Below are 57,671 nucleotides of genomic sequence, written 5' to 3' on the forward strand. Positions count from 1 at the left end.
GTGGAAGAGGCCGAGCTGATGGCGGGCTGCAAGATCCACTCGGTGACGGTGGGGGTCGCCGGCAGTCATATCAACAGCATGAACTCCCACGGTATCGTTGCCGTCCGCGACGGCGAAGTGATGGAACATGATCTGGAACGGGTGATTGATGCGGCCCGGGCGGTAGCGATTCCTGCCGATCAGAAGATTTTGCATATCCTGCCGCAGGAGTATGTTATCGATAACCAGGAGGGCATTCGCGAACCGCTGGGGATGTCCGGGGTGCGACTGGAAGCCAAAGTACATCTGGTGACCGGCGCGGTGAATGCGGTGCAGAACATTGAGAAGTGCGTTAAACGCTGTGGTCTGGCGGTGGATAACGCGGTGCTGGAACAACTGGCATCCAGTTACTCGGTGCTGACCGAGGATGAGAAAGAGCTGGGTGTCTGCATGGTGGATATGGGGGGCGGTACCACCGATATCGCTATCTTCACCGGTGGCGCGATCCGCCATACCGCGGTGATCCCGATCGCCGGTGATCAGGTGACCAACGATATTGCCATGGCGCTGCGCACACCGACACCCCATGCGGAAGAGATCAAGATCAAATATGCCTGTGCGCTGGCCCAGCTGGCCAGCGCCGAGGACACCATCAAGGTGCCCAGTGTCGGTGATCGTCCGGCACGGGATCTGTCGCGGCAGGCGCTGGCAGAGGTGGTTGAACCGCGCTATGACGAACTGTTCACCCTGGTGCAGGCGGAACTGCGTCGCAGCGGTTTTGAAGATCTGGTGGCCGCAGGGATAGTACTGACCGGGGGCACGGCGAAGATGGAAGGGGCGGTGGAGCTGGCGGAAGAGATCTTCCATATGCCGGTGCGACTGGCGTTGCCAAAAGGTGTGCGGGGCATGGGAGATATCCTTAACAGCCCGATCTACGCCACCGGCATCGGTCTGTTGCAATACGCCAAACAGGATAGTCATCATCAGGGGGATGCCGTCCCGGTTGATGATGATGAACCAGAAAAAGAGAACATACTGAACCGGATGAAAGCCTGGTTTCAGGGGAATTTTTAGAACGTAACATAAGCAATACAACAGGTGCGGGTTGGGCACTGAACCTGGAGGATAAGGGACATGTTTGAATTAGTTAATAACATCGCGCAGAACGCCGTCATTAAGGTGATTGGCGTCGGTGGTGGCGGTGGTAATGCCGTACAGCACATGGTCTCATCGGAGGTTGATGGGGTCGAATTTATCTGTGCCAATACCGATGCGCAGGCTCTCAACAATATGGGCTCGCGCAACGTCCTGCAGCTGGGTGGCGAAATCACCAAGGGGCTGGGTGCGGGTGCTAATCCGGATATCGGTCGTGAAGCGGCGATGGAAGACCGTGAGCAGATTCTGGAGATGCTCAGCGGTGCTGATATGGTGTTTATCACCGCGGGAATGGGTGGTGGTACCGGTACCGGTGCGGCGCCAATCGTTGCTGAAGTGGCCAAAGAGCTGGGTATTCTGACGGTTGCTGTGGTGACCAAGCCGTTCCCGTTCGAGGGTAAGAAGCGGATGCTGATCGCCGAACAGGGGATCAAAGAGCTGTCCGAGCATGTCGACTCGCTGATTATCGTGCCCAACGAAAAACTGCTGCAGGTACTGGGTAAAAACTGCACCCTGATGAAAGCGTTCGACGAAGCGAATGATGTCCTTAAAGGGGCGGTGCAGGGGATCTCTGATCTGATTATCCGCCCGGGTATGATCAACGTCGACTTTGCAGACGTACGCACGGTGATGTCTGAGATGGGCACATCAATGATGGGTACCGGCTCAGCCCGCGGTGATAATCGTGCCATTGAAGCCGCCGAAGCCGCTGTGCGCAGTCCGCTGCTGGAAGATGTCGACCTGATGGGGGCTCGCGGTATTCTGGTGAATATCACCGCTGGTCTGGATCTAGGTCTTGGCGAGTTCAGCGATGTGGGTCAGGTAATCGAAGAGTTTGCTTCAGATAGCGCGACTGTTGTGATCGGCACCGTTATCGACCCTGAGATGTCTGATGAGATTAAAGTCACTGTCGTGGCAACCGGGCTGGGTGGTGCTGAAAAGCAGGATATCCGGGTGGTCAGTAATGGCTCGTCTGCTTCAGGTTCCCGTCGTGCCGCCAGCGCAGTCAGTGATTACAGCCAGCTTGAGCTGCCAACCGTTATGCGTAATCGCAACGATTCTGTCCGTGCTCAGGATAACCCTGTGGTTGAGCCGGAGCCTGCGTCAGAGTCACGTAAAACAGGTACGGATGATATGGAGTTTCTGGATATCCCAGCATTCCTGCGTCGTCAGGCTGATTAAAAGATAGCCCATTGGGGTATGTCCCACCCCTTATCTTTTAACAGCCAAACTTACCCCGCCTGCGGAGCCATCCCAGGCGGGGTTTTCTTTTTTAAGTCGCTGAAATCCCGGTTAGGTTGCGGTTTTCAACGAATCCGAAAAAAGTCGTTAAAAACCGTTCCAGATGTTTGATTTAAGTCCTGAATTCTATTAAAGTACGCGGCCTCTGATATCGGCATCAGAGAGAACGCCGAGGTTTACGACGGCGTTAACCCGCACCCAGATGTGCAGGTTATAAGTCTGAAAAGACAGCGTAAGCAACATACGTGGTGAGGTGTCCGAGCGGTTGACTCGGAGGCGAAGCCGCAGAGAACATCGGAGTTTACGACGATGGTAACGAGCACGCAGGCGTGCAGGTTATAAGTCTGAAAGGACAGCGTAAACAACATACGTGGTGAGGTGTCCGAGTGGTTGACTCGGAGGCGAAGCCGGAGAGAACATCGGAGTTTACGACGATGGTAACGAGCACGCAGGCGTGCAGGTTATAAGTCTGAAAGGACAGCGTAAACAACATACGTGGTGAGGTGTCCGAGTGGCCGAAGGAGCACGCCTGGAAAGTGTGTATACCGCAAGGTATCGAGGGTTCGAATCCCTCCCTCACCGCCATCTAATTCATACAAAAATGCCCAGTCTCTGACTGGGCATTTTTGTATGTGCTAATTAGTGGCTGGAGATGGGAGTGGACGAGGACCCTCGACAGGGTTCGAGCCGAGCGAAGCGAGACCACATCGGAGCCTGCGACGATAGCCCGAAGGGCGAGGAGTGAAACGATGAGTAACCCCTCCCTCACACCTATACCAGGTTGTACCGGCGGCGGCAGGTCACTGTCAGAATATTAGAAAAGGGGCTGCAGCGAGAGATTTGGCGGCGTAGTTCCCGCAATAGAACTTGTTCTCTAGGTTTGACATATTGTCTTCACTGAAGTCGAAAGGCAGTGACTCGGACTGACCACAGTGAATGCATTGCTTAAGTTTTGTTGTTCTGACAGCGTAGCAGGAACAGCATTGCCAGCCGGATTTGGCGCCAGCTTCAGAGGCATATTTGGCAATTCTAATAAGATCATTCAGGCGTCTAGCTATGTTCTCGGCAATTTGAGGATCACTTCTTTCTCGGAGTCGTTGCTCTCTTAGCTCATTTGCTCGGTTAGCTTCTTGCAGCTTTGCCTGTTTTTTTGCCTCTATCAGGTCTCTTTTAGCCTGTACTAGGTCTTCGAATTCTCTTTTGCGTTGATCTTGTCTGGACTTGGAATGGAATAGCCATTCTTTAGCTTGTACTGAGTCAAGCATGAGTTCTCGCATAGCACTCAGGAAGCCTTTCGATTGCTCTTTGTAAGTGTCTGCAAGGAAATTCATTGATATACGAACGGTGGCTTCGTTGGGGCGTAGATAGTGCTTACTGTCAGCCATAACGAGGTTTAAGGGGTGTCCGTTGATACTGATTTCAATCCTGATCTTGTCGCTAGGAGAATCTGAGATGTTTGGAAAGTTGTTCAGTCTGTATGGCAAACGCTTAGCTTCAGTTATTAAGTACTCTTTTTCCAGACCAAGAAAACTATCTGAATGTACTACCTTGTATTCAGGGAGTGAAATCTCAGAGCCTTCTTCTAGTATCCGCTTAGCCATCCAGAAGATACAGCGGGCAAAGCTCGCAGGACAAGGATGGTCATCATCTACTTTCTTAGGTTGATGTGCGAAATGGTAGGCTTTTTCAGAGCCTTGTCTTGCTTGCATTGGCGCGCCACAAAATAAGCACTCGCAATCACAGGCGTTGCCTCGATCTACTTCCTCAGGTGCTACTGTTTTCCCTGTTGGAATATGTTTAGCGAAGGGTAACAATAAGGAACTCATTGTCTCTCCTTGTGTAGTAATCCGTTTACATCCGATAGAACTTTATACTAAGCCTTTTAATCTTAATATTATCCTTATTTACAGGGTGGGCTATGAGTAGGTGCTTTCTGCTAGTCGTTTTATGATCTCAGATATTCAGCCATGGGTCTTCATCAATGGGGTAGAACCCAAAACAATAGGGAGGGGCTAAGCCTCCTTCAGTCCATTTACTTGCTGTATTGATAGGTTTGACATCAGATGTCTTAACTTATATGTTTCGCGATAACACTATCCAAGTGTTATCAACTTTCATGTCGTGAGACACGAAGAGATTCACAATGCAGTATGAAGTTTATGATGACAATGGTTGCCCGTTAGGTGTTGCGCCAAAGTGTTTACCCAGAGCAAAGCCTACTTAATGCAGGTATATGATCTATGAGGATCGAGGTAAGAGTCTTTACCCGCTTGGCCTATACCCGTTACTAGACAATGCTTTAAGGCAACTCGGGAGACTTGAAATAGATGGTGTGAAAGCTCAGATCATTCGATATAACGGTTAGCTTACTGGCCGACACTTTCGATCATCTAATAAATAACGAAAAAGCCTGGTTTAACCACCGGGCTTTTTTATGTTTGGAATATGGGCTTCGTCTAAGCCCTGAACAATATCCCCCATTCCCCCCATTCCCCCCATTCCCCCGATTCCCCTAGAGCCCCCCTGATAACGCTTGTATACTAGCCGCAATTTTGTCTCAGACTCACCATGGGTTCACTATTTTGCATACACTTGCGCAGTTAAAATCCGGCGAATTAGCGGGTATTCAGCACCTGAAATTGTCAGAAAATTTGACCACTTTCCCCATGGATATTCTGTCGCTGGCGGATACTCTGGAAATTCTTGACCTGTCCCACAACCGGTTGGATGCATTGCCGGATGAGCTGAGACAGCTGCATAAGCTTAAAATCTTGTTTGCTTCAAATAATCGTTTTGAAACGCTGCCAGAGGTGCTGGGTGAGTGCACTAATCTGGAGATGGTGGGGTTTAAAGCGAACAGAATAAGCCGGGTGCCGGAAAACTCTCTACCACCCCGGTTACGCTGGCTAATCTTAACGGACAACCGGATTGAAACTCTGCCAGAGACGCTGGGCGAGCGGCCCCGGTTACAAAAGTTAGCCTTAGCGGGTAATCGCTTAACCGATCTGCCGAAGAGTATGGCTAAGTTAACCAACCTTGAGCTAGTGCGTATCTCTGCTAACCAGTTGAGTGAATGCCCTGAACAGTTGCTTGATCTGCCGAAACTCGCCTGGATTGCGTTCTCGGGTAATCCATTCAGTCGCTCAGACCTGAGGATTGAATCTGTTCCGCTAATGCAGTCATCCAGCTTTACCCTGCAGGAAGTGTTGGGGCAGGGGGCATCAGGTGTGATTTCAAAAGCGGTGTGGAATGAGGATCAAACCCACTTTCCTGATGAGATAGCGGTGAAGGTATTCAAAGGTGAGGTGACCTCTGATGGCTATCCGGAAGATGAACTGCATGCCTGTTTAAAGGCTGGAGAGCATCCCAATCTGGTTAAGCCATTGGCGCAGGTGGATGAAAATGGCTATCTGGCGCTGATCATGAACCTGATTCCACCGCACTATCGTAACCTGGGATTGCCGCCCTGTTTTCAGAGTTGTACCCGTGACAACTTCCCCGAGGGTGTTTCGCTATCGATCGAACAGATCGATAAAATTGTGCAGCAGATGGTGAGTGTCTTCAATCATTTGCATGATCAGCAGGTCTGTCATGGTGATCTGTATGCCCATAACACCCTGTATGACGAGGATGCGAATATCATATTTGGTGACTTTGGCGCGGCCAGTATGTATCACATGCTAACAGAGACACAGCAGGAAAAGATCAGACAGATTGAGCGGCGGGCACTGCATCATTTTATTGATGACCTGTTGAGTATTTGTGCTGAAGCCGATCAGCAGAAGCTTAAATTTATGCGCCTGAAACAGAAAGCTACGCATTAGCGTGTCAGGATAAAAGCAGAAGCGGCGATCATCTCTCTTTCAGCTGAATTCAGCATAAATTGAAAACGATAAAGCCTGGTCTGACGATCGGGCTTTTTTGTATCGGACACATGATAGGAACCAGGTGCGGTGAACTCCCCCAGTTTTTATATAGATATTGGTTGCATTGTCTGTCTGTGCTTATGACAAATTATATTCAGGTCAATGAAGCTACATATCTATTATCAGCTGTTAGCCGGCGATCTTAGTGTGGGGTAGTGGGTAAAACGATGAGTTCTACCGATTCTGTTTAGGTATTGTAATGCAGCTGTATGGCGTTTGCCGGCCATATATCAATATATCTGGGTGATCATGGCGATTGTTGGTTTCCGCTCTGGGTTAGCATAGCTAATCGTTTCGGTTAGGAAAGATCGTTTTACAGCGATAGGTGGTTTTTCTAAGGTGGGCATAAAGTAACTCAGTAAAGAGATCTTCTGTTATGTCTGTACATCAAGCAAAAATTAACTGGCAACACAACCCCCACCGTTCTGATTCAGCGACGTACTCGCGCAATCATCAGGTCAGCCTGAATGGAGATCAGCAGCTTAAGGTATCGGCCTCGACGGAGTTTAAGGGAGATCCGAACTGTGCAGATCCCGAGCAGATGCTGGTGAGCGCTGTTTCCAGCTGCCATATGCTGTTTTTCCTGGCGATCGCAGAGTTTCAGGGGTTCCAGGTTGAATCATACGAAGACGTTCCTGAGGGATATCTTGAAAAGAACGCTAAAGGCGGTATGGAAATTACCCGTATCGTTCTTTCCCCCAGTGTGACATTCGCCGGTGATAAACAGCCCGATCAGCAAACCATTGCGAAAATCCATGCCAATGCACATAAAAACTGCTTTATCAGAAACTCTGTCACAGCCAGTGTTGAGATCAATCATTCTTAACAGTTGATATTTTGTGAGGGATTCTATGAATACTAATCAGTTAAACGAGAGTATTTTGCTGCGTAGCGATGAGAAGGGTGCCGTTTTTCTCTCATTAAACCGGCCGGATAAATTAAATACCTTGTCAGAAGCGATGCTGGCTTCACTACAGCAGGAACTAGATAGTATTGCTGCTGATCCCACCGTACAGTGTGTCGTCCTGAGTGCTGAGGGGCGTGGGTTTTGTGCCGGGCACGATCTGCAAGAGATGCGCAGCAACCCAACGCATAGTTACTATCAGGAGCTGTTTCGTCGTTGTGGTCAGGTGATGCAGAGCATCCTTAATCTGCCAGTACCAGTCGTTGCAAAGGTCGGTGGTATCGCCGCCGCTGCAGGCTGTCAGCTGGTCGCCAGCTGTGATCTGGTGATCGCGGCCAGGTCGGCCCGATTCGCCGTTCCGGGCATTAATGTGGGGTTGTTCTGTTCAACCCCGGCGGTTGCCCTGTCACGCAATATCTCACCTAAGCGGGCATTCGATCTGCTGGTGACCGGCGATATTATTGATGCCGATACCGCGCTGGAATGGGGGCTGATCAGCAGTGTGGTTGATGATGCGGATCTGGATAACGCCGTTACGGAAAAAATCGAAAAAATTCTCAGTAAGAGTCCTTCTGCTGTCCGGTTTGGCAAATCGATGTTTAATCCGCAACGCCAGATGTCGCTGGCTGATGCCTATGAATTTGCCGGCAATGTTATGGCGGATAATATGATGAGTCCCGACGCGGGCGAAGGTATTGATGCCTTTCTTGCCAAACGGGCACCGGTCTGGGAAAAGCCGGCGGGCTGAGGTTTTTATCTGAGAAAGCCAGTGTGGATCTGCTGGTTTTACTGGCTTTCAATGAATTTAGCATTAGATATTGACGTTATCAGACATACTTTACTGGCGCAGGTGAGATAGCTTATCTGACGTAGAGGTCGCTGATGAGTCTTACACAAGAGTAACAATAAAATGACCGAGCAATGTGCATTCAATCAGGCGCTGGAGAAAAACACGGCTAACTATGTCGCACTGTCGCCACTCAGCTTTATTAAGCGGGCCGCAGCGGTGTATCCGGACAGGTCTGCTGTGATATACGACGATAAAGTCTATTCCTGGCGCCAGACCTATGGCCGCTGCTGCCAGTTAGCCTCGCTGTTGCAGCAGTTTGGTATTGGCCGCGGCGACACAGTGTCAGCCATGCTGCCAAATATTCCCGCCATGTATGAGGCTCATTTTGGCGTGCCTATGGTTGGTGCCGTGCTGAATGCAATCAATATTCGCCTGGATGCTGAAGCGATAGGTTTTATTCTTAACCACAGCCGCACGCGGCTTTTACTGGTGGATACAGAGTATGCCGATGTCATCGAGAAAGCGCTGACTCTGGTCGAAGGAGATGCCCCGATTGTTATCAACGTTGCTGACTCTGGCTATGAGGGAGGGCGGCTGCTTGGCGATTTTGAATATGAAGCATTACTGGCTGAACAGCCAGAAGAAACTGAGTGGAAACTGCCAGCCGATGAGTGGGATGCCATTGCGCTGGGCTATACCTCCGGCACCACCGGAAATCCCAAAGGCGTGGTCACTCACCATCGTGGTGCTTATCTGAATGCCGTCAGCAATACAATGTCATGGAGCTTACCTTCAAAGGTGGTATATCTGTGGACTCTGCCAATGTTTCATTGCAATGGCTGGTGTTTTCCCTGGACACTGGCTGCGATCGGTGGAACCAGTGTCTGCCTGCGTAAAGTTGATGCGGAAAAAATTCATCAACTGATGCGACAGCATCATGTCACCCATTATTGTGGTGCTCCAATCGTCCATTCGATGATTGCCGATGCTGCCGTCACTCAGGAAACCTCGATCGATCACAAGGTCTGTGGATTGATTGCCGGTGCCGCACCGCCAGCTGCAGTTCTGGAACGGATGGAGCGACTTGGATTTGAGCTGACCCATGTCTATGGTTTGACTGAGACTTACGGCCCTGCTTCGGTATGCGTTAAGCAGGATGACTGGGCAGAGCGCTCACTTGACGAACAGGTGGTACTTAACGGCCGGCAGGGGGTGAGCTATCCACTACAGGAGGAGATCACCGTACTCGATCCGCAGACAATGCAGCCGGTGCCAGCCGATGGCACCACGGTGGGGGAAATCATGTTCCGGGGCAATATTGTTATGAAGGGTTATCTCCATAACGAGACCGCCACCGAGGAGGCGTTTGCCGATGGCTGGTTCCATACCGGTGACTTAGCGGTAGTGCATGCTGATGGCTATATCAAAATTACCGACCGCTCCAAAGATGTCATCATTTCGGGCGGTGAGAATATATCCTCTCTGGAAGTTGAGGATATCATCCAGCGACACCCTGAAGTGGAGCTTGCTGCGGTTGTGGCTATGCCGGATGAAAAGTGGGGTGAAGTGCCTGCGGCGTTTGTACAATTACGCCCCGGTAGCGAGCTGAGTGAAGCGGCAATCATTGATTTTTGCCGCAATAACATGAGCCGTTTCAAAGCACCTAAGCGGATTGTATTAGGTAGCCTGCCAACCACCTCAACCGGAAAAATCCAGAAGTTTGCATTGCGTCAACAACTGAGACCTCAGGCAGGCGTGTAATTAAAATATCCAAGCAGGGGAGCTGCTGCATCACTGTCGGTAAATAATAGTCATGGAGGTGATAAGCTATTATAGTTAGCAGTCTGTTATCGTATTGGGGTACAGCCGTACCCCGTTGATGACTCTCGTTTTTTCTAAGGGCAGATTCTATGTCTCGACTCCCCCCGATGATCGCTCTCTCATATTTTGAGGTTGCCAGCCGCACTAAAAGTTTCGCTAAGGCTGCTCAGGAGCTAAATGTTACCCCTGCGGCGATCAGTCATCAGATCAAGGCGCTGGAAGCCTATCTGGGAGTCGAACTGTTTGTCCGTCACCACCGTCGGGTCAGCCTGACCCCCGCCGCACGTGCAGCGTTGCCTGAGCTGCATGAAGGCTTCAAAACATTGCAACAAGCCGTCGACAATATCCGCCTCTTCAGTGAAGAGCGGAGTGTCGTGACCGTGTGTGCAGAACCCCTGTTCGCGACTAAATGGATCGTGCCACGCCTGCACCGTTTTTATGCTCGCTGTCCGGAAGCGGAAGTGCGGTTACAGGCCAGTCTGCATACGGTGGATAAGTGTCGTCATAGTGACTTCGAAGGATCTCAGCTAAAGCGGGCGGGTATCGATGTCTCTGTACGCCTGGGGTATGGCGATTATAAGGATCTTGCCCCACAACGCTTAATGAGTCTGGAGTTAGTGCCGATGGGGACGGCAGAGCTTACTGCCAGTCTTAAGAGTGCAGAGTCATTGGGCAAGCAAACGCTGTTATGGGACAGTACGCTGTCACGTTTTAAAGATTCCTGCGGCTGGCATGAATGGTTTTTACAGCAGGCATCGGAGCATATCGGTTCCCTGCGAGAACTGCGTTTTGGCAACGGCCTGCTGACACTTGAAGCGGCGCTGTCCGGACAAGGCTTGCTGCTGGGTAGTAAAGCGCTGCTACAGGCAGAGCTTGCTGCAGAAAAACTGCAGGTAGTGATTGATCATCCGATGCACTGTGATCAGGCGTACTATGTTGTCAGTGCCGGGCCAAATAATGAACGGGATATTGCCCGGCAGTTTCGTGAGTGGTTGCTGGATGAGGCCAGCTTGCCCGACGTCTGAGCCCTGAATTCCTGTGTCTGTTTTAACCTTTACCCGCCAATCCTTCTACTGATGTTCTCTCTGGATAAAATGTTGTCTCCGGCTGTAGTCCAAATGGTCTAAAACGGCTTCAAAACAAGACTGATTATTCAGTTTTACCGCAGTGCTTTAGGCCCTTCTATCTGCCATTACCTCATATTATTTACGCTGATCAAACGATTTAAGTACGGTTCAATTTTGTCGTATCGGGTGGGATTGAACATTTTGTTGGCTTTGACACACAGATTCGAAAATCCCTCTAGTGACGAATCAACTGGTTCAGGTGTAAAGGGTGTCTGGGCTGACGGCAAGACCTGATTGCCGATGCCTGCAGAGGGTTATCAATTATAAATAGCAGGGTTGACCACCCTGGCAAACAGAAGGGCGATTTTATGGGGCTGTTATCATTTCTTCACAAATCCACTGAGACTGCTACAGTGGATCCAACCTCCCCCCTGCTGGAGAAATTTTTAAGCGGCTATTCGATTGAGGTGATGCCTCGGACTGCTGGGAATGTGGAATGCTTTCGCGATATCCTGCCCACCGGTACCCGCGTGTATATTGCTCATATCGATGGAACTTTCATTGAGGATATGGTCCATACCGCACGACGTCTGACCGATGAGGGATTTGAGGTTATGCCACATTTTCCAGCGCGCCTGATTACAGGGTATAATGAGCTCGCCGAATGGATCGCCCGTTATCAGGGCGAGGCAGGTGTTAATCAGGCGCTGCTTCTGGGTGGTGGCCTGAACACTCCGGTGGGTGAATTTAAGGATTCTATGCAGTTGCTGGAAACGGGTCTCTTCGATGGATTCAGCAACTTGCACATAGCTGGCCACCCTGAAGGGAACCGGGATATAGATCCTGATGGTTCCGACCGAATGGTGATGCAAGCGATGAAATGGAAAAAGGCTTTCTTCGAGCGGACGGATGCGCGTGTGGCGATTACCACTCAGTTCTGCTTTGAGTCTGCTCCGGTAATTGCCTGGGCTGACAGGCTGGCAGCGGAAGGGGTTGATCTGCCCATCCATATTGGCGTGGCGGGACCGGCTAAGCTGCATACCCTGATAAAATATGCCTTGTCATGTGGTGTCGGGCCTAGCATGCGGGTTCTGCAACGCAGGGCAAAGGATGTCGGGAAGTTACTTCTGCCCTATGAGCCCACAGAGTTATTAACCGAGCTTGCTGCTCACAAAGAACGTCATCCCGGTTTTGGCGTTGAGCAGGTACATTTCTTCCCATTGGGGGGGATCAGGAATAATGCAGTCTGGGTCTCTGAAAATGGTGGCAGCGCTGGCCGGCCAGCTTCAGCAGACTGAGATTGATCCATATATATCTGTAGCTACAGCCCCATGACAGGGGCGTGTTACACAACAGGAATCAGGGCGCTGCTTTACAGGTTTTCGGCCCACTTTCGCTGAGCGCTAAATGAGAAGAACAACATGACTGCACAGATCATCGATGGTAAGAATTTCGCCGTTGCATTACGCGAAAGAGTCGCTGAGCATACAGCCTATTTGAAACAACAACACAACATCACTCCAGGTCTGGCAGTAGTGCTGGTAGGTGAGGATCCTGCCTCTCAGGTTTATGTGCGCTCCAAGGCTAAGCAAACCGTTGAGGCGGGTATGAACTCTTATCAGCATAAACTGGCTGTTGATACAACCGAAGCGGAACTGCTGGCACTGATTGATCAGCTTAATAGCGATCCGGCTGTTCACGGCATTCTGGTTCAGTTACCACTGCCTGAGCATATCGATGAAGCATTAGTGATTAATGCCATCGATCCTGCCAAAGACGTGGACGGATTTCATATCTCTAATGCGGGTCTGCTGGCGACAGGACAGCAAGCGATGGTGCCCTGCACCCCTTTGGGGTGTCTGATGATGCTGCGTGAGTATTGTGGCAATTTGTCGGGCCAGAATGCTTTAGTGATCGGGCGTTCTAATATTGTCGGCAAGCCGATGGCGCAACTGCTGTTGAGAGAGAGTTGCACAGTAACCGTGGCACACTCGCGGACACGAAATCTGCGTGAACTGGTGGCCAATGCCGATATCGTGGTTGCCGCGGTGGGACGGCCTCTGTTCATTGAGGGGGGATGGATCAAACCGGGGGCTACAGTGATCGATGTGGGTATCAATCGTATAGAGAAAAGCGACGGCACAACACGGCTTGTCGGGGATGTAGATTTCGACGCTGCCAAAGAGGTCGCAGGTGCAATTACTCCGGTTCCCGGAGGCGTTGGCCCGATGACGATTGCCTGTTTATTGGCCAACACGGTCACCGCGTGCTGTCGGGCCAGTGCTCTCCCTGAGCCCCATGGGCTTACGGTCTGATCATAGTCCATCACAACGGATCATGGCCCAGCGCTGGACGCAGTCGTTTCAGCTGAGTGAGGGGTATCTGATCCATCCGGAATGAGCGCTGGTGACAGCGCTAATACTCATCCCGCTATACTGCTTTGTCAGAACACCGCATCGATCCTCATCGCGGCGGGGTCGCAGCATCACCTTTCTGCTATTTCTAAAACCGGCATCCCGGTTTTCTGTTTATCCATAGTTTTACACATGCCTGTTCAGATCCGTTTAAAGCCCTATTCTGCGGTGCGTCTGAGCATAGTCCAAACAGACTAATATGCGCTTAAAACAAGACCGTTTTTGCATTTTTGTACCATCTCTTTAGGCCCTTTCATCCGTGAATTGCTCATATTATTTACGCTGATCAAACGATTTAAGTACGGTTCAATTTTGTCATACCGGGCGGGATTGAACATTTTGAGGACTGGAAAATGGCGACACAACAACAAGAAGAATTTGGCTTTGGCACACAGATTCGTAAATCCCCCTATTTTGATGCAACCGTGCGCTGGGGCGCTAAAGGTTTCTCGGTGTATAACCATATGTATATTCCCCGCGATTTCGGCAACCCGGAGCAGAACTTCTGGAACCTGGTGAACGATGCCATCCTGTGTGATGTAGCGGTTGAACGTCAGGTGGAGATTACCGGTCCCGACGCCGCACAGTTTGCCCAGTTACTGACGCCGCGTGACCTGTCCAAGTGTGCTGTAGGGCAGTGTAAGTATGTACTGATCACCAATGCTGAGGGCGGGATTCTGAACGATCCTATCCTGCTGCGTCTTGCAGAAAACCGCTTCTGGATCTCCCTGGCCGACAGCGACATTTTACTGTGGGCGCAAGGCGTTGCGGTGAACTCCGGTCTGGATGTCACCATTCGTGAACCGGATGTCTCTCCGTTGCAGCTGCAGGGGCCGAAGTCCGGTGAAATCATGAAAGCCCTGTTCGGCGACAGCATCACCGACCTGAAGTATTACTGGCTGCGTGAATACGATCTGGATGGCATTCCTCTGATCGTGTCCCGGACCGGCTGGTCAAGCGAACTGGGCTATGAACTGTATCTGCAGGATGGTTCGAAGGGGGATGAGCTGTGGGAAAAGATTATGGCAGCCGGTGCTCCGTTTGGTTTACAGCCGGGTCATACATCGTCAATCCGTCGCATTGAGGGCGGTATGCTGTCTTACCACGCGGATATGGATATCAACACCAATCCATACGAGCTGGGTCTGGACCGCCTGGTTGAGCTGGATATGGATGCCGATTTTATTGGTAAAGCTGCGCTGAAGCGAATCCGTGACGCAGGCGTGACACGCAAACAGGTGGGTCTGGTGATCGATGCTCCGGCCCTGACAGGACCGAACACCCGCTTCTGGATGCTGGAAAAAGAGGGTCAACAGGTGGGCAAGGTGACATCCGCAGTGTTCTCGCCACGTCTGGAACAAAATATTGCCCTGGCGATGGTCAGCGCAGAGTTTGCTGAGCCGGGGACAACCTTTGAGGTTGTGCTACCCAGTGGAGTAGCAACCGCCACCGTGGTGGAAACGCCATTCTTTGATCCGAAAAAGACAATAGCGGCGACCTGATTCCGATGGTTGAGCCATCAATGCTTCCCAGTGTTCGATGGCTTATATCACCCGTTGCGTTCATTTCAGTTTTTTGCAGGAAGTGAATGAATCCGGGTATCCCGGTTTCCCCGGTATTAAACAATCGGCCAATTGATGGTGCGATAAGCAGGCACGTTGAGCAGAGCTTCATCCGCAACCGACTTCTCCGGCATTATCAGTATGGCCAGTGAAAATTTAAGGACTCGTAGAATGACTACAAATACAACAACCTATATCCTTACCGGCAGTTCTCAAACCAAGCTGGGTGTCCTGGATCTGATCATTAGCAGCCTGTATCGAAACGACTGTTATGCATACGAGATGCATACTTTTGATGATGCCGATACCGACCGTTTTTTCTTCCGTGTTGAATTTAATTATCGGGGTAACGGGGAATTTTCGGAAGCGGATCTGCGTAGCCAACTTGCCGACCGGGCTGAAGCCTATGAAGTCAAATGGGAGCTGCGTGATCTGGCGATTCCCGCAAAGGTGGTGATTCTGGTATCCAAATATGATCATTGTCTGCAGGATCTGCTGCATCGCTATAGCACCGGTGCACTTAATATCGAGATTCCAGCGATCATCTCAAACCACCCTGATCTGAAAAAGCAGGCCGATTGGTACAATATTCCTTATTACCACCTGCCGGTGACCGCAGAAACCAAGGCAGAGCAGGAGGCGCAGATGTGGCAGATCATCCAGGAAACCGGAGCCGATCTTGTTGTGCTGGCGCGCTATATGCAGGTACTGTCTGAGGATATGTGCAAGAAGCTACATGGACGGGCTATCAATATTCATCACTCACTACTACCGGGTTTCAAAGGTGCCAAGCCTTACCATCAGGCATACGATAAAGGGGTCAAGCTGGTCGGGGCCACCGCACACTATGTGAGCGAAGATCTGGACGAAGGTCCCATCATCACTCAGGGCGTGGAACCGGTGGATCACACCTATACACCCGAGCGACTGGTGGCAAAAGGGCGCGATACTGAGCGGGTAACACTGGCCAGGGCGATAAAGCTGCATGTAGAGGATCGCTGTTTCCTGAATGGTAATAAAACGGTTGTCTTCCCCGGGCATTAACCATCGACTCTGAGCGATTAATGAGTCCTGCAGCCTGCAGATGAGCCCGGTAACCCGGCGATCCGCTTTGGTTTTTACAACACTGTGGGACGTGGTGAACAGTGTTATCTTCCTGAGTGCGAGAGCACCTATATTCTGGCCCCTCAGGGGCCTTTTTTATACTTAGCTATACTGTCGATACCGCAGCCGGTGCAAATGGGTAAACCTGCAATGTCGGTGTCGTCAATGTATCCACGATGATGACATATAGCATTTGCTCTGGTTTCGGCAGCTGGGTAGACTCGACCTTTGGATTGGGATTCATTATGTAGTCAAAAAATATGAAAAAAGTCATTTTAGATGCGGTGGATGTTCGTATTCTGAGTGCCGTGCAGCAGCACGGACAGATCAGCAAATCCAGACTTTCGGAATTGGTCAGCCTATCACCAACGCCATGCTGGATGCGGCTGGATAAGCTCAAAAAGGCGGGGCTTATAAAGGGGTTTCGGGGCGACATTGCCATCGATAAGATTCTCGATCTGACCAAGGTTTATGTCACCGTTTCATTAAAGGCGCATAACCGGTCAAATTTTGAGCGGTTTGAAAAACGTATTCTGAGCGTTGATGAGATCATAGAGTGCAGCGCGACCGGTGGAGGTTGCGACTATGTGATGAAAGTCATCACCAACTCCCTGACTGATTTTCAAAACCTGATTGAGCAGTTGCTCGATGAAGAGATAGGCATTGATCGCTATTATATTTATGTCGTTACGCGAGAGGTTAAATCAACCACCCTGAGCTTATCGAAATTAATAGCAGATAAAGCCAGGTCCAGTGAGTAATATCTGCCCAATTGGGCGGCTCCCACAAAGCCCTCTGAGAGCTGCCCGCCCCGCAGCTGATAGCGAAAATCCCCAACAGTGTTGACGGCGGTGAGCATAGCTTTCCGCCACCAATCGATAAGGGCTTGGCATCGGATTTTGTGCCGATGGTACCTGATTCATAGATCGGGGTAGCAATCTCAAGGGTAGTGTTAGATTGCAGGATAAAGCAGCCGACTGCATTGTTAAGTACAAATGTATCCGGAAAGCGGGCGTAATGATATCACCGAAGTCGCCCAGTCCTGTCCCCAGTGCGCCAGGTATCTCCTTGGCTTTGGCAAGGCTGCCGCCCCAATACATTTTGATTTTGTGGTCGCCGCCGGTACGTTAGGCAAGTTCGTTAACCAGCCACTCGGTAGAGCGAACCTGAGCATCGCCAGCACTCAGGGGTTTAAAGGTAATCCACTTGAAGGTTTCTGCCTGAGCGGTTGGCATGCTCAGTTGTTTGCACAAGATAACCGCATGATAAATATGCATATATAGATGCATTGGACGCAATATTCAGTTCGTTTTTAAGCGATATAATTGGTCATTATTCTCCCATCCTTTTCTGGCCTTGGTTTTTCTGAGGTGGATAGCGGTTCGGTTTCTATATAACGCTTTATTAGCCACAGTGGCGCAGGCGACACTTAATCCGGTTCTATCTGCAGTGGCGTGCTATCAGGTATCAGTTCCATGACTTATAAACGGTTTATACAATTAATCGGTTGCTACATATTGGCAGTTTTAACGGGCTACACTGCGGCCCGTTTACATCTGCCTCTGCCCTGGATGATCGGCCCACTGGTCAGTACCGCTCTGGTCAATATGTTTATCCGTCCGGTAGATATCCCTGTACGCACTCGTCCTCTGGGACAGATGATTATTGCCGTTCAGGTTGGGCTGCATTTCACCGGAGAGTCCGTGAATGCGGTGTTGGGGCACGGTATCGCTATTCTGGGGGTCGCTCTGGCGACTATTTTCCTGGGGTTCCTGCTGTCGCGTTTGTTGCAAAAAATGACTGGCGCAGACCCGGTAACAGCGTTCCTCTCCTGTCTGCCAGGTGGTCCGGTAGAGATGGGTAATCTGGCCAGGGTATATGGTGGTGATCCTGGCCCGGTGATCTTTGCCCAGACATTACGGATTTCGACCATTGTGATTATCATCCCGATGGCTCTCTACTATCTTTCTGATACGGCCCCTGTGGGGCAGAAGCCCGTAGGTGTGGAACTGAACTATTTCGGTATGCTCTGTGTCAGTCTGGGGGCTGCGGCCACCTGCGCTCTGTTTTATGTATTGAAGATAAACAGTCCCTTCTTTTTGGGCGCGCTGGCGTTTTCCTGTACCGCTTCAGCGTCGGGAATTATTCCGGTATCACCTTATCCTTATGAGGTGCTGGCGCTGGGGCAGGTGTTGCTTGGCACCTGGCTGGGTTCAACATTCAGGCGTGAGCTGTTTCAGCGAGCGGGTCGCCTGGTTACCGGTATCTGTGTTACCGCTTCACTGCTGATTCTTTCCGGTGCAGCAGTAGCGGTTGTGGTGGCGCAGTTTAGCGAGATGAGCTGGCGAGCGCTGGTGCTGGGTGCCGCACCGGGAAGCGTGACAGAGATGGCTCTGACCGCGCAGTTTTTACACGAGGATGTGGCGTTGATTACCGCCTTCCACCTGGTAAGGATTTTTATGATACTGCCCAATGTCCCCTGGATGCTGGCCCTGATTCATCGACGTAGCAAGCGGCTTGCTGCGGTTGATTCCAATAAGTAATTGGGCCTGTTGTCACTTAAACAAAGTGGGTTCAATTGTCTGGAATCCACACCTGATCGGACGGGAAATGCTGCTGAATGTAGTGTTTAAACTCGAAAATAATCTCGCCAACCATGGGGGAGGGGGAACTGCTCCTGGGATAGATTGCAGCAAAGGTCAGTTCGTAGGCCGGTGTAATTGGCACCAGAACATAACTTCCATCATGGGCGTTAGCAGCGCCCGGAGCATCCGTTATAAAGATCCCCATCCCCTTCGCCACCATCTGAATGGCAAAGACGCTGGAAGTCGTTTCCAGGGTATATTCGATATCAATACCGGCATTGCTGAAGATTTCATCTGAGTGCCGACGTGGGGGTTGGCCCTGTTCGAGTCCGATCAGCGGATAATCAGCTAACTGCCCTGCGGTCACCTGTTTTTCTCTGGCCAGTGGATGGTTGAGTGGCAGGGCAGCCATAATTCGGCTGCTATAGAGTTTTTCGCTGCGGATCTGCGGGTGCTCACAGGGGAGAGAAACGCACAGACCAATATCGTAATATTCGCTGCCGATCCAGCGTTCCATATCTGCCCGGTGGCGAATATCCACTGAAAAGCGTTGCTGGGGGTGGGTTGATGAAAATCTTGCCAGCGCCGGGGCGACCAGGCTGGTGGCCACCCGTTGTAGAGCCACAATTCGCAAACGCCGGGATTTGGCGCTCTTAATATCACTGACAATACGTGGAATATCATCCAGCCCTGCCAGCAGCCTTTCTGTCTCTGAATAGAAAGCAGCGCCTTCTATTGTCAGTTCGACTCGTCTATTACGGCGCTCAAACAGCTGTAGATGAAGTTCATCCTCAAGACTGGAGATCAGCCGACTCATGGCGGACTGACTCAGATGCATCCATTCCGCCGCAGTGGCTATGGATCCACTGTTAACAACAGCTCTGAAACCTCTCAGTTTCTTTATGTCCATGTCATACCTCTGTTTATTATTAGAATGGTTGAGTTGGTATGGCTTCAGGAAGGTGCGGGTAAATCAGGTTCAGCTGGTTAGCTTGCCAGCCTGATCGCAGGGGGAGTGCGCACCTTACATTATTTATTTTATTCTGCGGTGTTATGTCTCAGGTAATCATAACGGATGTTGAAAGGGATTACGCAGATGAAATATTGGACAGTCCATTACTAATTGTAATGGCTACGGCCTGGGTTCTGGCGGTTGAAGGCGCTGGCAGAGGTGGGACTTGCTGCTAGTTTAGCGTTGCTTTGGAGGGGAACAGCCCGACGGAAGGGGGGCGTCTGGCTGTCCCGGGTCAGGGATTAAAACTTCAGACGGATACCTGTCGTTAATGTAGAGATATCGTCATAGTTTGTTCCGCTACGGTCAAGGCTGTGGACCTTATAACCGGCGTAAAGATCCATCCATTTTTGTGGATGGTAAACGTAACCCACACCTACAGAAGTGCTCTTGTCATCTTTCATCGCACGGTCTTTGGCAACTGCGTAGAGTACGTTAACCGCATGCTTACCGCTCTTATAACCTACGCTGACAGACTGGAACTTAGAGTCTGGATTTGCTGCATTGTCATCGCTGGATTTCCCTGCTGCAACCGCGGCATTGAGGCCATTTTCCATTGCGATAGCGAAAGAACCGCCAAACGTTTTGGTGTCGTAGGTTGCACCGGAGTTATAGGAATAACCCAGAGCCCCATCCAGTTGAATACCTGAGTCAAGCTTGGTTTTCAGGCGGGCGCCGATTTCAGAGACATCATTACCTTTATTTGTGCCCTGGCTTACCGCCAGTGAGATCGGGCCAAACTTCGGTGCGTCATAGCGCAGACGGTCATAGCGACCCTCAAAATCCAGGTTTGACATAGTGCTTTTGATTGTTGGACCTGTACCACCGAACTTCAGTGCGCCACCAACCAGCGTTGGGTTTGGCCAGTTGATAATATTGGTACCTGAAAGTTCACGCTCCATATTGCCATCGGCGGCACCGGATCCCTGACCAATGGTCAGACGACCATACTCCTTCGATGAGATCCAGGCTTCCATCTTCCGCTCGTCCAGCGTTGGTGATGCCGTAGTTTTGGTTTGCATATCAACAAGGTTGGATGGGTTGGACTGGTATTCAACCTCAAACAGAGCGCCAACACTAATCTTGTCGTCAAGATCAGACTGAGCTTTCAGATTGAAACGGGTGCTGCTGTTGTCATTATCGACAAAGAACGTCTCATTTGTGCTGCCATCATCGGCATACATCAGGGCGCGGTTGATCTGTAGTCCTAAATCAAGTTTTACGCCTTGATAAGTACCAAGCTCAACGGCCTGAGAGGCTAGCGGAAATAGAGAGAGGAGTGCGCAGGTTGCATAGGATTTTAGTTTCATTAAGTCATTACCTTCTTTCTTTTGTTTTATTTATAGGTGAAAAAATTAACAGACAGGAGGGGAAATGAATAATGTATTGAGTCGATATATTTATGCTAAAAATGCATCTATCTATATGAAAAATAATAGATAATATTTTTTATGGTACATTTTTTGACAGCAACAGGAATAGGGGAGTCTCTGATGAGCTTCCCCGAAGAATTCGGTCTGTTCTTTTTAAAAAAGACAGGTCAGCACCTGAGGGATACTGACCTATCCAAAGGGCGACCTTTACATGCGTTCAATAATCAGGGCAATACCCTGACCCACACCGACACACATACTACAAAGCGCATAGCGTCCTTCAATATGTTCCAGTTGGTTCAGGGCGGTTGTTACCAGACGTGAACCTGAAGCCCCCAGCGGATGGCCGATAGCGATTGCACCACCATTAGGGTTAACCCGGGGATCATTATCCCCCAGCCCCAGTCGTCGGCAAACTGCCAGCGCCTGGGCCGCAAAGGCTTCGTTGAACTCAATGACATCCATCTGCGCCAGGGATAAGCCTGTCAGTTGCATCACTTTCTCGACTGCTGGTACTGGGCCCATCCCCATGATACGAGGTGGCACACCGGCGGTTGCCATGCCCACGATGCGCGCACGTGGTGTCAGACCGTGCTGCCTGGCTGCTTCAGGTGTCGCCATCAGCAGGGCACAGGCACCATCGTTGATACCTGATGAGTTTCCAGCGGTGACGGACCCTCCCTCCCTGACAACCCCTTTCAATTTAGCCTGGATTTCAGGTGTGGTGTCCGGACGGGCGTGCTCATCAACCGAGATAATCTGTTCCGGCTTACGTGGCTGTGTGACAGTGACGCTCATGGTTTCTTTCGCAAAGAAGCCGGCATCCTGGGCTTTTTTCCAGTTCTGTTGACTGCGCAGGGCAAAGCTGTCCTGGTCTTCCCGCGAAACGCCCTCTTCGTCGGCGACGTTTTCGGCTGTCAGAGTCAGGGCATCGACGCCATGGAGAGTCTTCATCTTCGGGTTGACTAAGCGCCAGCCAATGGTGGTGTCTTCCAGTTGCTGACTACGGCCAAACGGTTTATCGGACTTGGCCATCACATAGGGAGAACGGCTCATACTTTCTACACCACCGGCAACCATCAGTTGAGCTTCGCCACAACGCAGGGCGCGGGCGGCACTGCCGACAGCATCAAGACCAGAACCGCACAGGCGATTGATGGTAGAACCCGGCACCGTGACGGGCAGACCTGCCAGCAATGCCGCCATACGGGCAACGTTACGGTTGTCTTCACCGGCCTGGTTGGCACAGCCGTAAATAACATCGTCAATCAGACCCCAGTCGAGATCCGGATTACGTTTAATCAGTTCCTGAATCGGCAGTGCTGCCAGATCATCGGTACGGATTGAGGACAGACCACCGGTAAAGCGGCCAAATGGGGTACGGATTGCATCACATATCAGAGCTTCTGACATTGGTATCACTCCTCAGCTGCGTCAGCGTTAGGGGGTAGCAAGTTTGCGTCGCCGCGTGCGTGGCCTTTACCGCTAACGGCAGCCAGTTGATCAAGGGCGTTATTCAGGGCGTCATGACCCATCTGTTGTGCAATAAAGATCGGGCCACCTCTCCAGCGAGGGAAGCCGTAGCCGTGTGCCAGTGCAATGTCGATATCTGCAGCACGTTGACAAACGCCTTCACTAAGAAGCATCAACGCTTCGTTGATCAGGGCAATCACCGCACGTTGCTGAATCTCTTCATCACTGAAAGGTTTCGCTTCGATACCGTTTTCCGCCCGGTAGTTGGCAATAATGCGTGCCACTTCAGGATCAGGCTGAGGACGATTATCGTCGCCATACAGATAGTAACCCTTGGCGGTTTTACGCCCCAGACGGTTGGCTTCACAAAGCAGATCAGGGATGCCAACATAGCGGCGCAGATGCCGGGTGTCGGCTGTCTGCTGGCGCATTCTCCAGGCGATATCCAGGCCGGACATATCGCCGACCTTAAATGGACCCATCGCAAAGCCGTAAGCTTCCAGAGCGGCATCGATCTGTTCAGGGCTGGCGCCTTCTTCCAGCAGGAATTCGCACTGACGGCGATACGCTGCGTAGAGACGGTTGCCTACAAACCCCCATGAATTGGTCACCACAATGGCTTTCTTTTTCAGCCGTTTGGCAAAAGCGCTGGCGGTGGTCAGGGTCTGCTCGCTGGTGGCGGCACTTTTAACCACTTCCAGTAATGGCATACGGTGAGCCGGGCTGAAGAAGTGAAGCCCCAGAACCCGTTCCGGGTTAGGGATATCAGCGGCGATCTGGTCGATATCCAGATAGGAGGTATTGGTTGCCAACAGGGTATTTTCATCCACCCGTTCGGCCAGGTTTTTGAACAGTGAACGTTTTACGTCCAGATCTTCAATGATCGCTTCAATCACCAGATCGGTGCCTGCAACGCTATTGATATCCTGGGTTGGATTCAACCGTGCCAGCAAGGCATCACGCTTTTCGGCGGTCAGCCGCTGGCGCTTAATGTCACCCTCCAGCTCGGCTTCAATACGTTTAACACCGGCTTCGAGAGCATCAGGATTAAGCTCCAGCAGGTCAACGCTATAGCCGCAATTGAGCACACAGAGGGCGATGCCGCTTCCCATGGTTCCGGCACCAATTACGGATACCCGTTTCAGTGGGCGGGGCTCAATGGCCTGGCTGGGAGTATAGGGTTCAGCACGCTCAGCAAAGAACAGGTAGCGCAGAGCCTGTGCCGCCTGACTGCCTCGCAGGGCGAGAAACTGGCTGCGCTCTGCCGCAACCGCTTCAGCAAAACTGAGTTTTCCAGCGGTGAGCACTACTTCTGCGGCAGCGGCTGCAGCAGGCAGCCCGCGGGAACGGGAGATCAGCTTTTTCGCCTGTGCCTGAAGCTCTGCTTCATCGGCAGGAGCCACCTCTCGCTGACTCAGTGGGTGCTTACCACTGTTGTAGTTTTGCGCGTAGGTCAGAATTTCTGTGTACTGGGCCTCGGCTTCAGTTTCACTGAGTAACTGGTCCACCAGGCCCAGCTCAATTGCTTTAGCCGCTTTAACCGGTTTACCAGAGACAATCATATCCAGCGCAGCAGGCAGACCTATTGCCCGGGGCAGGCGTTGAGTACCACCTGCGCCGGGAACAACACCCACGGATACTTCGGGTAGCCCAAGAGTAGCAGCGGCATCAGCCAGGCGAAAATCACACGCCAGCGCCAGCTCCAGACCACCACCGAGGGTGTGGCCTTTTACCACAGCAATAACGGGCACCGGGCAGCTTTCAAGTGCGCTGGTGACCTGCGGCAGAGTGGGTTCGGTGGGCTCGTTTTCGAGCTCACGCAGATCCGCGCCTGCCATCAGATTGTTACCCGCGCCGGTCAGCACGACTGCTTTTGTCTGGCTGAGATCAATCGCGTCCAGTGCGGCGAGAATACCTCTTCTCACCGCATCAGTGCTGCTGTTAACCGGAGGATTATCGAGGGTGATAACCGCGATATTACCTTCCTGATGCAGATGAACCTGGCCAGCTGTTTTGGGTGCGCTCATTACTATGCTCCTTCGGTCTCGTCATCGAGTACCAGCACAGCATCAGCGGCAACCGTTCCCTGACCCTCAGGCAATACAAACAGTGGGTTAATTTCTGAGGTCACTACTTTGTCACCCAATGCGGAGATCAGCGCTGAAAAGTTAACGATGACCTGAGCCAGGGCGTCGGTATCCCGTGGTTTTGATCCACGGTAACCTTCCAGCAGTGGCCAGATGGTTAATTTCTGCATCATCGCTTTGGCCTGATCCAGATTCAGTCCCCCCTGTTCGGGCAGCATGCACAGAGTGGTGTCTTTATACAGTTCTGCGGTTACACCGCCGGCACCCAGCAGAATGGCGGTGCCAAGCGCATCACGGTTGGCGCCGAGAATCAGCTCATGGCCGCCGGCCACCATCGCTTCAACCAGGAACTGATCCGGGCAGCGACCGATGTGGGACTGAACCTCACTGATCATCTGTTCAAACCGATCACCGATATTCTCAGCATTCAGGAACAGGGCCACACCGCCAATATCACTCTTGTGCAGCAGACTGGCGTCAAGAATCTTCAGAACCACCGGTTCACCCAGTTCGCGGGCTGCCTGTACTGCTTCTTCGCGGGAGGTGACGATACGGCTTTCTGGTACCTGAATGCCCGCTTCACGGAACAGCGCTTTTGCGGTCGCTTCATCCATTGAGCCGCCCGGCAGCGTATCCAGATCAGGGATACTAATTGTCGCACCGGCGGCACTCGCTGACAGTAATGGCTGTCCGGTAAAGTGCAATGCTTCAAGAACAGCGCTACAGCTTTCTGGTGAACTGAATCCTGGTATTTTTGCGCGGTTCAGTCGTTTCAGGGTGTCTGGAGCATAGGGGCTGACGTATGCCAGAACCGGTTTGTCGTTAACATCGAGCGAGTCAGTAATCGCACCGACCACCAGATCAGGCATTGCCAGACCTGAAGAGCCGATAATAACAACCAGTGCATCATAGCTATCACTTTCGAGAAGAATACGAATCGCCTGACGCAGCAGGTCGGGCTGAAGTCCGGCCAGGGTAACGTCAATCGGATTACGGTCTAGCGCAGTCGGGGTGTCACCCTGAAGTGCCCGCAGTTTTTCAGCGGTGTCGACATCCGGTGGAGGGGTATCAAATGCGGTAACGCCCAGACTGTCGGCGATCAGGGTACCGGCACCGCCAGTGGAGGTGAGTACGGCTACGCGACGACCTGCCAGTTTGCGTCCCGCAACCAGTACTGCAGGAATATCGAGGAATTCGTCGAAGGTGTTGACCCGGATAACGCCCAGTTCACGGAAGAATGCATCATAAACCCGGTCTTCGCCCGCCAGAGCCCCGGTATGGGAACTGGCAGCACTGGCACCCGCTTCAGAGCGCCCGATTTTGAATACAACCAGCGGTTTTCCGGCTTCACGAGCGCGGATAGCCACTTCACGGAACCGCTGCGGGTTGCGGATACTTTCCAGATACAGCGCGATCACTTTGGTGTTGTCATCATCGATCAGGTATTCGATAAAGTCACTGACTTCCAGATCTACCTCGTTACTGGTTGAGATCAGGGATGACAAACCGATGCCCCGTCCTGCGGCGCGTGAGAGCAATGCGCCAAGAATACCGCCGCTTTGAGAGACAACGGCAACATCACCGGCAGGCAGATCACTGACTTCCAGTGCGCCACTGGCCGACAGTGGAATACCGGCGTTGAGGTTGACCAGGCCGATAGTATTGGGGCCCAGCAAACGCATTGAACCGGCGGCCTCTTTCAGCTCATCCTGCAATCCCATGCCACTTTCACCCGCTTCGGCAAAGCCACTGGCAAGCACCACTGCGGCTTTACAGCCCATCTTAGACAGTGAACGAACTGCCTCAATGCTGCGCTTGGCGTTCAGCAGTACCAGGCCTACATCGGGGGCTTGTGGCAGAGCTTCAACATTTGGATAACAGGTCAGCCCCTGAATCTCGGTGGCTTTAGGGTTAACCGGATAGATGGGGCCGCTGAAGTTGTGCTTCAGCAGATAAGATATTGGTCGGCCCGATGTTTTAGTCGGATCAGCTGAAGCGCCGATAACTGCGATGCTTTTCGGGTTGAGCAGTGCGTCGATCTGGTTCATTTTCCAGCCTCCTTTGCGCGATCCAGGAAGGACTGAACAGAGTCGCGGTGCTCTTTCGATGTATAGCAGATGCCCTGTGCTTTGCTGCCTTCAGCAAAGACCTGATGATCAGACATTTCGTAGCTATGGTTGATAATGGATTTGGTCAGTGCGATTGCGGTGCGTGAACCGTTGCTCATCTCTTCAGCCATTGCCTGCGCGGTGTTCAGCAGTTCGCTGGCATCACAGAGCTGATCTGCTATCCCCAGTTGCAGTGCTTCGTCTGCGCCCACCCGGCGGCCGCTGAAGATCAGGGCTTTAGCCCGGCCTAAACCGACCCGGCGTGGCAGGAAGTACATACCGCCACCATCGGGAACCAGTCCACGGGCGATATAAGCCCAGGTAAAATGTGCATACTGCTGTGAAGCTACTACAAAATCACAGGACAGGGCGAGGTCGGCACCCAGACCGGCGGCCGCGCCGTTAACGGCAGCAATAGTCGGAACCGGCAGGTTCAGCAGCAGGCTTGCCGCATAGTGGACGCCTTGCTGACGATCCCAGCCGTTGAAGCCGACAGTTGATAGTTCTGCTTCCATACGCGCTTTCATGCCCGCGATATCACCACCCGCGCAGAAGCCCTTACCGTTACCTGTAATAATTAATGCGCGAACCGAGCGGTCAGCACGGATCGAAACCAGGTGCTCTACCAGCTCAGCGCGCATCGCATCGCTCATTGCGTTGCGCTTTTCTGGTCGGTCAAGGGTCAGGGTAACGACGCCATTGTTAATAGAATACTGTATCAGGGGTGCTTCGCTCATAGTGTGCCTCTTATTATTAATCTATCTCCCGGCTGTTGGGCTGGAGACGATACCGAATGCCGTTTCACCCAGCGCTCGGCGATATTTCTTTCAATGACAATGTTGCAAAAAAACGCTTGTTAGCATTTATAAAGTCCAATCATTATTTAACGTGGAACAGTTCTGTTCAATTGAGTAAAGCTGCTGACATAGCTAACAAATTGTTATAACGATGCGGGCTGTGTGGCGGGGAAAAGCACGGTTTATCTGTCTCTCATCGCTTTTTTGTACATTTGGGGCAAGCTGAGGTCTGTCCAAAGCCTAATAAATACTTAGTTCAGTAGTGGGCTGCGTTAGGTCATAGTAATTAGCAGAGTGCATATTTGACTCGATTGGCAGTAAAAACATCACAACACCTCTGGTGTTTGATTGTGGCCGCTGAGATTGACCGGAATGCACCATACATAATAATAACCAACCCTTATGGCCTATTCGCCGGAGGGTGAGTCAGGAATATCTGGCTTGAGTTGGAGTATCGAATGAATAATTCAATATCATCGGGCACAACGGAGGATAACCAGAGCTTAAGTGCAGGTCTGGTTAAAATCTCCATGCCGTTGCTGGAACTGCTGGGCGGTGCCCTGATCACTATGGTTTCTGGCTTTTATCTCTACGAAGCTTTGCAGTTGCCCGAGCCTTTCAATGCTAAGGCTGTGGGGGCTGGAGAGTTTCCATTGATCATCGGTGTCGTCACACTGGCCTGTGCTCTGGGATTGACAATACTCAGTCTGGTAAAGCTTATCTCAGGAAAGACCTCTGAATATGCCTCCTTTCCACGTCTGGGGTTTGTGGCGTTATCGATAGCGGCGTTGATTGCTGTCGTATCCTTTATGGAAATACTGGGCGCGTTTGGCAGTATGGCTATTCTGAGCTTTATGGTGATGCTGGCTGGTGGAGAACGGCGTATCGGTTATCTGGTTTCTATACCTGTCGTGTTAGGCGCAACTATCTATGTTGTCTTTGTTCTGGCGCTCGGCGTTTATTTTCCGTGAGGTTTAGTCATGTTAGATAACTTAGTTCTTGGTTTTTCAGCGTTTGCAGATCCATTGGTTCTGGTAGGCCTGCTGGTTGGGGCTTTTCTTGGTTACCTTATCGGTGCTATACCCGGACTGGGGCCTAGTCTGGGGGTGGCATTGCTAATCCCGTTCACCTATAGCCTTGATCCGCTGGTGTCTATTGTGACGCTGATCGCGCTTTATGCTGCGGCGGAGTATGGCGGAGCGATATCGGCTATTTTACTTAACTCTCCCGGAACCGCTGCTGCGGTAGCCACCTCCTGGGACGGCTTTCCGCTGACCCAGCAGGGTAAAGCCGGTGTTGCCCTGAATGTTTCAATTATCTCTTCCGGTATTGGTATCTTTGTCAGTACCATCCTGTTGTTTCTTACTGCAGTGCCGCTGTCGGAAATGGCATTAAGTTTCGGCCCAACGGCATATTTTGGTCTGGCATTAGTGGGTCTGAGCCTGGTGTCCAGTTTTTCAACAGGTTCACCTCTGAAAGGTGCGGTTGCGATGGGGATCGGTCTGGGTCTGGCGACTATCGGTCTGGATGCTCAAACGGGTGTCCCGCGTTTCAGCTATAGCCCTGAGTTTTTTGAGGGGCTGCCACTGGTGCCTGTTTTGCTTGGTTTATATGCGCTTTCGGAAGTTATCTTCATGATAGAGGAGGGACCATCTGCTAAAACCAAGAGTATGGCTATGTCCGGATTGCTGGTTGTTCCGGTGAAGACCTTTATGACTCTGAAATGGCATCTGATGCGCAGCTCCATTATGGGGTATATCATCGGAGTCATTCCCGGTGCCGGTGCCTCAATAGCCTCATTCGTTTCCTATGGCGTTGCCAAGAGAACATCAAAGAAACCGGAGATGTTTGGTAAAGGCAGCCTTGAGGGGATCTGCGCCTCTGAAAGCGCAAATAATGCGGCGGTTTCCGGGGCGCTGTCTCCGCTGTTGGCGCTGGGTATCCCCGGGTCTCCAACCACTGCGATCATGATTGGTGCGTTGATGATTCATGGTATTCAGCCGGGTCCCCTGCTGTTCACGATGTCTCCTGAGATTCCCTACACTATTTTTGCCTCGTTGTGGGTCAGTGTGCCACTTATGATACTGATCGGTCTGTTAGGGGCACGGTTCTGGGCCAAAGTATCTGATATTCCCCGCCCGATGGTTGCCGCTATTGTTGCGGCAATCAGTCTGATCGGGTCATACGCATCTGAGAACTCAGTCTTTCCGGTCATGATTACCCTGGCATTTGGTATTCTGGGTTATATATTCCGTAAGCTTGATATCCCACTGGCGCCTATTATTCTTGCGCTGGTGCTGGGTGAGATGCTGGAAACAAATTTCCGTCGAGCGCTGCTGATCTCAAATGGTGAAATGGATATCTTCTACACCAGTCCGATCACGTTGATTTTGCTGACGATTGCCGTACTGTCTTTTGCTCTTCCTGCGATCAGTGCGCTGCGTAGCTGGAATAAGCGCAAGGCTTTCCACGACGAAGAGTAATTCTCTCCTGTTCCATATCTCTTCCTGGAATTTCAGCCCTTATCAGTTTTGATAAGGGTTTTTTTTATTCCAGGCATTCCGCTTGTGCGCTGTTGTCACACATGGCTGGCTCAAGGCTTTGATTGAAATCCCTGCTGTAACCGAACTGCTCCTGACCGAATTGGGTGTCTTAAAGGCACGCCTGTTAGTGGCAACGCCTGTCTGGCACCGGGGCCGATGTTGCTGTTGTCACGACTACCAATAAGGCGATTTGCTAGTCCGGAAGTGCACTGCAGACTTCACATGCTGCGGCCCTATATAGTGTTCATTCTTTTAGTCAGGGGCTGCATAGTGAGGCGTTACTTGCTGTTATCCCTATGTTGCTGAGATAGAAACCTGCCATCCTGAACATGTCCAACGGCGGAAAGAAACCGTCTGGACTATCCAGTTTGGTTTTTTGGGGGGGGCATGCGAGCCGCTGCAGAATGGTTGGTTTTGCAGAGTTTTGGAACTGGCTGGAGCGTTGGTGTTGCGGCAGGATTTAACTCAGTAGTGATCGATCTTCAGGTCGTCCCGCTAGAGGGGGAAGTGGGACTAAACAGGGGTAATAAAAAAGGGAAGTCGTTGCTATAACGCCTTCCCCTTTATGATGTGTTTGTTGTGGCATGTCCGGGTTTAGTACTGCTGCCCTAGAGTAAAAACAGTGTAATACCCGGGAAGATAATCAGCAGTGCCAGACGAGTAATATCTGCTGCCCAGAACGGGGTTACCCCTTTGAATATCGTTGATAACTTGACCGTTGGAACGATCGACTTTATCGCAAATACGTTGATTCCCAACGGAGGGGTTATCATGCCGGTTTCCACCACAATCACCAGAATGATGCCGAACCATACCGGGTCGTAACCGAGGTTCTGCACGATAGGGAATACCACTGGAATGGTTAGCAGAACCATGCCGATACTGTCCAGGAAACAACCTAAAATCAGATAGATTAACAGGATGCTCAACAGGATCAGCATTGGCGGTGCATCAAACGAGACAATATAGTCTGCGATGGTGATGTTGGCGCGGGTGAGAACGAAGAAGTTGATCAGCATAAAGGCACCAAACACGATCAGGGCAATCATCCCGGTCGTCCTGGTTGTTGATTTCAGCGACTCGACAATGTGACGCCAGCTCAGTGATCTGCGAATTAAACCGATAATCAGTGCGAAGATGACGCCGAATCCGGCGGCTTCTGTTGGCGTGAAAATACCCAGATAGAGGCCGCCGATAATCAGTACAAACAAAGAGACCATGCTGGCTAGTTTAGGCAGTGCGCTTAGTTTTTGCTTCAGCGTAGTGGGGGTGCCTGCGCCAGCGGATTTTGGCCACATTCGTACGACGATAACGATAGTCAGGGTGTAGATAATCAACTGCATGATTCCGGGTATCACCGCTGCGACAAACAGGTCTGTGATGGAGGTCTCTGTCAGTACGCCATAGATCACCAGAATGATGGATGGAGGTATGAGTACTCCAATGGTGCCGCCAGCAGCCACTGCACCCGTGGCCAGTGCATCGCTATAACCATATTTTTTCATCTCAGGGAGGGCGACCTGGCCCAGTGCCGTCGCTGTTGCCAGGGATGAGCCGGAAACCGCAGCAAAGCATCCACACGCCGCAATGGTGGACATCGCCAGTGAACCTTTCAGTCCCCCGAAAAGGCGGGAACAGCCTTCGTAAAGATCGGCTGACATCCCTGAACGGGTTGCCAGGTTGCCCATCAGAATGAAGAGCGGCACGATGCAAAGCTCGTAGTTGAAGCTGATCTCCATCGCCACCTCGCCGATGATAAACGACGCGGTATCAAAACCATACAGAATCAGGATGCCGGTAAAGGCTGAGATCGCCATAGATGCACCAATGGGGATACTGAGCAGCATCATGCCCAGCAGCATGCTGACAACCAGAATGGTTACTTCTATCTCAGTCATGATTAGGTTCTCCTGAGGGCAGGTCTGAAGAGTCGGGGCTAAACAGCAATCGGGCGGCGACCATGATCGCTGCAACGGCTATCAGAAACGCAAATCCGGCCATCAGATAGATCGGCAGATGCAGTACCGGTGTTAAATCACCGGAATCACGCAGGGACAGGGTTCTCTCAAACAGCCCCCATCCGATTCCTGCCGTTACCAGTAACACTGCGAACTGACTCAGTTTTTCAAGCACCGTACGCCAGCCATGAGACGCTTTAATCATGATGAACTCGAGTCGGATATGTTCGCGTGAATAGGTTGCCTGAGTCAGCGAGCCCAGCATGACTACTGCCATGAAGCCTTCGACCAGCTCGATACTTCCAGGGAGTGGCGATGAAAAAATGTAGCGCCCGATAACATCTATAAAGATAAGTACAGAGAGCGCAGCTAAAACCACTACCGTAAACACGGCAGTGGTTCGACGGGCATATTCGCCAATCATATTCAGGTTCCCTTATTCGCTAAGGTTATTCGCTGAATTCCGCCAGAACGGCGTCAGCATCGATACCCTGAGCTTCGGCTTTGGCTTTCCACTCGGCAGTGATTGTTTTGGAGCGTTGTTGAAGATCGCTGAGTACTTCAGAGGTCACTGTATTGATTTCGTGGTCTGGGTCAGCAGCGATATCGCTACGGGTTTTAGCCGCGGCAGCATCCCATGCGCGGCCGAGGAAGGCTGCTGTCTCAGGACCAGAGTTAGCATCAATCAGTGCCTGAAGATCTGCGGGTAGTGAATCATAGAATTTTTGGTTCATCGCAAAGAAGAAAGCGATGGTATAAAAACCGTTGGGAACTTCTAAATGGTAAGGAAGAAGCTTTTCCAGGCGGTAAGATTTGATCGCATCCCAGGGGAACAGAATGCCATCGGCGACGCCACGGGCCAGTGCCTCATGTGCTTTGCTGGCAGGCATGACGACAGCCGTTGCCCCCAGCGCTTCGGCCCACTTTACGCCAGAGCCGATGGTGCGGATTTTCATGCCGTTAAGGTCAGCGGGGGAGGTGACTTTCTCTTTGGTATGCAGTACACCGGGAGAGTGAACATGAATAGCAAGTAGTTTGGTATCGGTAAACTCTTTATCGGCGAAGTGTTTCTGCCAGATCTCGGTAATTTTACGGCTGCCCTCTTCGGCGCTGGGAACCAGGAAAGGCAGTTCAACGACCTGACTCAGTTCGAAGCGTCCCGGAGTCCAGGGCAATGCTCCCCATCCAGCCTGGACAACGCCCTGCTTAATCAGGTCATACTGACCGGCAGGTTTACCGATAATGGCTTTATCTACCGTTACTTTAATGCGTCCATTGGACTCTTTATTGATCTTATCTGCCCACTCGTTCAGCGCGACAGAGACCGCGTGATGAGGGTTTGGGTTCCAGTTAGCGATGCGCAAGTTAAACTCTGCGGCGTTCGCGATTGAAACCATGTTGCACAGAATGGCAGCGGCGAAGATCAGTGAGTATTTTAAGTATTTCATCATTCTTATCCGTTATTTTTGTTGGTAGGGATTAAAATATGAGTATGGAAAAGGCGTTGTCCTGGCAGGGATGTGCCAGCGCCAGGCTGTTAGGCTTGCTGGCCGATCTGTTCAAGTAGCGTGACAGAGTCTGTTACGGTGCCGAATAGTGGCAGAACTTTTTCGCACACGGTCCGGTGTAGTTCCATGTCTGGCGAGGCGCAGCAGTCTTCCAGGATCGAGACGAACAGGCCAGAGTCATCGCCGTGTCGCGCGGTGCTATCGACCACCATATGGGTGTACACTCCGGCCAGAACGATATGCTCTACTTTGTTACACTGCAGCCAGTTGAGAAGGTTGGTATTGTGAAATGGGTTGACCGCCCGTTTGGTGACCACCAGTTCGCCTTCCCGAGGTGCCAGTGCAGGCGGGAAGCCTGTGCCGAATTCACCGATGATCATGGCGTTCATCTCTTTCAGGTGTGCCAGTCTGGATTGTTGACTGATGGCATCAATGTAGCCTTTTTCAAAGCCAACATTGACGAATACAACGGGCCAGTTCCTGTCGCGAAAAGCATCGGCAACCCTGGCTGTTTTCTCAACCAGCTTTAACTCATCAACGGTTTTCCAGAAGCCTTTAGAGCCAACTTTGCCTTTAGGGTCTATCAGTTCATTCTGCATATCGAGAATGATAAGTGCGGATCTCATATAACGTACCTACGGGGATATTTTTCTTGTTTAAGGTTTGTCTTAGTAAATCTAGCCAAGATGAGTCGGTGTTTGAAGAAACTATTTGTTTTCTTTGGGGTGGTTAAAAGTTGGTCTGATAAGGTTTTTAATACAATGATTTATTTTAAGTTGTTGATTGTAATGTGATTATAATTTGTTGTTTTTCCCGTTATTGATGCTGTTTTTAGTGACTGTAATTTATTTAAATTTTAGTTATTGATATTTTTGTAAATAATGATAGGTACAGAATTAATAAAATGAATAGGTACAGTTAAGGAAGAGTAGAGTAAGTTATTTATCGTAGATAAAACGGTAGTATCATAATGAGTATCTGACAATGTTAATTATTGCGGGATTAATAGTATTAGACGGGCTAAAGACTTAGCTGGGATAGCGGTTTTTATAGGTTGCAATATACGCAGATAAACCTGATCCGTGGATCAGGCTTATTAAACGTATTTGCTTGGTGCGGACCAGAATAGAGGGTTATTTCAGCGCAATTTCCTGTGGCAGATTGTTGCTATGCAAAATCTGGTGACGCAGGTTTACCAGTGTCTCAGGGGCGATAACTGAGCCCGCCAGTTCGTCATACTTGGCGATCATCTCTGCGTCGGTCAGTGGGTTTTCAGGGTCCCCTTTGCGGGTTTGCTGGAAATGGTTCAACGTCTGTCCATTGTTGAGGGTAACATTGATACGTGCCATCCGTTTTCTGGGGTAGGCTGCGGCCAGCTCAGCATCTTCGCTGACGCTGACTCTGGGCATGAACGCCCTGATATCTTCCCGTGCAAGGGCTGATTCGGAGAATGCGCTGAGACGCACACCGCCCAGAAAGAACTGCGCGGCGATGCAGTACTGGATACTGAAGCGTGCTTCCTGAGCTGACTTGGGCGCAGGCCGGTTACACATATTATAGGTTGGGCCGTAACCTTTGATATGGATGCTGTGAATATCCTCTACGGCGAAACCATGTTCAGACTGGAGTATTCTGAGCCCGTCCAGAGCCGGAAAAATATGCCCGCAACAGCCATGATTTTTGACCGTCATCCGGGTGATCGGGGTCCACTCACCCAGGCCTTCAAATGCCGCATCCCAGTTACCGGTTGAGTCGCTGGTAGCCGCAGCATAACCTTTTGGTGCATGCAGGCTGTCCATCGATCCGGTCATACCTTCGGCGGCGGCCATCGCGGCCAGAATGCCGGCATCGGCGGCGTGCCCAGGGTGCATCGCTTTAGCCATCCCTTCGCCCTGCAGGTTCTGCTGGTGCCCCCCGGCGAAACTGGTCGCCAGTGCGATGGCATTGGCAATGATGGTTGCATCGCCTTTCAACAGCATCGCGGCAGCAACCGCAGCGCCAATTGTGCCGACCGTTGAGGTGATATGCCAATAGGTATAATGGCTTGGCTGGATAGCCAGAGATATTCTGCAGCCGACTTCATAACCGGCAATAACTGCCCGGTGTAACTGCTCCAGAGAAACTTCTTGATCCTGAGCTACGGCGAGCGCTGCGGCGATCGTCGGGCTGCCAGGATGGTAGCCACCATCTTTGAAAATATCATCAAACTCGACGGTGTGGCTGGCGGTGCCATTAATCAGTGCAGCATGGCGGGCGGAACCCAGGCTGCCATCCACATAACAGACCGCTTTGCCGTTACCCCGACTGGAATGACAGGCAGCAGCCAGAAGCATCGCCGGAGGTTGAACGCAGCCTGGTAGTGTGGTGGCAAACCAGTCGAGGATAGCCCGGCGGGTGGCCTGGCTGATATCGTCACTCAGGGGCAATTGATGCCAGTTTGCAGCCGCTTCGGCCAGGGATTGTATCGGATTGTTTATCATATCGATCCTGTCGCCAGCCAAAACCACTGGGGAGGGCATTGGCATGATTCATTAACTATTTGAATATCAGTTAGTCGCGCCGAGTTTTTGCATGGCATCAATCTCCTCCTGGGTATAACCCAGTTCCTGCAGCAGTTCTGCGGTTTGCGCGCCAACCGGCTGTGGTGGCAGATTGATCTCGGAATGGCTATCGGACATGATGAACCCTGCAACCGGTACTGTCAGTCCGTCAACCGGGCTGTCAGGGGCATCATGCTTATGCAGCAGTTTGCGGCTGGCGATATGGGGATCTGCAATACTTTCTTCCAGACGACGAACGCGGGCTGCCGGAATACCTCGTTCCTGAAGGAATTTTTCCCAGTAGTCAGCAGACATAGTGCCAATGATACTGGTAAGCACCTCGGCTTCTTCGGCATGCGCATCCAGTCGCTGGTTATTATCGGTTTTGATCATGTCTTCCCGGCCCAGCGCTGTCCAGAGTCTGCGCTGTTGCGGCAGGTTAGACGCAGAGATCATCATCGGGGCGTCAGAAGCATGGTAGTAGCCGATAGTGGCAAATGGGAATACGTTTCCTTTCTGCTCCGGGTGTTTGCCATTCCACAGATAACCGGTCAGGTGTGAGCTACACAGAATGGTGGCAACATCCAGCATCGAGACATCGATAAACTGGCCTTTACCGCCTTCACGTTCACGTTGGAACAGTGCTGCGGAAATTGCGTAGGCTGCGGTAGTGCCGGTGGCGTAGTCGACAACCGGTGCGCCACTTTTCAATGGCTTGCCATCGCCGTGGCCGGTCATCGCCATCATGCCGGAAAAGGCCTGAATAACCGCATCGTAGGCGGTCTGCTCACGTCTTGGGCCGGTTGAACCGAAAGCGGATATAGAGCAGTAGATCAGCCCTGGGTTTAACCTGGACATCTCCTCGTAACCCAGTCCCAGAGCGTCAAAAGCGCCGGGTCTGTAGTTTTCTACGAAGACATCTGCGGTCTGAATTAAGCGTTTCATCGCTTCAACACCGGCTTCGGTTTTCAGGTCCAGCGCCATTGTTTTTTTGTTCGATGCCTGTGCCATGAATGCAGTACCCATGCCCATATCATTCAGAGAGCGGTCGGAACCTTGCATCCGAGCCTGATCAGGCTCTTCAGGTGATTCGACTTTAATCACCTCTGCGCCGAGTACGGCCATCTGATAACTGGCAAAAGGGCCAGCAAGGACATGGGTGGTATCGATTACCCGGATGTTATCGAATGCCTTAGACATAAATTCCTCACAATATATTTGTTGTACAGGCTGTTATGTCACGCGGTTTTGTTTAAATGCCTGCACTGTTGTATCTACCGGTGAGAGTGTTTCAGGACTCCCTTGCGATAGGCCAGGGTAGGTCGCTGATAGTATAGATTTTATATAACTGTTCGCTATGCGGGGCTGCCTACAAATCGGCTAGCGATACAAGCAATGTCGGTTACAGGAGCAGAGCCCGGGAATAAGGTTCTGGTTATCCGGGCTCTTGACTTTACTGAGATTACATTATGGGTTTGTTAAGCCCTTCCCAGTGCGGTTACTATATCTGTATCTATCGTGCTCAATTATTCGAGTACGCCTGCCGCTTTCAATTGTGTTTCAGCGACTTTAGTAACGCTCTTGGTGAATTTAGAGTATTTTTCGGGGCCCATCCAGGAATCGGTCACACCGGCAGCACGCGCGTATTTCTGGTAATCATCACTACGCATCGCTTTATGAAAAGCATCAGCAATCTTCTGTTGCGTCTCCATTGGAATACCAGCAGGACCGAAGATGCCACGTACCTGTACCCAGCTTGTGTCTACATCGTAACCCTGCTCACCGAAGGTTTTCAGATCCGGCAGACCTGTCAGACGCTCTTCACCCAGCACACCCAGGCCTTTAATGCGGTTAGCATCGAAGAAAGAGCGGGTTGCACCCAGATTAGACACACCGACATCGACATGCCCACCCAGCAACGCGCTGATGATATCTGGGGTGGCGTTAAAGCCAACCCAGTTGAATTTAACACCGGCAGCGTTTTCTAACATGGAAACGCCAATGTTCTGCATAGAGCCCACCGGACCAAAGCCACCGATATTGACTGTTCCATTATTTGCTTTGGCTTTAGCAATCAGGTCATCCAGGTTTTTAATTTCTGAATCTTCGCGAACGAACAGCAAAATTGCATCTTCCTGAGTGGAACCAATCCAGGAGAAGTCATCCATGCTGAAGGTACCTTTGAGGTTGGTTAGCATCCCGGTAAAGTGGGTCAGGGTGTTGATGCCCAGTGTCAGACCATCGGGTTTTGCCGGACGAATCTTGCTCATCTGGCTGGCGCCGCCGCCCCCAGGAGAGTTGATAACAATAACTTTCTGACCGATCTGAGGCTCCAGACTTTTTGCCAGAGTACGAATAAATACATCAGATGAACCGCCGGCCTTGGTGTGCATGATCATTTTAACCGGACCTGTAGGCCAGTCGCTGTCAGCGAAGGCGGTACCTGAAGTAGCAACGGCAGTGGCGAATGTCAGTGCGACAGTGGTGAGGATTTTGCGGGCGTTCTTTTTAACTCTGCTAACCATCATAAGACGGCCTCCGTGGTTTAACTTTTTATTTTTTATTTAAAATCAGGGCGTTTCCCCTGTATTGAATATCTCAAAAAGCACTCGGGGGTGGTACTGAGTATTTGTAAGGCCATGGGACACTTAAAATTTGGGCAAGATTCTGTGGTGCCAGCACTGAAGATGAGATCAGAGGATAAAGTTCTCGTCGGGGTGTAATGAGCGGATGTGCCAGGAAAGCAGCGTTTATCAGCACTTTTGTTTATTAGTGGTCGCGTCAATTCCTATTGGTCAGGTGACTTTGAACGCGCTTTTGTGCAGCTGATTAAGCCTCAGGTATTCCCCCATTGCCTTCGTTCATCAGAGCTCTCATCCAGGATAAAAATTTGAGCAGTGTCTGGGAGGGCTCAACATTACGAGGCCAGACCAGATAATAACCCTCTCCGGTTTTACAGGTTTCTTTGAACGGGGCAATGAAGCTGCCGTTTTTCAGTTGCGGTTCAACAAAAACTTTCACCGCGATGGCAACTCCGATGTTCATCGATGCTGCTTCATAAGCGAGTGCAGAGGTATCGAATCGTAGTTCGGATGTTGAATTCAGTGACAAGTCTACGCTGGCCATCCAGCGCTCCCAGTCTTGCGGGCGAGCCATCGACTGGAGCATGCGTACCCGGGACAGATCTTTATGGCTGGGGAGCTTATTGGTTTCGTAAAAAGTGGGGGAACAGATCGGTATCAACTCAATATCAACCAGCTTCTCGGCATTCAAATCGGGCCAGTCTCCATAGCCAGAACGAATAGCAGCATCGATGTTCTGTGTTTCAAAGTCTGTTGCCAGCAGGGAAGAAGTCAGTCGTACCTCGATGTTTTCATTCTCGTCGTGGAACTGCGCCAGACGGGGAATCAGCCAACGTTGAGAAAAAGTGGTATATGACTGTATTGAGAGAATATTCCTGCGTCCCCGTCGGGAGACCTGTCGTGCCGCATGTCCAATATCCTGAAATGCATGGGCGATGCCCTGATAAAGTTCTTTACCCTCCCGTGTCAGCTCGATCCCTCTGTGCAAACGTCGGAAAAGCATAACGCCAAGATACTCTTCCAGAACTTTAACCTGACGACTGACAGCGACCTGAGAAACATGTAATTCATCTGCCGCCGCTGTCAGGCTGCATAACCTTGCCGCCGCTTCGAAAGTTCGTAGAGGATTAAGTGGTGGAATAGGATACTTCATACACCCGCCTTGCTTTTTATTGTTTCGGCTAACCGAACACGCCCATAAACATAAATAAAGTATAGATTAGCCCGTTATAAAAAGCTGCGTCTAACTCTGACTGCTATTATCTGGATCAATAGATGATCAGATGGTGTTATAACCCTGTTAGAAGTTAATCTTTTATATCTGGGCGACTAGATAATATTGCTATTAGCCTCGATTGTCACATTTAAATATGGTTTATGGTTTGATGATTTCTCCTGTCGCTGAAACGGATTATTGAAATAAACAAATGCAGCATCAATCAGTTTAATCAGTCATTCACTGTGTTCACAGGATAGGTATTATCATCTGAATAACTCGGTTGTCTTAGAAAATTAGTCTTTTCGCTGCCACTTATAATGGTTCAATATATGTTAAGAGCATAACCATTGTTGGCGAGCTGTATGATGCAACAGTCATCAGAACTAAAACGGAGCTGAAAGTTACTATGTCCAACTATTTTGAAATTGTTATCAAACCGCGTTTTAGTGAAACGGATATGCGAGGCCATATCAACAACACGGTAATACCGGTATGGCTAAGCGATGGCAGGGGAGCGATGTGTCGTGAGCATCTTGCGATCACCCAGCCATGGATGGTGGTGAACCTTACCGTCAACTATCGCAAGGAGTTACTCTGGGGTAGTCCGGTAACGGTAAAAATTGCAGTCGATAAGATTGGCAACAGTTCGATCAGTTTTGCGCAGGAGATCTGGCAGAAGGATAAACTTTGTGTTCAGGCCAGTACAACGATTGTGGCTCTGGATATGGATACCCGCAAACCGGTGAGAGTGAATGATGAAATACGCCAGCAACTCTCCCCCTATCTGTTAGCTCAGGAGTGAGTGAATACTGCATTTAATGGGTTGTAAACCGGGCAGCCCTGCCCGGTTTTACAGCGTCTGACAGCAGGCTGTCAGGTGGCACCGCTATCAGATCAGTTTTGACAGGAAGGTGGTTTCCTTTGCTGTTGATATGCCATTGCCGGTGAAGACGAATGCCAGTTTTGCATTCATTTCTTCCACATTACTGCCACATATACGATAAGGTAACCAGGCTGAGTTGCTATCGCTCAGACGGATAGTATCCGGCCCGTTAAGGGTAAATGTTGGGGCGCCGGACAGGGATACTTTAATCAGCTCCTGATCATGGGCAAACCCTTCCACTTTGACGCGATAGTTGTTGCAGACGGTATTGGCATCCAGTTGGGTAAACAGCGCTGTGCGGTCGCGGCGCACCTCTATCAGCAAGCTTTTAGTATCGGTAAAACCATAGATGACTGCCATGATCGCGCAGAGGGATACAGCTGCATAGCCCGCCAGTTTTGCGCGCAGGAAGGGGGATTGTTTACCTTCCAGTTGCCGTTCGGATGCAAACCGTATCAATCCGCGTGGGCGGTTAATTTTATCCATGACGCTGTCACAGGCATCGATGCAGGCTGCACAGTCGATACAGGCAGCCTGCAAGCCATTTCTAATATCGATGCCGGTGGGGCAGACCTGTACACAGATACCGCAATCGACACAGTCACCACTGTTTGCATCGGCGTTGCGGCGGTTGGCCCGGGGTTCACCACGTTTGGCATCGTAGCTAACGGTCAGAGTGTTGTCGTCAAACATAACGCTCTGAAAGCGGGAGTAAGGGCAGGCATGCAGACAGATTTTTTCCCGCACAAGGCCTGCATTGGCATAGGTCAGCGCCGCCATAATAGCCAGCCATCCAAACAGCGCGGATGACATCTGAAGATTGAGCATATCTGCAGCAATTTCGCGGATAGGGACAAAGTATCCGGTGAAAGTTGCTGCAGTGAGTATTGAGAGAGAGATCCAGAGAAGATGTTTCAGCACCCGGCGTAACAAACGCTTACCGCGTAGCGGCAGGTGATCAGTTTTAGCCCGCTCACTGGCACGACCCTCTGTCATCTGTTCGATGCGGATAAACAGCCAGGTCCAGACACTCTGCGGACAGGCAAAACCGCACCAGACCCGCCCCCAGGCAACCGCCATAAAAAACAGCAGCGTCGCGCCTGCAATCATTAATCCTGCCAGTAGTGGCAAATCATGCCAGGACAACGCGCTGCCAAAGAGGGTGATACGGCGGTGCTCAAAAGAGAAAAACAGAAACGGCTGACCATCGATCTGTATCCAGGCAAGACCGAAAAACAGCGCGATCATGGGCCAGGTTGTCAGCCGTCTGAGGTTTTGAAATCGCCCCTCGGTGAGGCGCACGTGAAACTTACCATCGGTTGCAAATGGAGGCGTTGGATCTTGTATAACAGGAATTTTTTGCATGGCGGCAATCTACTAAATTTTGTGATTGCGGTAGATTACGGTTGTAATTTGTATAGGAACAGGTATAAAAAAAATATAGTTAATAGGTACAGTTAGGCGGTAAGGCACAATGGCATCAGACTATCTCTATCAACAGCTTGAGAGCTGGCTCTTAAAGGGAATTGAAGAACAGCGCTGGCTGATGGGGGATCGGTTGCCCTCGATCCGGGAGCTGTGCAAGCAGCATGGGCTGTCAAAAGCGACTGTCCAGCATGCGCTGCAGCGGCTTGAAGCGCAGGGCTTGCTGGAGGCCCGGCCTAAAGCGGGCTACTTTGTTGCCCTGCATGCCAAGACAGTAAAAGAGCCGATCAGCCGTTCACGTATCGAGGCACCCAGGCCGGTAACGGTGAGTGATCTGTTGTTGGATATCATGCGCCGCAGTGCGGCATTTGATCTGTTACCGGACCTGCATGCGGGGGAGCTGCCCTCGGGTATTGTTACCCTCAATCGTTCGGTTGCCAGAGCGCTTCGGCGACAGAAAGGTGATGACTATCAGTATTATGATACCCCAGCTGGGGATGCAGGCTTGCGGGAACAGCTATCCCTGCACCTGTTACGCCGTGGCTGGCAGGTTGATATTGATGAGTTGTGTATCACCTCCGGCTGTCAGCATGCGCTATTCCTGGCGTTGATGGCGACCTGCGAAAAGGGGGATGTGGTAGCGGTGGAGTCCCCGGGATTTTATGGTGTCCTGCAGCTGCTTGAGCAGTTAGGGTTGCAAGTTGTTGAGGTGCCAACATCCATCTCCACGGGAATGGATATAGAGGCGCTGGAAGAGGTGCTCAAACGCTGGAAAGTTAAAGCCTGTATAGTCTCACCGGCCTTCTCTACCCCGGGCGGAGCACTGATGCCAAAAGATCCCCGCGAGCGGTTACTGTCGCTGGCGGAACAGCACGATCTGGCCATCATTGAAGATGATATCTATGCCGATACGGCTTTGGGAGTGGTGCCTGATCCGCTGAAAGCGCTGGATCAATATAACCGGGTGATCCTCTGTAGCTCATTTTCGAAATCGTTATCCCGGGACCTGCGGCTGGGCTGGATCTCAGGTGCGCGATGGCACGAACGGATTATCAAACTTAAACTGGTTACCCAACTGAGCAGTAGTCGCTATCTGCAGCAAGGGGTTGCTGAGTTTATTGCCGATGGCAGTTTTGCGGCTCATCTGCGCCGCCAGCGCCATGAGTTGCGTGAACGACGTGACCGGCTGATTGCGCACCTGCGAGCCTGGCCCGGGGATTTGAGAATCAGCCTGCCGCAGGGTGGCTTAGCGGTGTGGGTTGAACTACCTGACGGGGTGGATACCTTAGAGGCTTATCCCGAAGCGCTTGATCGTGGGGTGGTGATTACCCCGGGGCCGTTGTTCTCGGTATCGGGGCAATTTCGCAACTGTATGCGCCTCAGTTTTTCCCATCCCTGGGATAAGCGTCGGGTTGAGGCGCTGAATATTCTGTCTGCTGTATTGGTGCCGCACGGTTAATCTGTCTTGATTAAAAATTAAAAAATTGAGCCTGTGTCTAGTTTGCACGTCAGTATATTCTGAGCGGCAAAAGTAGCTGAACGAGTACTGATGTTGTGTACAGATATGATGAATATGACCGGGCGTTGGTACAGGCGCGGGTAGAGCAGTTCCGTGATCAGGTTGCACGCCGGCTATCGGGCGACCTGAGTGAAGAGGAGTTTTTGCCGCTGCGATTGCAAAACGGACTCTACCTGCAGAAGCATGCCTATATGCTCCGGGTGGCGAATCCTTATGGCACTCTCTCCGCTGATCAGTTGCGGGTACTGGCTAAAATAGCCACTGACTTTGACCGCGGTTATGGCCATTTCACCACCCGTCAGAATATTCAGTTTAACTGGATTGAGCTGGAGCAGGTGCCGGATATCCTGCAGCTGCTGGCCGATCATGATATGCATGCTATCCAGACCTCCGGTAACTGCGTACGCAATATCACTACTGAGGCGTTTGCCGGAGTGGCCGGTGATGAGGTGATGGACCCCCGCCCCCTGGCTGAAATCCTCAGACAATGGTCGACGGTTAATCCTGAGTTTCTCTTTCTGCCGCGTAAATTTAAGATCGCTATATCATCCTCTGCATCTGATCGTGCCGCAGTACGCGCCCATGATATTGGTCTCTATCTCTATCGGGGTGGCAGCGGTGAGATGCTGTTGGATGTCATGGCCGGGGGTGGGCTTGGCAGAACGCCGATCCTCAATGAGCGGGTGAAACAAGGCCTGCCATGGCAACATATACTCACCTACACCGAAGCGGTTCTGCGTGTTTATAACCGTTATGGCCGCCGGGATAACAAGTATAAGGCGCGCATCAAAATCCTGGTGAAAGCGCTGGGTGTGGACGCGTTTGCCAAAGAGGTTGAGCGTGAATGGGAACTGATCAAAGACAGTGACGCTGAGCTGACAGAGAAAGAGTATCAGCGGGTGGCTGCCGGTTTTGCACCACCGGTTTACGAGCGACTCGATCTGATTGATCCAGAATATGGCGCCTGGCTGGCCCGTGATCCGCAGTTTGGTTTATGGGTACAACGCAATACCCAGCCCCATAAAGTGGCCGGCTATGCCTCGGTCATATTATCAACTAAGCCTGGTGCCAGCGCGCCTCCCGGGGATGTTACCGGAGAGCAGATGAACACGGTCGCTGATCTGGCAGAGCGCTATGGTTTCGGTGAGATCCGTGTGTCCCATGAGCAGAATCTGGTGCTGCCGGATATCCGTAAACAGGATCTCTATCCGTTGTGGAAAAAACTGACAGAGATTAATCTGGCGAAGCCGAATGTGGGGTTGCTGACCGATGTGATTGCCTGTCCCGGTGGTGATTACTGTGCGTTGGCGAACACCCGCTCATTGCCGGTCACCCGTGCCATTCAGGAACGTTTTGATAACATCGATTTCCTCCATGATCTGGGGGATCTGACGCTGAATATCTCTGGCTGTGTCAACGCTTGTGGTCATCACCATATCGGCAACATCGGTATTCTCGGGGTGGATAAAAAGGGTGAGGAGTTTTTCCAGATCACCATTGGCGGTGCTCAGGGAAAGAACAGTTCCCTGGGTAAAGTGATCGGACGTGCTTTCCGGGCGGAAGAGGTGCCGGAAGCGATAAACCGCTTGTTGCAGGCCTATCTGGACTACCGTGAAGCGGAAGAACCCTTTATAGAAACAGTCAACCGCATCGGTCTTGACCCCTTCAAAGAGCGGGTTTATCCGACGCCAACCGATGCTGCACAGTTAAAGCTTGAGGAGGCCTCCGTATGAAAAACATTATTACGACGGTGAACGGAGTCTCTGGGGTTGTGCATGATGATCCCTGGTCAATGCCCGGTGAAGATGAGAGTGATAACCGCGATTTTCAGATCGTGTCGCTGGAGCGTCTGCTGGCGTTAGCGGAATCAGGTGAAAGGCTGCAGGGGCAGTATGGCGTGATGCTGCATCCGGATGATGACCCTGACATTCTGCTCCCCTGGCTGGCTTCACTGCGGCTGATTGCGCTTCAGTTCCCCCGCTTCAGTGATGGTCGGGCCTATAGTCAGGCCTATCTACTGCGCGCTCGTTATGGTTTCGAAGGTGAGTTACGTGCCGTGGGTGATGTGCTACGAGATCAGTTAGCGGCGATGCGTCACTGTGGCTTCAGCTCCTTTGCTATACGTGAAGATAGATCAGCAGAGGAGGCGCTTAAAGGTTTGGAAGTGTTTGATCTGATCTATGCCCGTTCGGTATCAACACCCCAGCCGCTGTTCCGGCGTAGATAAGCTGCGTCTTCCGGATCTCTCTTCGGGTTGTCAGTCAGTAGCATTCCTGGCTGACAGCCCATAGCGTTCACGCTTCTGTTTATCCTCCCGAACCTCACGAAAGTTGATGAAAGTATGCCCGACAATGGAGCGCAATGCTGCACTGCAATAGGGCGTAATCGGCCATTATATGACAATGGTAGACATTGTCAGACTATGATGTGTGTTTCCTCTATTTTACATATTTACCTAACTCTATGTTTTTATTGGTTTATTAGTTTTGGCCCGGAAAATGCTTTGATCTGGATCAATACTAATTTATCGGAGCCGGAGTATGGGTGCGTCTATATCACTTGATTACATCACACACAGGTTCAGTGCTGCAGCAAAGCCCACGCTGAAAGATATTGAAAATCGAATTGAGCCTGGCGAACTGGTCGCCCTGATTGGTCGCAGCGGTTGTGGCAAATCGACCCTGTTGCACATGATGGCGGGTCTGTTGATTCCGTCTGATGGTTGTGTCCGTATCAATAATCATCTTGTTACTAAGCCCAGTGCTAAGTGGAACATGATGTTTCAGAAAGCCTCCCTCTATCCCTGGATGAACGTCAAAGAGAATGCTGCACTGGGTCTGCTGTTTGATGGTATGCCGAAGGCTAAGGCCGGTGAGCGGGTTGATACATTGCTGGATATGGTGGGGCTACACGACAAAAAAGAGGTCAATGTACAGAGCCTCTCCGGAGGGCAGCAGCAGCGGGTTGCACTGGCGCGTTCGCTGGCGACCGAACCGGAAGTTTTACTTCTGGATGAGCCATTTTCTGCGCTGGATGCCTTTACCCGGACTCAGCTTCAGGAAGAGGTACCGAATATCTGCCGCGAGCGAGGTATCACCATGGTGATCGTTACCCACGATATTGATGAAGCGATAGCGATGGCCGACCGGGTGTTAATCATGTCCCAGAACCCGGGTCGCATTGTGGGTGAATTGACGGTTGATCTGCCCTGGCCGCGCCGTCATATGGATGCCGGTTTCCAGTCGATGCGTGACGAGTTGATGCAACAGTTTAAAGGGACTGATACCGGATTGGCGGGCCGTAATGGTGCCGATACCGAAGAGTCTGAAGTATCTGAATCAGCCGCCTGATAGCTGCCAATTTTAAGAGGAATTTATAATGAAAAAATACAGTTCTAAGCTTGATGCGAAGCCGAATGAGATGTCCGACGCAGATCTGGAATATCTGCAAAAGCATGAGATGAGTCGCCGTGACTTCATGATGGACAGCCTCGCTATGGGGGGATTGGCTGCAATGTTTGGGCTTTCCGCCAGTATGCCTGCCTGGGGCAGTATCCAGCCACCGGAAGATGAGGTTGTACGTATCGGTTATCTGCCGATTACCGATGCCACTGTACTGCTGGTTGCGCATGCTAAAGGGTTCTTCGCGGAAGAGGGGCTTAAATCAGAAAAGCCAACGCTAATTCGTGGTTGGTCGCCGCTGGTTGAAGGGTTTGCGGCGGGTAAATTTAATCTGGTGCACTTCCTTAAACCTATCCCTATCTGGATGCGCTATAACAACGGTTTCCCCGTCAAAATCATGTCCTGGGCTCATCTGAATGGCTCCGGTGTGGTGGTGGGTAAACATGTTAAAGCGGAGGGCTTTGCGGACCTGGGTGGCAAGCAGGTTGCAGTACCTTACTGGTACTCCATGCACAATATCGTGTTGCAGATGGCGCTTAGACATGTGGGACTGAAGCCGGTGATTAAAGCGCAGGGTGAGCCTGTCGCAGCTGATGAGGTGAATCTGCAGATTATGCCGCCACCGGATATGCCACCATCGCTGGCGGCGAAAAAGATCGATGCCTTCATCGTGGCAGAGCCCTTTAATGCGGCCGGTGAGCTGCTGGCTGGCGGTAAGATGCTGCGCTTTACCGGTGATATCTGGCGTAACCATCCCTGCTGTGTGGTGTGTATGAATGAGGAACAGGTTAATGCCAAGCCTGAGTGGACTCAGAAAGTGATGAACGCCATCGTCAAAGCTCAGATCTACGCCCAACAAAACAAGAAAGAGGTTGCTCATCTGCTGTCTAAAGATGGCGAACGTTATCTGCCAATGAAGGCTAATGTGGTTGAGCGTGCGATGACGCTGTATGACGAAGAATCCTATGCAGCGCCTGATGCGATTCAGCACCCAGAATGGAACAGCGGTCGGATTGATTTCCAGCCCTGGCCTTTCCCTTCAGCCACCAAACTGATTGTAAATGAGTTGAAAAACACTCTGGTGAGTGGGGATGCCACCTTCCTGAACAAGCTGGACGCAGACTTTGTGGCCGATGATCTGGTGGATTATCGCTTTGTTAAAGCGGCGATGGAGAAGCATAAAGGCTGGGAAGATGCGCCAGGTTTTAATGCTGAGAATCCATTTGAGCGAGAAGAGGTGGTTGCGATATGAACACCAGTAATACTCAAACGATAACGGCCGCCAGTGTGATGCCGAACATGTCGCAGCTGTTTGGCTGGCTGAAGTCACTGCAATACCCGGCGGTGGGGATTACCGGTCTGCTGTTGTTGTGGTGGTTCGGTGGTTTCATGATTGAAAATGATCCGGATCTGAGTGCCTTTGCCGCATTTGCCCCTGCACCGACGTTTAGTGCGCTGGTGGATCTGGTGGCCAGTGGTGAAGTCTGGCAACCCATCGGTTCCAGCCTTTATCGCATTCTTTCCGGGCTGGTCTGGGGTATCGGCATCGGTGTGCCGGTGGGGGTAACGGTGGGCTACTTTGGTCTGGCGTTGAAAGTGACTAACGTGCCGTTTCAGTTTCTACGCATGATCAGTCCACTGGCGTGGATGCCGATTGCCGTGCTGGCCTTTCAGAGCTGGGATTCTGCGATCATCTTCCTGATTGTGATGGCGACGGTATGGCCGATCATCTTCTCCACCGCCCACGGTGTACGTCGTATTGATCCTAACTGGTTTAAAGTGGCGCGCAACCTGGGTGCATCCGGTTTTCAGATGCTGCGGCGGATCATTCTGCCAGCGATTATGACCGACGTCATGGCGGGTATCCGTCTTGCGGTAGGCGTTGCCTGGGTGGTTCTGGTTCCTGCGGAATATCTCGGTGTCACCAGCGGACTGGGGTATGCGATCAACGACGCTCGTGACACCTTGTCTTATGACAGTCTCGCCGCCGTTGTTATCGTTATCGGCATTATTGGCTATGGTCTGGACACTGTCTGTAGTGTGCTGATTAAACGCTTTAACTGGCATATGGAGTGATGGTTTGAGTATCTACAGTCCGGTGTTAACACCCGGCTGGACAATCCATTTTGCAGCGTTGTCTGGTGATAGCCGCTGTGTGAATTGTGCTGAATATACCTGTTGCCTGGCAACAGGTATTTCTGTTTGTAGAGGTTAGAGCCTATGGGATATCCAACAGACGTTCTGTCGCATAAAAATGTAGAAAGTGATGCCGGTGCCGGCGCATCCGATCTGACGGTGTTGCATGAGTCAGCCAAGCTTATTGGTCAGGCGGCAACACCTGAGATAGCGATCTCCGGCACCTTGCGGCTGATGTCGCAGATGCTTGGTTTGAATCGTGGGCGTGTGCTGCTGCCATCGACAACCGGTGAGACCCTGCAGATCCGATACAGTTACGGCTTGCGTGATGAAGAGCGCCGGTTGGGGGTGTACAAAGTGGGTGAGGGCATCACCGGTACGGTGATGAAAAGTGGTCAGCCTGCGGTGGTTCAGAATATTGATGAGGAACCGGGTTATCTGTTCCGGGCGGTGGACCGGGAAACTCTGCCAGACGGTATGGTGGCTTATATTGCGGTGCCGATTATGGATGGTAACTCAACCATTGGTGTGCTGGCTGCGCACCGGTTGCGGATGCGACCACGGGCGATTGATGCCGACCTGATGATTCTGCGAATTCTGGCGACCTTTATTGCGCAGATCATCAGTATCAGTAACCTGATTGAGGAGCGTACCAGTTATCTGCAGGAGGAGAACCGCGAGCTGAAAGATGCCCTGCAGCATCAAAGTGGTGAGAATAACCACGGTATACTCGGCGAGAGCCAGGCGGTGCGTGATGCCCTGAGGCAGATCAGCCGGGTGGCTGACACCGTAGTGACGGTGTTGCTGACCGGTGAGTCCGGTACTGGTAAAGAACGTTTTTCCCAGGTATTGCATCTGAACAGTTCTCGCCGGGATCAGCCCTTTGTCGCCATCAACTGTGCCGCTATTCCCGAGCAGTTACTGGAATCAGAGCTGTTTGGGCATGAGCGGGGTGCCTTTACCGGGGCGTCCGCCAGTAAAAAAGGCAAGATTGAGTTAGCCAGTGGCGGGACACTGTTTCTGGATGAAATTGGTGATCTGAATATGGAGCTGCAGTCCAAACTGCTGCGTATTCTTGAAAGCCAGGTGATTCAGCGGGTGGGTGGCGTAAAGGATATCCCTGTGGATGTGCGTATTATCACCGCGACCCACAAAAACCTTCAGGAAGCGGTGAACAAGGGTAAATTCCGCCTCGATCTGTTCTATCGTCTGAATGTTTTTCCGATCCATCTGCCGCCGTTAAGAGAGCGGGCGGGGGATGTCAGAATCCTCGCCAGTCATTTTCTGCTCAGTGCTAACCGGGAATATAGCCGCTATACGGTGTTTGGCAAAGGGGTAATGGAGCGGCTGGAAACCTATAACTGGCCCGGGAATATCCGTCAGTTGGAGAATGTCATTAAACGTTCGGTTTTGATCTGTCTGGATGGCACCATCTCGATCGATGATATCGAAACTATCCTGCGTCAGGAGTCTGCGATCAATGAGCACCTTGAGGCAGGTCAGTCTTCGGAGATGTTCTCTGTCGGGCGCTCCGTCCCAGTAGATCCTCCAGATGAGGAAGTACCCTCAACCGTTCCATTTTCCTATAGTAGTGGTGCATCGAGTGGCGTTGCAACGAATCGCCCCTATAGCTGGGTGCGTAAAGATGAAGCGGATTCAATTGCGCAAGCGCTGAAACATACCGGTGGTAATAAAACCCGTGCTGCGGCTATTCTGGGGATGTCGCCGCGACAGTTCCGTTATCGCCTGGAAAAGCTGGGATTGCCGAATAATCTCAGTCGTGAGGGCTGATCCCGCTCTCTTCTGAATCATCATTCAGACAGGGATCAGTTCAGAGAGCAATCTTTGTTCGCTGAAGCTGATCCTTGTCGTGTTTTTCTAATCATTGCCTTCGTTAATGACGCTCCACAGAGCGACCTCATAGCCTCATCTTTTTGTTGTTTCGCGTTAATGACTCCGATATCTCTCTGACCCATCCGGCCTGAAGGGATATTAATCGCTATGTACCATTGTCTGACAATGTCAGACAGAGGGATTGGTATGATCGGATAGCGGGTCATCTTTCTGAATCTATCTATTTGTTTTATATAGAGATAAACCTTTATGGAACGGTTGTTGATAAGTAATTAAGTGAAAATAACTATTGACGCATAGATCAGCTACTCATCATACATTTCTGGAGTTTTAAAATGACAACAGTTCTATTGGATCCTCAAGAGTTACAAACCAAGATCGATAACGAAAAAGTGGTGCTTATCGATACCCGTAATCCCGAGCAATACGCGGCTGGCCATATTCCTGGCGCAGTCAATATCCACGATATCTTTACCTTTCTGGCGGCCTCTACGCCTGAAGGTATTGCTGAGCTTAAAGAAAAGTTTGCCAGGGTGTTTGGCGATGCCGGTCTCTCAGGTGAAGAGACCGCTGTTGTCTATGAGGATTCAATGAACACCGGTTTTGGTCAGTCCTGCCGCGGTTACTTCCTGCTGTGCTATCTGGGATATCCTAAGGTATCTATTCTGCACGGTGGTTTCCAGGCCTGGAAAGCTGCTGATCTGGCTGTGACGACAGATCTGCCGACTCCGGTTGCCGCTGAATTCCCGCTGGACCACAGTGCCAGTGAGCTGATGGTGGATAAAGATGATGTTCTCAAAGCGATCGGCGATGACAGCATTGTATTGCTGGATGTTCGTGATGTGGATGAGTGGGTGGGTACCAGTTCATCTCCGTATGGTAAAGATTTCTCGCCCCGTAAAGGACGTCTGCCAGGGGCTCGCTGGCTGGAGTGGTACCGTCTGATGAAGCCGGGGGCGGTCACTGTATTTAAATCCCCCGAAGAGGTGCTGGCGGATTGTGCCAGCGTTGGTATCACTAAAGAGAGTCATGTGTATATCTACTGCTTTAAAGGCGCCCGTGCATCAAACACTCTGGTCGCGCTGAAGGCGGCTGGTATCAATAACGTCAAACTCTACTTCGGTTCATGGAATGAGTGGGCGCAGGATGCAGCATTACCGATTGAAGAGGGTCTGCCCTACGCCTGTTAAGAGGGCTGGGCCTGCCCCGAGCCGCTGACGCTTACAAAACCCCGGACTCAGGTTCGGGGTTTTTCTGTTTTAAGGCCCCGGCACTACTCCTGTCGCATTTTTCATTGTCAGACAATGTCATTATGACATTTATTGACAATGTCATGTTGGCGTGGGTGAATTAAGCCAATAAATCACTTAAGTTATTGATATTAAATATGTATTTTGTTTTGGCATCGATTCTGCTTTATTCAGATAAACATCGGTGATGTTTTCAAAGAAACATACAGTTCTGCTAAATCTTTTGGAGAAAAAAAATGACAACAGCTATTGCACCACAAACGGTTTCTACCCACCTGCGTCCGATTGATCGGGATGGCCTGATGGCATTTGCAGAGAAGGGTCGTAATAACCCAGGTACCCGTGGGACTAACAAAGTTCATACCATCACTGATGGTCAGTACCGTACTGTTAGCCACGTCAACCAACATGAAGTGGTTGTTGATGAGCCGCTGCACCTGTTTGGTGAAGACACTGCTCCGGCTCCGGGTGAGATCGTGCTGTCAGGTCTGGGCGGTTGCCTGTGTGTTGGTATCACCGCAGTGGCAACCTGGAAGCAGGTGAAGCTGAGCAAGCTTGAAGTTTTCATGGAAGGTGACATCGGTAACCCTGCTGCATGGGGTGCTGGCGGTGCTGAGATGGAGCCTGAGCAGATGGGCTTCCAGGAGATCCGCGTCAAAGTGCTGATCGAAGGTGATGCTTCCCGTGAAGAGCTGGACGAGATAGTTAAGCATGCCAACTATTTCTCGCCAGTTGCTAACACCATGCGTAACCCGATCCCTTTCAGCATCAGCCTGATGGACTAATTTAACCTTTAACTGACTTGAGAGGTAAGCCATGAATAGCGTAGCAGTCTCTTCTATAACAGCCCCCTGGACCGACGATGCCAAGGTGCTCGCCGATGTCGGTTTGATTGCACGGGAACAACTCGCACCTGCAGCCAAACGGATCGATGAGGGTTACTACCCGCTGGATATCATGGCAAACCTTGGTCAGGCGGGGGCCTATGCCGGTCATCTCGACCAGCATGGCTGCCGTTTCGGACTGGCGATCTCAGCGATGAGTGAGGTCAGCCGCCATTGTGGTGCCACCGGTTTTATGACCTGGGCTCACGATGTCTGTGGCCTGTATATGGAACAGTCTGGTAACCCGGCGCTGTTAACCCGTTTACAGGATCACACCGCCGGACTGACGTTTGGCGGTACCGGTCTGTCGAATCCGATGAAGGCTCTGACCGGTATTGAAAAGATGGCACTGACTGCCAAAAAAGTGCCCGGAGGGTACAGTGTAAGCGGAACGCTACCCTGGGTAAGTCATATTGCCCCGGGGCAGTACTGCGGTGCCATTGCTGCAGTCAACCGGGATGACGGCAGTCGCTCCCACGAGATTATGTTTCTGCTGGATCTGGATGAGCGGGTGCCGCTACGCGCTTGCCCTGAATTTTCCGGTATGGAGGGCACCAGCACCTGGGCGGTGCCGCTGAAGGATTATTTCGTCAGTGAGGATCAGATGATTGCTGATCCGGCCCGGCCATTTATTCAGCGTATCCGTGGCGCATTCGTGCTGTTGCAGGTTGGTATTGCGGCGGGTGTTATCCAGGGGTCTATCGACTCTATCCGTGAGGCCGAGCCAACCCTGGGTCATGTTAACCAGTATCTGCATAATCGTCCTGATGAGTTGCAAGCCGAGTTTGATGAGCTGGCAGCCCGGGCGATGGTGCTGGCAGAAACCCCTTTCGATGGCAGCAAGGATTTCTTCCTGGATGTCCTGGATGTCCGTTGCCAGGGCGCTGAGCTGAGTCTCAAGGCCTCTCAGTCAGCACTGCTGCATCAGGGGGCGAAAGGTTATTTGATGAACTCTGCGCCTCAGCGTCGTATTCGTGAGGCTCACTTTGTCGCCATTGTAACGCCAGCGATTAAGCATCTGCGCTGGGAGATGGCAAAACTGATGCGTGAAGAGGTGCCAGCATGAGTCATGACGTTCAAGAATGGCGGCAGTACCTCTGCCGCGCCTGTGGCCTGATCTATGATGAAGAGAAGGGCGATCCCGATAGCGGTTTAGCCCCGGGCACCCGCTTTGAAGATATTCCCGATGATTGGGAGTGCCCTCTGTGTGGCGTGACCAAAACCGATTTCGAACTATTTGAGAAGCCTGTTGTGGTCGCGGTTGAACAGACCGCCCACTTCAGTGCTGAGCCCGGTATTGTTGTCGTCGGTGCGGGCCTGGCTGGCTGGGCAGCGGTCGAAGCGATTCGTCAGCTTGATCAGAGCGTTCCGGTGACGCTGATCAGTGCCTGTAGCGCTGACCTGTATCATAAGCCTGAGTTGTCAGTTGCTATCAGCCGGGGGTTGGATAAAGCAGCACTGATTCAGGAGACTGGGGTTGATGCGGCTCGCCGTCTGGGGGTTCAGCTGATGGCCGAAACCTTTGTGGTGGGCATCTCTCCATCTTTGCATCAGTTGCGTACCACCCGTGGTTCACTGACTTACACCAAACTGATTCTGGCTCAGGGTGCCAAACCGGCCCTGCCTGCACAGCTGCCTCCCGAGCTTTGCTGGCGGGTTAATGACCTGGCCTGCTGGTCCGGTATGCAGCAGGCACTGGCCAAAGGACCACAGTCGATTGCCATTGTCGGTGCGGGCATGATCGGTTGCGAGATTGCGGAAGACTTAGTCCGCGCCGGGCACCGCGTCACACTGCTGGACCGCAATGCTTCGCCGCTGGCGGGCTTGCTGCCAGAGCCAGCGAGTCAGCGTTTGCGTGACAGTTTTGCCGCCCTGGGGATCACCTACATTGGTAATGACGATATTACCGGGGTTACTCAGCTGGATAATCAGCAGAAGCAGATCCGCTTTGGCAGTGGTAACACACTGGAGGTTGATCAGGTGCTGGCAGCGACCGGACTGATGACCGATAACCGTCTTGCCCGCATTGCCGGACTGGATTTTGACCGGGGTATCAGCGTTGCTGCGGACACCCTGCAAACCAGTCAGGCCGATATCTATGCGCTGGGTGATTGCATCAATATCGAGGGGACAGCGTGCCGCTTTATCGAGCCGATTAAGCATCAGGCAAAAGCGATTGCCCACGGGGTTCTTAATCTTGAGGCCAGCGCTTATCAACACAGTGCCCCGGTGGTTCGGTTGAAAACCCGTTCACTGCCGGTGGTGATGAATGGCCTGCCGTTAGCGGGAGTCGACTGGACCCTGATCCATGAGGATGCCGATGAGCTGGTGATGGAGCAGCGCTTCGATAATCAGGTCATTGCTCATCTGAAAGTGGGCGCCAGCACTCAAACCCGGGCAGCCTGAAATTTTAACGAGATTTTTTAAACAGCCGGGCTGTGGGTCGCAGCCCAACCAAAAACACAACAAACACTTATACAGATCTATGTAATTTGATCACTATTGAAGGAAGACATCATGATTAGTAATCGCGAAGAAGTAACCCAGCTGATTTTGTCCGCCAAAGTTCGTAAGGGTATCAAATGGGGTAAGGTGGCTGAACTGATTGGCCTGTCAAAAGAGTGGACCACTGCCGCTTGTCTGGGACAGATGACCTTTGATAAAGAGCAGGCTGAGAAAGTTGGCGATCTGTTTGAACTGTCTGATGAAGCCACTGCCTGGCTGCAGGTCGCCCCCTATAAAGGCTCGCTGCCAACCGCGGTACCCACTGATCCACTGCTGTACCGCTGGTATGAGATTGTTAACGTCTATGGCAGCACAATCAAAGAGCTGATTCACGAAGAGTTTGGCGATGGCATCATGAGTGCGATCGATTTCTCTATGGACATCAACCGTGAAGAAGACCCCAAAGGGGATCGTGTCAACGTTGTGCTTTCAGGTAAGTTCCTGCCATACAAAACTTACTGATACACTGAGGGTCGATATCTATATTATGAATATCGACTCTTTCAAATTTCTGCACGGTCAGGATCTGCATGATTACGGAAATATTACTGGGTACGGGTGTCGGTTTAGCGCTGGGGCTGACAGGCAGTGGAGGTGTGCTGGCGGTGCCTGCACTGATGCTGGGGCTGGGTTTTACTCTGCCTGAAGCGATGCCGGTGTCACTTATCTCGGTGGGTATCTCCGCTTTGTTGGGCAGTATTGATGGTTTGCGTCAGGGGTTGGTGCGATATCGTGCCGCGATTGTCATGGCGATATCGGGCACCCTGATTGCGCCGCTGGGCATCGCTGCATCCCATGTTTTGCCTGCCGATATACTCACCTCTATCTTTAGTATTTTGCTCTTGATGGTGGCCATCAAAATGGCGCGGCAGGCGTTACAGCACTACCGGGATCAGCAGAGTGGAGTTGGCCATCCACTGGAATTCAACTGTATGCTGCGTCCGGATACCGGCCGTTTTGAGTGGAACCCCAAATGCTTTTTTACCCTGTCCTCAATTGGCGGTTTGTCCGGCTTTAGCAGTGGTCTGCTCGGGGTTGGCGGTGGTTTTCTGATTGTGCCGGGTATTCGCCAGTTCAGTAACCTGAATATGCACAGCATCGTCGCCACCTCGCTGGCGGTCATCACGCTTATCTCCACCGGCACCGTGATTGCTGCACTGTTTCATGGTGCCCAGATCACCCCGCAGGCCTGGTGGTTTATCGGTGCTACCTGTGTTGGCATGGTCGCCGGGCGGAAGAGCGCGCCGCTGTTATCCGGCCAGTTACTGACCCTCGGCTTTGCCCTGTTAACCAGCGTGGTATCGATGGCGTTATTGTACAAATATATGCTGCCAAATTTCTGGAGTTAACCTATGAAACCTGTCGTCGAAACTTTCTTTGATAGTGCCACTTCAACCTTCAGTTATGTGCTGCATACCGGTATCGGTAGTCCCTGTGCAGTGATCGACTCAGTGCTCTGCTATAAGTCAAACTCCGGTAAAACCGATACCGAGGCGGCAGATAAAATTCTCGCCTTTATCGATATGATGATGCTCAAGGTAGAGTGGATTCTTGAAACCCATATCCATGCAGATCATCTGTCGGCGGCATCCTATATCCGCAGTAAAGCCGGCGGGCTGGTGGCTGTCAGTAAGCAGGTGACCGAAGTCGTCAGCACCTTCTCTAAACTGTTCAATGTTGAAGAGTCTGAATATGAGCTGTTATCGCGCTTTGATTACCTGTTTGAACGGGATGAGACTTTCACTATCGGTCCACTGAACTGCAAGGCACTATTTTCCCCCGGACATACCCCCGCTTGCACCGCTTACGTGGTCGAAGAGCAGATGATTTTTGTCGGTGATACCCTGTTTATGCCGGATGTGGGCACCGCACGTTGTGATTTCCCCGGAGGCTCTGCGGAAAAACTCTATGCCTCCATTCGCCGGATTTTAGCCTATCCGGATGAGACACTGCTGCTGATGTGCCATGATTATCCACCCACTGCACGAGCGTACGCCTCGGTGACGACGGTGGCTGAACAGCGGGAACACAACATCCATATCAATGACGGCGTGAGCGAAACGGA

General features: G+C 51.5%; 47 protein-coding genes, 1 tRNA gene and 1 other RNA gene (1 of these 49 cut by a window edge). 32 read left to right on the top strand and 17 right to left on the bottom strand.

Going from position 1 to position 57,671, the window contains the following annotated elements; genetic code table 11:
- From ftsA to BMY09_RS13850, 4 genes are all read left to right on the top strand, one after another.
- On the top strand, window positions 1-1,053 hold a 1,053-nt coding region (gene ftsA, locus BMY09_RS22285; protein ID WP_217647445.1), incomplete at its 5' end, for a cell division protein FtsA.
- 60 nt (window positions 1,054-1,113) lie between these two features.
- Window positions 1,114-2,316, top strand: coding sequence for a cell division protein FtsZ (gene ftsZ / locus BMY09_RS13840; protein WP_091359388.1), 1,203 nt, complete (start codon window positions 1,114-1,116; stop codon window positions 2,314-2,316).
- A 557-nt stretch (window positions 2,317-2,873) separates the two neighbouring features.
- Window positions 2,874-2,961: transfer RNA gene (locus BMY09_RS13845), tRNA-Ser, on the top strand.
- 55 nt (window positions 2,962-3,016) lie between these two features.
- Window positions 3,017-3,150: non-coding RNA, RtT sRNA (locus BMY09_RS13850), on the top strand.
- A 32-nt stretch (window positions 3,151-3,182) separates the two neighbouring features.
- Here BMY09_RS13850 and BMY09_RS13855 read toward each other — a convergent pair.
- On the bottom strand, window positions 3,183-4,202 hold the full coding sequence (locus BMY09_RS13855; protein WP_091359392.1) for a hypothetical protein: 1,020 nt from the start codon (window positions 4,200-4,202) through the stop codon (window positions 3,183-3,185).
- Window positions 4,203-5,015: 813 nt separating this feature from the next.
- Here BMY09_RS13855 and BMY09_RS13860 point away from each other — a divergent pair.
- The 10 genes from BMY09_RS13860 (at window position 5,016) to BMY09_RS13905 (ending at window position 16,725) form a co-directional block, all read left to right on the top strand.
- Entirely contained in the window at window positions 5,016-6,200 is a 1,185-nt protein-coding gene (locus BMY09_RS13860; protein WP_245756591.1) for a leucine-rich repeat-containing protein kinase family protein, read from the top strand.
- 478 nt (window positions 6,201-6,678) lie between these two features.
- Window positions 6,679-7,128, top strand: a complete 450-nt coding sequence (locus BMY09_RS13865; RefSeq protein WP_091359398.1) for an OsmC family protein — start codon at window positions 6,679-6,681, stop codon at window positions 7,126-7,128.
- 25 nt (window positions 7,129-7,153) lie between these two features.
- Window positions 7,154-7,954, top strand: coding sequence for an enoyl-CoA hydratase (locus tag BMY09_RS13870; protein ID WP_091359402.1), 801 nt, complete (start codon window positions 7,154-7,156; stop codon window positions 7,952-7,954).
- A 162-nt stretch (window positions 7,955-8,116) separates the two neighbouring features.
- A complete protein-coding gene (locus BMY09_RS13875) occupies window positions 8,117-9,757 on the top strand; it encodes an acyl-CoA synthetase (RefSeq protein ID WP_091359405.1) in 1,641 nt (546 codons plus the stop codon).
- A 149-nt stretch (window positions 9,758-9,906) separates the two neighbouring features.
- The gene (locus BMY09_RS13880) at window positions 9,907-10,842 is read left to right on the top strand and encodes a LysR family transcriptional regulator (protein WP_091359408.1); all 936 of its coding nucleotides are present in this window, start codon (window positions 9,907-9,909) and stop codon (window positions 10,840-10,842) included.
- Between the two features lie 410 nt (window positions 10,843-11,252).
- Window positions 11,253-12,182 (top strand): methylenetetrahydrofolate reductase, encoded by a 930-nt coding sequence (locus BMY09_RS13885; protein ID WP_091359411.1) that lies wholly within the window; start codon window positions 11,253-11,255, stop codon window positions 12,180-12,182.
- Window positions 12,183-12,305: 123 nt separating this feature from the next.
- Window positions 12,306-13,199, top strand: coding sequence for a bifunctional methylenetetrahydrofolate dehydrogenase/methenyltetrahydrofolate cyclohydrolase FolD (gene folD / locus BMY09_RS13890; RefSeq protein WP_091359414.1), 894 nt, complete (start codon window positions 12,306-12,308; stop codon window positions 13,197-13,199).
- A 452-nt stretch (window positions 13,200-13,651) separates the two neighbouring features.
- The gene (locus BMY09_RS13895) at window positions 13,652-14,800 is read left to right on the top strand and encodes a glycine cleavage T C-terminal barrel domain-containing protein (RefSeq protein ID WP_091359417.1); all 1,149 of its coding nucleotides are present in this window, start codon (window positions 13,652-13,654) and stop codon (window positions 14,798-14,800) included.
- 231 nt (window positions 14,801-15,031) lie between these two features.
- Window positions 15,032-15,904: a formyltetrahydrofolate deformylase gene (gene purU / locus BMY09_RS13900; protein WP_091359421.1), complete on the top strand. Its 873-nt coding sequence runs from the start codon at window positions 15,032-15,034 to the stop codon at window positions 15,902-15,904.
- 320 nt (window positions 15,905-16,224) lie between these two features.
- Window positions 16,225-16,725 (top strand): Lrp/AsnC family transcriptional regulator, encoded by a 501-nt coding sequence (locus BMY09_RS13905; RefSeq protein ID WP_091359424.1) that lies wholly within the window; start codon window positions 16,225-16,227, stop codon window positions 16,723-16,725.
- A gap of 366 nt (window positions 16,726-17,091) precedes the next feature.
- Here BMY09_RS13905 and BMY09_RS22210 read toward each other — a convergent pair whose 3' ends face one another.
- Complete coding sequence (locus BMY09_RS22210; RefSeq protein ID WP_175483543.1) at window positions 17,092-17,241, bottom strand: hypothetical protein; 150 nt, start codon at window positions 17,239-17,241, stop codon at window positions 17,092-17,094.
- A 240-nt stretch (window positions 17,242-17,481) separates the two neighbouring features.
- Here BMY09_RS22210 and BMY09_RS13915 point away from each other — a divergent pair, with 240 nt between their 5' ends.
- Complete coding sequence (locus tag BMY09_RS13915; RefSeq protein WP_175483544.1) at window positions 17,482-18,507, top strand: AbrB family transcriptional regulator; 1,026 nt, start codon at window positions 17,482-17,484, stop codon at window positions 18,505-18,507.
- 31 nt (window positions 18,508-18,538) lie between these two features.
- Here BMY09_RS13915 and BMY09_RS13920 read toward each other — a convergent pair whose 3' ends face one another.
- From BMY09_RS13920 to BMY09_RS13945, 6 genes are all read right to left on the bottom strand, one after another.
- Window positions 18,539-19,459, bottom strand: a complete 921-nt coding sequence (locus tag BMY09_RS13920; RefSeq protein WP_091359432.1) for a LysR family transcriptional regulator — start codon at window positions 19,457-19,459, stop codon at window positions 18,539-18,541.
- A gap of 344 nt (window positions 19,460-19,803) precedes the next feature.
- Window positions 19,804-20,871 carry a porin gene (locus BMY09_RS13925; RefSeq protein WP_091359435.1) on the bottom strand — a complete coding sequence of 356 codons (1,068 nt, stop codon included), beginning with the start codon at window positions 20,869-20,871 and terminating at the stop codon, window positions 19,804-19,806.
- A gap of 270 nt (window positions 20,872-21,141) precedes the next feature.
- Window positions 21,142-22,347, bottom strand: coding sequence for a 3-oxoadipyl-CoA thiolase (gene pcaF / locus BMY09_RS13930; protein WP_091359436.1), 1,206 nt, complete (start codon window positions 22,345-22,347; stop codon window positions 21,142-21,144).
- 5 nt (window positions 22,348-22,352) lie between these two features.
- Window positions 22,353-24,434, bottom strand: coding sequence for a 3-hydroxyacyl-CoA dehydrogenase NAD-binding domain-containing protein (locus BMY09_RS13935; RefSeq protein ID WP_091359439.1), 2,082 nt, complete (start codon window positions 24,432-24,434; stop codon window positions 22,353-22,355).
- Between the two features lie 2 nt (window positions 24,435-24,436).
- Window positions 24,437-26,542: an acetate--CoA ligase family protein gene (locus BMY09_RS13940; protein ID WP_091359441.1), complete on the bottom strand. Its 2,106-nt coding sequence runs from the start codon at window positions 26,540-26,542 to the stop codon at window positions 24,437-24,439.
- Window positions 26,539-27,339: an enoyl-CoA hydratase/isomerase family protein gene (locus tag BMY09_RS13945; RefSeq protein ID WP_091359443.1), complete on the bottom strand. Its 801-nt coding sequence runs from the start codon at window positions 27,337-27,339 to the stop codon at window positions 26,539-26,541. The genes BMY09_RS13940 and BMY09_RS13945 overlap by 4 nt, the downstream gene beginning before the upstream one ends.
- A gap of 518 nt (window positions 27,340-27,857) precedes the next feature.
- Here BMY09_RS13945 and BMY09_RS13950 point away from each other — a divergent pair.
- Both BMY09_RS13950 and BMY09_RS13955 read left to right on the top strand, forming a co-directional pair.
- A complete protein-coding gene (locus BMY09_RS13950; RefSeq protein ID WP_091359446.1) occupies window positions 27,858-28,370 on the top strand; it encodes a tripartite tricarboxylate transporter TctB family protein in 513 nt (170 codons plus the stop codon).
- 9 nt (window positions 28,371-28,379) lie between these two features.
- Window positions 28,380-29,882 (top strand): tripartite tricarboxylate transporter permease, encoded by a 1,503-nt coding sequence (locus tag BMY09_RS13955; protein ID WP_091359448.1) that lies wholly within the window; start codon window positions 28,380-28,382, stop codon window positions 29,880-29,882.
- 668 nt (window positions 29,883-30,550) lie between these two features.
- Here BMY09_RS13955 and BMY09_RS13960 read toward each other — a convergent pair.
- The 8 genes from BMY09_RS13960 to BMY09_RS13995 all read right to left on the bottom strand — a co-directional run bounded on the left by BMY09_RS13960 (window position 30,551) and on the right by BMY09_RS13995 (window position 39,683).
- Window positions 30,551-31,840, bottom strand: a complete 1,290-nt coding sequence (locus BMY09_RS13960; protein WP_091359451.1) for a TRAP transporter large permease — start codon at window positions 31,838-31,840, stop codon at window positions 30,551-30,553.
- Window positions 31,833-32,324, bottom strand: a complete 492-nt coding sequence (locus BMY09_RS13965; protein ID WP_091359453.1) for a TRAP transporter small permease — start codon at window positions 32,322-32,324, stop codon at window positions 31,833-31,835. The genes BMY09_RS13960 and BMY09_RS13965 overlap by 8 nt, the downstream gene beginning before the upstream one ends.
- A gap of 25 nt (window positions 32,325-32,349) precedes the next feature.
- The gene (locus tag BMY09_RS13970) at window positions 32,350-33,348 is read right to left on the bottom strand and encodes a TRAP transporter substrate-binding protein (RefSeq protein ID WP_175483545.1); all 999 of its coding nucleotides are present in this window, start codon (window positions 33,346-33,348) and stop codon (window positions 32,350-32,352) included.
- Between the two features lie 89 nt (window positions 33,349-33,437).
- A complete protein-coding gene (locus BMY09_RS13975) occupies window positions 33,438-34,034 on the bottom strand; it encodes a cysteine hydrolase family protein (protein WP_091359458.1) in 597 nt (198 codons plus the stop codon).
- Between the two features lie 507 nt (window positions 34,035-34,541).
- Window positions 34,542-35,888 (bottom strand): MmgE/PrpD family protein, encoded by a 1,347-nt coding sequence (locus BMY09_RS13980; RefSeq protein ID WP_091359461.1) that lies wholly within the window; start codon window positions 35,886-35,888, stop codon window positions 34,542-34,544.
- A 66-nt stretch (window positions 35,889-35,954) separates the two neighbouring features.
- Complete coding sequence (locus tag BMY09_RS13985; RefSeq protein ID WP_091359463.1) at window positions 35,955-37,148, bottom strand: CaiB/BaiF CoA transferase family protein; 1,194 nt, start codon at window positions 37,146-37,148, stop codon at window positions 35,955-35,957.
- Window positions 37,149-37,474: 326 nt separating this feature from the next.
- Window positions 37,475-38,476, bottom strand: a complete 1,002-nt coding sequence (locus tag BMY09_RS13990; RefSeq protein WP_245756592.1) for a Bug family tripartite tricarboxylate transporter substrate binding protein — start codon at window positions 38,474-38,476, stop codon at window positions 37,475-37,477.
- 301 nt (window positions 38,477-38,777) lie between these two features.
- Window positions 38,778-39,683 carry a LysR substrate-binding domain-containing protein gene (locus BMY09_RS13995; protein WP_091359468.1) on the bottom strand — a complete coding sequence of 302 codons (906 nt, stop codon included), beginning with the start codon at window positions 39,681-39,683 and terminating at the stop codon, window positions 38,778-38,780.
- A gap of 472 nt (window positions 39,684-40,155) precedes the next feature.
- Here BMY09_RS13995 and BMY09_RS14000 point away from each other — a divergent pair, with 472 nt between their 5' ends.
- Complete coding sequence (locus BMY09_RS14000; RefSeq protein ID WP_091359469.1) at window positions 40,156-40,551, top strand: acyl-CoA thioesterase; 396 nt, start codon at window positions 40,156-40,158, stop codon at window positions 40,549-40,551.
- Between the two features lie 87 nt (window positions 40,552-40,638).
- On the opposite strand, the gene ccoG is transcribed toward BMY09_RS14000, so the two are convergent.
- On the bottom strand, window positions 40,639-41,997 hold the full coding sequence (gene ccoG, locus BMY09_RS14005) for a cytochrome c oxidase accessory protein CcoG (protein WP_091359472.1): 1,359 nt from the start codon (window positions 41,995-41,997) through the stop codon (window positions 40,639-40,641).
- A gap of 109 nt (window positions 41,998-42,106) precedes the next feature.
- Here ccoG and BMY09_RS14010 point away from each other — a divergent pair, with 109 nt between their 5' ends.
- The 14 genes from BMY09_RS14010 to BMY09_RS14075 form a co-directional block, all read left to right on the top strand.
- Complete coding sequence (locus tag BMY09_RS14010) at window positions 42,107-43,516, top strand: aminotransferase-like domain-containing protein (RefSeq protein ID WP_091359475.1); 1,410 nt, start codon at window positions 42,107-42,109, stop codon at window positions 43,514-43,516.
- 95 nt (window positions 43,517-43,611) lie between these two features.
- On the top strand, window positions 43,612-45,309 hold the full coding sequence (locus BMY09_RS14015) for a nitrite/sulfite reductase (RefSeq protein ID WP_091359478.1): 1,698 nt from the start codon (window positions 43,612-43,614) through the stop codon (window positions 45,307-45,309).
- Complete coding sequence (locus BMY09_RS14020) at window positions 45,306-45,803, top strand: DUF934 domain-containing protein (protein ID WP_091359480.1); 498 nt, start codon at window positions 45,306-45,308, stop codon at window positions 45,801-45,803. The genes BMY09_RS14015 and BMY09_RS14020 overlap by 4 nt, the downstream gene beginning before the upstream one ends.
- Before the next feature lie 313 nt (window positions 45,804-46,116).
- Entirely contained in the window at window positions 46,117-46,926 is an 810-nt protein-coding gene (locus BMY09_RS14025; protein WP_091359482.1) for an ABC transporter ATP-binding protein, read from the top strand.
- Between the two features lie 28 nt (window positions 46,927-46,954).
- Window positions 46,955-48,229 carry an ABC transporter substrate-binding protein gene (locus BMY09_RS14030; RefSeq protein ID WP_245756593.1) on the top strand — a complete coding sequence of 425 codons (1,275 nt, stop codon included), beginning with the start codon at window positions 46,955-46,957 and terminating at the stop codon, window positions 48,227-48,229.
- Window positions 48,226-49,053, top strand: coding sequence for an ABC transporter permease (locus BMY09_RS14035; protein WP_091359485.1), 828 nt, complete (start codon window positions 48,226-48,228; stop codon window positions 49,051-49,053). The genes BMY09_RS14030 and BMY09_RS14035 overlap by 4 nt, the downstream gene beginning before the upstream one ends.
- 144 nt (window positions 49,054-49,197) lie before the next feature.
- On the top strand, window positions 49,198-50,904 hold the full coding sequence (locus BMY09_RS14040) for a sigma-54-dependent Fis family transcriptional regulator (protein ID WP_091359487.1): 1,707 nt from the start codon (window positions 49,198-49,200) through the stop codon (window positions 50,902-50,904).
- A gap of 398 nt (window positions 50,905-51,302) precedes the next feature.
- A complete protein-coding gene (locus BMY09_RS14045; RefSeq protein WP_091359489.1) occupies window positions 51,303-52,157 on the top strand; it encodes a sulfurtransferase in 855 nt (284 codons plus the stop codon).
- A gap of 296 nt (window positions 52,158-52,453) precedes the next feature.
- On the top strand, window positions 52,454-53,002 hold the full coding sequence (locus BMY09_RS14050) for an OsmC family protein (protein ID WP_091359491.1): 549 nt from the start codon (window positions 52,454-52,456) through the stop codon (window positions 53,000-53,002).
- A 31-nt stretch (window positions 53,003-53,033) separates the two neighbouring features.
- Window positions 53,034-54,167, top strand: coding sequence for an acyl-CoA dehydrogenase family protein (locus BMY09_RS14055; RefSeq protein WP_091359493.1), 1,134 nt, complete (start codon window positions 53,034-53,036; stop codon window positions 54,165-54,167).
- Complete coding sequence (locus BMY09_RS14060) at window positions 54,164-55,507, top strand: FAD-dependent oxidoreductase (protein WP_091359495.1); 1,344 nt, start codon at window positions 54,164-54,166, stop codon at window positions 55,505-55,507. The genes BMY09_RS14055 and BMY09_RS14060 overlap by 4 nt, the downstream gene beginning before the upstream one ends.
- Before the next feature lie 111 nt (window positions 55,508-55,618).
- Window positions 55,619-56,068 carry a cyanase gene (gene cynS / locus BMY09_RS14065; RefSeq protein WP_091359497.1) on the top strand — a complete coding sequence of 150 codons (450 nt, stop codon included), beginning with the start codon at window positions 55,619-55,621 and terminating at the stop codon, window positions 56,066-56,068.
- A 68-nt stretch (window positions 56,069-56,136) separates the two neighbouring features.
- A complete protein-coding gene (locus BMY09_RS14070) occupies window positions 56,137-56,955 on the top strand; it encodes a sulfite exporter TauE/SafE family protein (protein ID WP_091359499.1) in 819 nt (272 codons plus the stop codon).
- A 3-nt stretch (window positions 56,956-56,958) separates the two neighbouring features.
- Window positions 56,959-57,671, top strand: partial view of an MBL fold metallo-hydrolase gene (locus BMY09_RS14075; RefSeq protein ID WP_091359501.1) — the 5' portion only. 151 nt of this gene lie beyond the right edge of the window; the window shows 713 of its 864 coding nt (coding positions 1-713); the start codon lies at window positions 56,959-56,961; the stop codon falls past the right edge of the window.

Source organism: Amphritea atlantica, assembly GCF_900111095.1.
Classification (GTDB): Bacteria; Pseudomonadota; Gammaproteobacteria; order Pseudomonadales; family Balneatricaceae; genus Amphritea; species Amphritea atlantica.

Excerpts from the sequence above, each read along its gene's own strand:
- BMY09_RS13970 (WP_175483545.1), bottom strand. The coding sequence starts at position 33,348 with ATGAAATACTTAAAATACTCACTGATCTTCGCCGCTGCCATTCTGTGC.
- BMY09_RS13995 (WP_091359468.1), bottom strand. The coding sequence starts at position 39,683 with ATGAAGTATCCTATTCCACCACTTAATCCTCTACGAACTTTCGAAGCG.
- pcaF (WP_091359436.1), bottom strand. The coding sequence starts at position 22,347 with ATGTCAGAAGCTCTGATATGTGATGCAATCCGTACCCCATTTGGCCGC.
- BMY09_RS13945 (WP_091359443.1), bottom strand. The coding sequence starts at position 27,339 with ATGAGCGAAGCACCCCTGATACAGTATTCTATTAACAATGGCGTCGTT.
- BMY09_RS13950 (WP_091359446.1), top strand. The coding sequence starts at position 27,858 with ATGAATAATTCAATATCATCGGGCACAACGGAGGATAACCAGAGCTTA.
- folD (WP_091359414.1), top strand. The coding sequence starts at position 12,306 with ATGACTGCACAGATCATCGATGGTAAGAATTTCGCCGTTGCATTACGC.
- BMY09_RS13925 (WP_091359435.1), bottom strand. The coding sequence starts at position 20,871 with ATGAAACTAAAATCCTATGCAACCTGCGCACTCCTCTCTCTATTTCCG.
- BMY09_RS13875 (WP_091359405.1), top strand. The coding sequence starts at position 8,117 with ATGACCGAGCAATGTGCATTCAATCAGGCGCTGGAGAAAAACACGGCT.
- BMY09_RS22210 (WP_175483543.1), bottom strand. The coding sequence starts at position 17,241 with ATGCATATTTATCATGCGGTTATCTTGTGCAAACAACTGAGCATGCCA.
- BMY09_RS14060 (WP_091359495.1), top strand. The coding sequence starts at position 54,164 with ATGAGTCATGACGTTCAAGAATGGCGGCAGTACCTCTGCCGCGCCTGT.
- BMY09_RS13870 (WP_091359402.1), top strand. The coding sequence starts at position 7,154 with ATGAATACTAATCAGTTAAACGAGAGTATTTTGCTGCGTAGCGATGAG.
- BMY09_RS13865 (WP_091359398.1), top strand. The coding sequence starts at position 6,679 with ATGTCTGTACATCAAGCAAAAATTAACTGGCAACACAACCCCCACCGT.
- BMY09_RS13990 (WP_245756592.1), bottom strand. The coding sequence starts at position 38,476 with ATGATGGTTAGCAGAGTTAAAAAGAACGCCCGCAAAATCCTCACCACT.
- BMY09_RS14055 (WP_091359493.1), top strand. The coding sequence starts at position 53,034 with ATGAATAGCGTAGCAGTCTCTTCTATAACAGCCCCCTGGACCGACGAT.
- BMY09_RS13880 (WP_091359408.1), top strand. The coding sequence starts at position 9,907 with ATGTCTCGACTCCCCCCGATGATCGCTCTCTCATATTTTGAGGTTGCC.
- BMY09_RS14040 (WP_091359487.1), top strand. The coding sequence starts at position 49,198 with ATGGGATATCCAACAGACGTTCTGTCGCATAAAAATGTAGAAAGTGAT.
- BMY09_RS14020 (WP_091359480.1), top strand. The coding sequence starts at position 45,306 with ATGAAAAACATTATTACGACGGTGAACGGAGTCTCTGGGGTTGTGCAT.
- BMY09_RS13885 (WP_091359411.1), top strand. The coding sequence starts at position 11,253 with ATGGGGCTGTTATCATTTCTTCACAAATCCACTGAGACTGCTACAGTG.
- purU (WP_091359421.1), top strand. The coding sequence starts at position 15,032 with ATGACTACAAATACAACAACCTATATCCTTACCGGCAGTTCTCAAACC.
- BMY09_RS13940 (WP_091359441.1), bottom strand. The coding sequence starts at position 26,542 with ATGAACCAGATCGACGCACTGCTCAACCCGAAAAGCATCGCAGTTATC.
- BMY09_RS13935 (WP_091359439.1), bottom strand. The coding sequence starts at position 24,434 with ATGAGCGCACCCAAAACAGCTGGCCAGGTTCATCTGCATCAGGAAGGT.
- BMY09_RS14000 (WP_091359469.1), top strand. The coding sequence starts at position 40,156 with ATGTCCAACTATTTTGAAATTGTTATCAAACCGCGTTTTAGTGAAACG.
- BMY09_RS13965 (WP_091359453.1), bottom strand. The coding sequence starts at position 32,324 with ATGATTGGCGAATATGCCCGTCGAACCACTGCCGTGTTTACGGTAGTG.
- BMY09_RS13960 (WP_091359451.1), bottom strand. The coding sequence starts at position 31,840 with ATGACTGAGATAGAAGTAACCATTCTGGTTGTCAGCATGCTGCTGGGC.
- BMY09_RS14045 (WP_091359489.1), top strand. The coding sequence starts at position 51,303 with ATGACAACAGTTCTATTGGATCCTCAAGAGTTACAAACCAAGATCGAT.
- BMY09_RS13980 (WP_091359461.1), bottom strand. The coding sequence starts at position 35,888 with ATGATAAACAATCCGATACAATCCCTGGCCGAAGCGGCTGCAAACTGG.
- BMY09_RS14070 (WP_091359499.1), top strand. The coding sequence starts at position 56,137 with ATGATTACGGAAATATTACTGGGTACGGGTGTCGGTTTAGCGCTGGGG.
- BMY09_RS13920 (WP_091359432.1), bottom strand. The coding sequence starts at position 19,459 with ATGGACATAAAGAAACTGAGAGGTTTCAGAGCTGTTGTTAACAGTGGA.
- BMY09_RS14025 (WP_091359482.1), top strand. The coding sequence starts at position 46,117 with ATGGGTGCGTCTATATCACTTGATTACATCACACACAGGTTCAGTGCT.
- ftsZ (WP_091359388.1), top strand. The coding sequence starts at position 1,114 with ATGTTTGAATTAGTTAATAACATCGCGCAGAACGCCGTCATTAAGGTG.
- BMY09_RS14030 (WP_245756593.1), top strand. The coding sequence starts at position 46,955 with ATGAAAAAATACAGTTCTAAGCTTGATGCGAAGCCGAATGAGATGTCC.
- BMY09_RS13985 (WP_091359463.1), bottom strand. The coding sequence starts at position 37,148 with ATGTCTAAGGCATTCGATAACATCCGGGTAATCGATACCACCCATGTC.
- BMY09_RS13895 (WP_091359417.1), top strand. The coding sequence starts at position 13,652 with ATGGCGACACAACAACAAGAAGAATTTGGCTTTGGCACACAGATTCGT.
- BMY09_RS13975 (WP_091359458.1), bottom strand. The coding sequence starts at position 34,034 with ATGAGATCCGCACTTATCATTCTCGATATGCAGAATGAACTGATAGAC.
- BMY09_RS13905 (WP_091359424.1), top strand. The coding sequence starts at position 16,225 with ATGAAAAAAGTCATTTTAGATGCGGTGGATGTTCGTATTCTGAGTGCC.
- BMY09_RS14010 (WP_091359475.1), top strand. The coding sequence starts at position 42,107 with ATGGCATCAGACTATCTCTATCAACAGCTTGAGAGCTGGCTCTTAAAG.
- BMY09_RS13855 (WP_091359392.1), bottom strand. The coding sequence starts at position 4,202 with ATGAGTTCCTTATTGTTACCCTTCGCTAAACATATTCCAACAGGGAAA.
- ccoG (WP_091359472.1), bottom strand. The coding sequence starts at position 41,997 with ATGCAAAAAATTCCTGTTATACAAGATCCAACGCCTCCATTTGCAACC.
- BMY09_RS14035 (WP_091359485.1), top strand. The coding sequence starts at position 48,226 with ATGAACACCAGTAATACTCAAACGATAACGGCCGCCAGTGTGATGCCG.
- cynS (WP_091359497.1), top strand. The coding sequence starts at position 55,619 with ATGATTAGTAATCGCGAAGAAGTAACCCAGCTGATTTTGTCCGCCAAA.
- BMY09_RS14050 (WP_091359491.1), top strand. The coding sequence starts at position 52,454 with ATGACAACAGCTATTGCACCACAAACGGTTTCTACCCACCTGCGTCCG.
- BMY09_RS13955 (WP_091359448.1), top strand. The coding sequence starts at position 28,380 with ATGTTAGATAACTTAGTTCTTGGTTTTTCAGCGTTTGCAGATCCATTG.